The sequence below is a fragment of the Amycolatopsis sp. cg9 genome (assembly GCF_041346945.1).
Taxonomy (GTDB): Bacteria; Actinomycetota; Actinomycetes; order Mycobacteriales; family Pseudonocardiaceae; genus Amycolatopsis.
Map to the genome: position 1 here is coordinate 7935555 of NZ_CP166850.1, position 56328 is coordinate 7991882.

Sequence of the window (56328 nt, forward strand, 5' to 3'; positions counted from 1 at the left end):
CCTCGTTCTCGCCCCGCGCCGCGGCCACCTTCTTGGCCAGCGAGTTCGCCACCGCCTTCGCGATGAGCGTCTTGCCGCAGCCCGGCGGGCCGTAGAGCAGGACACCCTTCGGGGGCCGCAGCTGGTACTCCTGGTAGAGGTCCGCGTGCAGGAACGGCAGTTCCACCGCGTCCCGGATCTGCTCGATCTGCCGGGTGAGGCCGCCGATGTCCTCGTAGCGGACGTCCGGCACCTCCTCCAGCACCAGGTCCTCGACCTCCGCCTTCGGCACGCGCTCGTACGCGTAGCCGGCCTTGGAGTCGACCAGGAGCGAGTCGCCCGGCTTGAGCGGCTGCTCCGCCAGCAGATCGGAGAGCAGGACCACCCGCTCCTCGTCCGCGTGCCCGACCACCAGCGCGCGAAGGCTGCCGCCCTCGACGTCCGGCGCGAGCACCTCACGCAACGCGCACACCTCACCGGTGCGCTCGAACCCGCCGCCTTCGACCACGGTGAGCGCCTCGTTGAGGCGCAGCGCCTGGCCCCGCCGCAGCGACGAGATCTCGACCGCGGGCGAAACGGACACCCGCATCTTCCGGCCCGCGGTGAAGACGTCCACCGTGTTGTCCTCGTACGCCTCGACGAAGACGCCGTACCCGGACGGTGGCTGGGCCAGCCGGTCGACCTCTTCGCGGAGAGCGAGGAGCTGTCCTCGCGCTTCGCGCAGCGTCTCGACCAGTTTGGTGTTGCGCTCGGTGAGCTGGCTCACCCTTTCCGAGGCCTCGGCGAGTCGTTGTTCGAGAACTCGGTTCTGCCGTGGCGAGTCCGTCAGTTTGCGGCGCAGCAGCGCCACTTCTTCCTCGAGAAAACGGATCTGCCGAGCCTGCTCGTCCGCCGTCGTCCCAGCTCCGGATGTTGCTGAAGGGTCGGCCTCCTCGCGCCGACCTCCGGGAAGGTCATGATGCATCGGGCACCTCCTCGGAGTGCTTTTCATTCCACGGTACCGGCGATCACCGACAAGAAAAGGCCTTTCCGGATCACAAGATCGGCGCGTCGCGGTTCGCCGGCCTTCCCCAGCACGGACATTCCCGCAGCGCAAGCGGCCATTTCGGTGCCGTGGCACGGGTGTGTCGCGGGTCCGTCCGGGCCAGGGTGAAGCAAGCACGACGGGAGTACCCCGTCCCCGCGGTGCCCAACCGGCGGGACAACGGGCAATTCCGGCCAGTTCCGCCCTAACCGCGCGGCGGACGGGCCCGGTGGCTAGCATCGGGCCGACATCGGCACCGTCTGCCGGGTCTCTTCGAAGGACGCTAGGGGGCACCACTCATGACCTACCCGCCGCAGCAGCCGGGCGGCTACGGCCAGCAGCCCGGGGGCTACGGGCAGCAGCCCGGGCCCTACGGCCAGCCCCAGCAGGGCGGCTACCCCCAGAGCGGACCGCAGCAGCAGCCGGGCTACGGCGGCACCCAGCAGTTCGGTCAGCCGGACCCGTACGGCCAGCAGCAGTACGGCCAGTCCGATCCCTACGGCCAGCCCCAGCAGGGCGGTTACCCGCCGCAGCCGGGCGCTCAGCCCCAGTACGGGCAGCAGGACCAGTGGGGCCAGCCCCAGCAGCAGGGCTTCGGCGGCTACGACCAGTACGGGAGCGGCGGCTTCGGCGACGCGCCCCCGCCCAAGAAGAAGAAAACCGGCCTCATCGTCGGCATCGCGATCGGCGCGGTGGTCCTCGTCGGCGGCGGCGTGACCGCGATCGTCCTGGCCACCAAGGGTGACGACAGCACCACCGCCGCGCCGCCGGCCAGCAGCAGCTCGGCCGCGCCGACGTCGGCGCCCAAGACGTCCGCTTCGAAGCCCAAGACCTCCTCGCCGACCAGCCCGTCGACGAAGAGCTCGAAGCCCGCGGGCGGCCCCGCCCCGGCCGGCCAGGCCAGCTCGAAAGAGCTGTTCGACACCACGATCGAGGCCTACAACGCCAGCGACGAGAAGGCACTCGGCGACGTCATCTGCCGCAGCGTCTACGAGGGCACCACGGGCGACATCCCGAAGGTCACGGTCAAGCTGACCGGCGAGCCGACCGAGACCGGCGACAAGGCCACCGTGCGCTACTCCGCGACGGACGGGAGCAAGACCAAGGTCGGCACCATGTCCGCGCAGAAGGAATCCGGCCTGTGGTGCCTGTCCAACGTGAAGGCGGACGGCTCGTGAGCCGCCGCCGGCGGTGAAGCGCGCGCTCGTGGCCGGGCTGGTCCTGCTCGGCGTGGCCGGCGTGGGCGTGGTGCTGGGACTGCTGCTCGTCGCGCCGTCCGGTGCCCCGCCCGCCCCGCCGAGCACGCCCCGGCCGTCCCGGCCGTCGCCGTCCCCCTCGCCCAGCGCGTCGGACACGGCGGCGGTGGGCGTGCTGGCCAAGGCGATCGTCGACGCGATCGCCCGCCACGACTCGGCGGCGTTCGGCAGGCTGACGTGCCGCCCGCAAACCGCGGAAGCGCTGGCCGGGCTGCAGCGGACGTGGGACGCGGCCGGCCCGGTCACCGCGACGCTCGCCGAACCGCCCGAGGTGCGCGGCGAGTCCGCGACCGCGAAGGTGCACGTCGAAGCGGCGGGCGGCACCAAGGACACGCCGTTCCCCCTGCACAAGGAGAGCGGCCGGTGGTGCGTGCCGGGTTAGCCCGGAGCGCTCAGCCCTTGCCCTTGGCCGGCCGGCGCGACACGCGCGGGGACACGGTGCCGTCCGCCAGCCGCCGCGCGGTGAGCAGGAACGCCGTGTGCGCGACCATCCGGTGGTCCGGGCGGACCGCCAGGCCGACGACGTGCCACGGGCGCATCAGCGTCTCCCACGACTCGGGCTCGGTCCAGCACTGCTGCTCGCGCAGCGACTCGGTGACCCGCGACAGCTGCGTCACGGTCGCGACGTAGACGGTCAGCACGCCGCCCGGCACGAGGTGCGCGGCCACGTTCGGCAGCTGCTCCCACGGGGCCAGCATGTCCAGCACGACCCGGTCGACCTCGCCCTCGTGCGAGGCCAGGTCGGCGACGGTGAGCGTCCAGTTGGCCGGCTTTTCGCCGAAGAACTTCACGACGTTGTGCTCGGCGTGCACCGCGTGGTCGTCGCGGATCTCGTAGGACTGCACGCTCCCGGCCGGGCCGACCGCGCGCAGCAGCGAGCACGTCAGCGCGCCGGAACCGGCTCCGGCCTCGAGGACGCGCGCGCCCGGGAAGATGTCGCCCCACATCACGATCTGCGCGGCGTCCTTCGGGTAGATCACCTGGGCGCCGCGCGGCATCGACAGCACGTAGTCCGGCAGGAGGGGGCGCAGCGCGAGGTAGGTGGAGCCACCCGCGGACGTCACCACCGAGCCTTCGGGACGGCCGATCAGGTCGTCGTGGGCGAGGCCGCCGCGGTGCGTGTGGTACTCACCGCCGTCGGCCAGCGTCAGGGTGTAGTGGCGCCCCTTCGAGTCGGTCAACTGCACCCGATCACCCGCGCGAAACGGTCCGCTGACCGACAACACTTCCTCCTGTACCCCGAATGGCCGACGACAGATCTTCGCAGGCCGCCCGGGGCGAGGCCTCAGCGGGTACGGCGGTTCAGCGCGGCCCGCAGGTCGTCCCGGCGCAGCACGCCCGCCGGGCGCCCTTCGTCGTCGACGACGAGGAACTGCCACGCGGCCGTCTCGCGGACCCGCTCGACGACGTCCTCCCCCGGCTCCGACGCCAGGAGCACGGTCTCGGCCCGGATCGGCTCGGCTGCCAGCTCGGCCGGCGCGTGCGGTGAGGTGCCCGCGAGCCGTTCCGCCGCACCGGTGTCCAGCAGCCCGGCGGCGACCCCGTCGGCACGGACCAGCACCACGCCCCGGCCCGCCGACGCGGCCAGCGCGTCCGAAACCGGGCTTTCGGCGGGCAGCTGCAGCACCGGCCGGACGAGTTCGCCGAGTACCAGCCCCTCCGGCCAGGTGCGGCGCGCCTCCGCGGCCAGCTCCGAACGCGCGCCGAGGATCACGAACCACGCCGTGACGACGCAGACGCCCAGCCGCAGCCAGCGGTCCGGGCTCGCGGTGGCCAGGCCCCACAGCGCCCAGACGAGCAGCCCGGCGGCCACGACCGCTCCGCCGGCCACCGCGGCGCGCGTGCCCTTCGCCCGGATGCCGGTGGCCGCCCACACCCCGGCGCGGACCAGCCTGCCGCCGTCGAGGGGCAGCCCGGGCAGCAGGTTGAACACGCCGACGGCGAGGTTCGCCACCGCGCATTCGGCGACCAGGAGCCAGACGGCGCCGTCCGGCGGCACGGCGAACATCAGCAGGCCGCAGAACCCGCCGAGCAGCAGCGACACCACCGGCCCGGCCGCCGCGACCAGCCCTTCCTGGCCGGGGCGCTTCGGCGTGCGGGCCACTTCGGACAGGCCGCCGAGGAGGAACAGGCGCAGCCGCCGCACGGGGATCCCCAGCCGCAGCGCGACGAGGCAGTGCCCGAGCTCGTGCGCCAGTACGGAGAGGCCCAGCAGCAGCGCGAACGCGCCGGCCAGCAGCCACGACGTCACCGTCGAGGCGTCCGGGAGCAGCCGCCCGACGAGCGGCGCGTAGAGCACCACGACGATCAGCGAGCCGATCCACCAGGACGGCGCCAGCAGCACGGGGACGCCGGCGACCCGGAACAGCACGAGACCGCCGTCCGAGCGGACGGCCTGCCGGGTGCCCCCGGTGCCCTGCTCACTGGTCGCGGCCATGCCCGAGAGCCTAGAGCCCCGGGTGTGGGGAGCGGGTGATCCGGCCCGGGTGGTGTCGCACCCGCGTGTCCTGAATGACTCATTCAGGTCTTCGGCGGTCTTGAATGAGTCGTTCAAGACGCTCGCCGGCGGGAGTGCTTCCGGGGTCTGGGGGTCGCGAATGACTCATTCGCGGCTTCGGAGGTCCCGAATGAGTCATTCGCGACCTCGCCGCGGTGGGGTGCCTCGGTCAGGCGCCTCGGCGGAGTGCGCGGCCGGGGCCGATCAACCCCGGCGCGGGCCGCGCGGCGCCGGACGGCACTCCCGCCCAGCCGCCACACCGCAACCCGCAGACCCGCGGAAAGCGCTCCCGCGCGGCCCGGATCGGCACCTCGGGGCCGGTGCGGGCGTTGCGGTCGCCGGAACTGTCGTACCCCGGCGTTACGCTCTGCCCATGCCCGACGCCGACACCGTCACCACGGAACCCCCAGCCGCCGCCGTCGCGACCGAGGTGCGGCGGCGGCCCGCGTTGTCGCCGTCACGGGCCAGTGACTTCAAGCAGTGCCCGCTGCTCTACCGGTTCCGCGCGGTCGACCGGCTGCCCGAGGTCCCCACGAAGGCGCAGCTGCGCGGCACGCTCGTCCACTCGGTGCTGGAGCGGCTGTTCGCGCTGCCCGCCGCCGAGCGCGTCCCGGCGCAGGCGCGGGAACTGCTCGGCCCGGCGTGGACCGAGCTGTCCGCGGACCGTCCGGAGTGGACCGAGCTGTTCGACGGCGGGAAGCCCGACGACCACGCGGACTGGCTGCGCTCGGCGGAAAAGCTGCTGGACGCCTACTTCGAGCTGGAGGACCCGCGGCGGCTGGAACCGGAGGCGTGCGAGCTGCACGTCGAGATCGAGCTCGGCTCCGGCGTCCTGCTGCGCGGCTACATCGACCGCCTCGACGTCGCGCCGACCGGCGAGATCCGCGTCGTCGACTACAAGACCGGTGCCGCGCCGCGGGAAATCGGCGAGGCCAAGGCGATGTTCCAGATGAAGTTCTACGCCGTGGTGCTGTGGCGGCTGCGCGGGATCGTGCCGCGCCAGCTGAAGCTCATGTACCTGACCGACGGCCAGTCCCTCGCCTACACCCCCGACGAAGCCGAGCTGCTCCGCTTCGAGCGCACCCTCGAAGCCATCTGGCAGGCCATCCTCAAGGCGGGCAAGACCGGCGACTTCCGCGCCAGCAAGAGCAAGCTGTGCAACTGGTGCGACCACCAGGCGCACTGCCCCGAGTACGGCGGCACGCCGCCCGAGTACCCCGGCTGGCCGGAGCCCGACGCGGGCGACGAGACGCCGCTGGACCGGGCCGACTGATGGCCGACGCGTTCTACGTCCCCCTCGGCGGAGGCCGGTTCTCCGCGACCGCGCACACCGCCGGCCCGTGGTCCTCGGAGTCGCAGCACTTCGGCCCGCCGTCGGCGTTGCTGGTGCGGGCCCTCGAATCCGTCGAACCCGCCCACCCGGCCGAACTGGCCAGGGTCACCGTGGAAATCCTCGGGCCGGCCCCGGTCGCCGAGCTGACCCTGCGGGCCCGGGTGGAGCGCCCCGGCCGGTCCGTCGAGCTGCTGCAGGCCGAGCTGGCGAGCGCGGAGCGGGTGGTGGCCCGTGCGTCGGCGTGGCGCGTCGCGACTTCCGACACCGCCGGAATCGCCACCGACGGCGGGCCGATGCTGCCGGAGCCGGACAGCGTCACGGAGTCGCCGTGGCCGGAGGGCTGGCAGAGCGGCTACCTCGACGCGGTGGAGTGGCGGGCGGTCCGCGGCGGCATGGACGTGCCCGGCCCGGCGGCGGTCTGGGCCCGGCAGCGCGTCCCGCTGGTCGACGGCGAGGAGCCGAGCGGGCTGCAGCGGCTGTTCACCGTCGCCGACTCCGGCAACGGCGTGTCCAACTTCCTCGACCCGCGGCAGTGGTGGTTCATCAACTCCGAGCTGACCGTGCACCTGCGGCGGGTGCCGTCGGGCGAGTGGATCGGCCTGGACGCGGTCACGCTGGTCGGGCGGCACGGCATCGGCACGGCGACCAGCATCCTGCACGACACCGGCGGCCCGCTGGCCACCGGTGCGCAGGCGCTGATGGTCCGGCCGCGACAGGCCGGGGGCGGATAGCCACCCACAATCGGCCCGGATCCAATAACCTTCGCGGAACGACCGACTTGAGGAGCGCTCCGGCATGCAGATCACCTCGGTGGTCAACCAGAAAGGCGGGGTCGGCAAGACCTCTCTGAGCGTCGGCACCGCGGCCGCGCTGGCCGAGCGGGGCCGGCGGGTGCTGTTGGTCGACCTCGACCCGCAGGGCCACGCGACGACCGAGATGCTCGGGCTGGCCGAGGTGCCACCGGACCAGCCGAGCCTGGCGAAAGCGCTGGCCAAGACGTGGAAGGGCTCGATCGACGAGATCGTCGTCCCGCACCCGCGCAGCAACCTCGGCAAGGGCGGCGCGCTCGACGTCGTGCCGACGTCACCGGGGATGTTCGACCTGATCCGGCGGCTCGACTCGTTCCGCGTACCCGGCTGGCAGCTGGCTCGGGTCATCCAGTTCGCCAACTACGACCACTGCGTCATCGACTGCCCGCCGGCCCTCGACGTGCTGACGAACAACGCGCTGGCGGCTTCGCACGGGATCCTCGTGCCGGTGCAGCCGGACAAGACGAGCATCCGCGCGCTGCGGCTGCTGGCCGACCAGGTCCGGTACGTCGAGCAGACCGTCGGGCGGCAGCCGCTGTCGTGGTTCGGCCTGGTGCCGAGCCTGTACCGGCGGCCGATCTCGCACTACGCGGCCGCGGCGCTGCAGGAGATGTACGAGTTCGGCATCCCGATGCTGTCGCACCTGCCGCTCGGCGTGGTCATGAACGAAGCGGCCGCGCACGGCGTCCCGGTGACGACCTACGCCCCGGAGACGTTGCAGGCGCTGTCGTTCCGCGAGATCGCGGCCACCCTCGACGGCTACCTGGAGCAGAACCAGGCCCCGGCCGTCGTGCCCGCCGACGAGGAGTTCGTCTTCGAGGACTTCATCTCCGAGGTCGCGGTGGCGCGCAACGTCAACGACAACGGGGTCCGCAAGGGCCTCTACGACCTGCTGCCGAAGAAGCCCAACCGGCCGCGCTGAGGTTCGGCGCGGCCGATCGGGCTTCGGGGGTCAGAGGCGGCAGGAGCGGATGTCGGACGCCAGGATGGCCTTGGCGCCCACCTCGGCCAGCTCGTCCATGACCCGGTTGACGTCCTTGCGCGACACCATCGCGCGCACGGCGACCCAGTCTTCGTCGGCCAGCGGGGCCACCGTCGGCGACTCGAGACCCGGCGTGATGGCGATCGCCCGCTCGACGAGCGTGCGCGGGCAGTCGTAGTCCAGCATCAGGTACTGCTGCGCGAACACGACCCCGCGCAGCCGCGCCGCGAGCTGCGACTTGGCCTTGCTCTCCCCGGTCCCCGCGCGCTGCAGCAAGACCGCTTCCGAGACGCAGATCGGGTCGCCGAAGGCCACCAGGTTGTTCTGCCGGAGCGACCGCCCGGACTCGACCACGTCCGCGATCGCGTCGGCGACACCGAGCTGGATCGAGATCTCGACGGCGCCGTCGAGGCGGATCACCTCGGCCTCGACGCCGTGGCGGGCGAGGTCGTCGCGGACCAGCCGCGGGTACGACGTCGCGAGCCGCTTGCCGTGCAGGTCCGCCGGCTTCCACTCCTTGCCGGCCGGGGCGGCGTAGCGGAACGTCGACCCGCCGAAGCCGAGCGCCTGGACCTCCTCGACCGGCGCGCCGGAGTCGAGCGCGAGGTCCCGGCCGGTGATGCCGAGGTCGAGCTCGCCGGAGCCGACGTAGATCGCGATGTCCTTGGGCCGCAGGAAGAAGAACTCGACCTCGTTCACCGGGTCGAGCACGGTCAGGTCGCGCTGCTCATGCCGCTTGCGGTAGCCCGCCTCGCCGAGCATCTCCGTCGCCGCGGCGGCGAGGGCTCCCTTGTTCGGCACGGCAACACGCAGCATTTCGCTTTTCTCCTCGTCCATCGGGTTCTTCGGGGGACCCGTCACAGGTAGCGGTAGACGTCCTCGGTCGACAGACCGCGGCCGAGCATCAGCACCTGCACCCGGTACAGCAGCTGGGAGATCTCCTCGGCGAGGCGGTCGTCGGACTCGTGCTCGGCCGCGATCCACACCTCGCCGGCTTCCTCGAGCACTTTCTTGCCCTGGGCGTGCACCCCGGCGTCGAGGGCGACGACGGTGCCGGACCCGTCGGGACGGGTACGCGCGCGCTCGGCAAGCTCCGCGAACAGCTCATCGAAGGTCTTCACGATCTGCAGATCCTTCCACCCCGGCCCCGCGGGTGCCGCCCCGGCCCGCCGCGGATGCCGCCCATCTCACACCACCGTGGAACGCGGTTCCCGGATGGTGGGAGTCAGAAGAGCGCGCCCCGCTCGAAGTCGAGCAGGTACCGCTTGCGCTCCAGGCCGCCGCCGTAGCCGGTGAGCGAGCCGGTCGAGCCGACCACCCGGTGGCACGGGACGATGATGCCGATCGGGTTCCTGCCGTTCGCCAGCCCGACCGCGCGGGACGCTCCCGGGCTGCCGAGCCGGGCGGCCAGCTCGCCGTACGAGGTGGTGGTGCCGTACGGGATCTCGCGCAGCTGGGCCCAGACCGACCGCTGGAACGGCGTGCCCACGAAGGTCAGCGGCAGCTCGAACCGCTCGCGCCGGCCGGCGAAGTACTCCTTCAGCTCGGTTTCGGCGCGGGCGAAGATGTCCGCGCCGGGGTCGGGCGAGCCGAACGTCAGCTCGTCCGGGCGGTGGCGCTGCTCGGCCATGTACAGGCCGCACAGCGCGTCGCCCTCGGCGACCAGCGTCAGCGGGCCGCAGGGGCTGTCCACGACAGCGTGGGTGCGCATCGGTTCTCCTGAACTCAAGCCGCGGGCATCCGGTTGATCGCGTGATCACCGGTGGCCCACAGGTGCTGGGTGGCGTAGGCCCGCCACGGGCGCCAGGCGGCGGACCGGGCGACGACGGCGGCCTGGCCGCCGAGGCCGAGGGTTTCCGCCGCGTACTTGATGCCGAGGTCGGTGGGGAGGAAGGCGTCCGGGTCGCCCAGCGCCCGCATCGCGATGCTCTCGACCGTCCACGGCCCGAAGCCGGGCAACGCGCTCAGCGCGGCCCGGGTCGTCTCCCAGTCGCTGCCGGCGCCGAGGTCGAGGCCGCCGGTCAGCGCCTCGACCAGGGCGAGCAGCGTGCGACGGCGGCTGCGGGGCATGGCCAGCGTCTCCGGGTCCAGCGAAGCCAGGGCTTCCGGCGACGGGAACAGGTGGGTCAGGCCCCCTTCGGGGTCCTCGACCGGTTCGCCGTGCGCGACGACGAGCCGGGCCGCGTGGGTGCGGGCCGCCGCCGTCGAGACCTGCTGGCCCAGCACGGCCCGGACGGCGAACTCGGCGCCGTCGACCGTGCGCGGGACCCGGCGGCCCGGCGCGGCCGCGACCAGGGGCGCGAGCAGCGGGTCGGTGGCCAGCTGCTCGTCGACGGCGAGCGGGTCGGCGTCCAGGTCGAGCAGGCGGCGGCACCGGCTGGTCGCGGCGGGCAGGTCCCGGAGGTCGGCCAGGGTGAGGCGGCAGGCGATGTGGCCGTCCTCGGGGCGCAGCGCCACGATGCCGGCGCCGTGCGGCAGCCGCAGCGTCCGGCGGTAGGCGCCGTCCCGCCACTCCTCCACGCCCGGCACGCCGGTCGCCACCAGGTGCCCGAAGAGGTTGTCGGGGCACAGCGGCTTCCGGTAGGGCAGCCGCAGCACGAGCGCCCCGGCCGCCGCGGGCTTGCCCTTCGCGCGCTGCCGCAGTTCGGTCGGCGAGAGGGCGAACACCTCCCGCACGGTGTCGTTGAACGCCCGGATGCTGCCGAAGCCGGCGGCCAGTGCCAGTTCGGTCATCGGCAGCGCGGTCGTTTCGATGAGGATCCGCGCGGTCTGCGCGCGCTGGGCCCGCGCCAGCGCCAGCGGGCCGGCGCCGAGCTCGGCGAACACCTGGCGCTCGACCTGCCGGACGCTGTAGCCGAGCCGGGCGGCCAGCCCGCGGACGCCTTCGGTGTCCACGACGCCGTCGGCGATCAGCCGCATCGCCCGCGCCACCAGGTCGGCGCGCTCGTTCCACAGCGGGGAGCCGGGGCTGGCGTCGGGGCGGCAGCGCTTGCAGGCGCGGAACCCGGCCTGCTGCGCGGCCGCCGCGCTCGGGTAGAAGCTCATGTTCCGCGGTTTGGGCGGCACCACGGGACAGCTGGGCCGGCAGTAGATCTTCGTCGTCAGGACCGCCGTGTAGAACCACCCGTCGAACCGGGCGTCCTTCCCCTGCACGGCCCGCACGCACCGTTCGAAGTCTTCATGCACGCGACCCAGCATCGCCGAGCGCGGCGAGCGGGGCTAGCGGAAATGCGACATGGGCGTCAGCCCAGCAAAGCCGCCAGCGCGGGCACGTCGATGCCCACGAGCGAGTCGCGGAACACGCGCCGCTCCCCCGGCTCGACCGCGACGTCGTTGGGGATGACCAGCACCGTGCAGCCCGCCGCGACCGCCGACGCCGTGCCCGGCGGGGAGTCCTCGACCGCGACGCACCGCGCCGCGTCGACCCCGAGGAGCTCGGCCGCCTTGAGGTACGGGCGCGGGTGCGGCTTGTTGAAGCCCTCCACCTCGTCGCCGCAGACCGTGACGTCGAAGAAGTCGCGGCCGATCGTGTTCAGCGCCAGCTCGGTGAGGTCGCGCTCGGTGGAGGTGACCAGCGCCGACCGCAAGCCCGCTTCGCGCACCGCCGCCAGTGCTTCGCGGGCACCCGGGCGCCACGGCAGCGCGTCGTCGAACAGCCCGGCCGTCCGGCGGCGGATCTGGTCGCCGGTGGCGGCGATCGCCTCCGGCGTGACTTCGCGGCCGACGACCTCGAGCAGGTACTCCGCCGTGTCGTCCATGTTGGACCCGACGAGCGTCATCCGCTGTTCTTCGGAAAGCTTGCCGCCCAGTGCTTCCGCCGTCTCGTAGAGCGCGACGTCCCACAGCTTCTCGGAGTCGACCAGAGTGCCGTCCATGTCCCACAACACGGCGCCGAGTCCGTCCACAGTGGAGTCCCTCCCAGGGTCAGGTGTTGAAGTACTTCGCTTCCGGGTGGTGGCAGACGATCGCGTCGGTCGACTGCTCGGGGTGCAGCTGGTACTCCTCGGACAGCTTGACGCCGATGCGGCCCGGCTCGAGGAGCGCGACGATCTTCGCCCGGTCCTCGAGATCGGGACAGGCGCCGTAGCCCAGGGAGAACCGTGCTCCACGGTAGCCGAGCTTGAAGAAGTCCTCGACGTCGTCGGGGTCCGCTGAGGCGACCGCCACACCGCCGGGGAGGATCAGCTCGCCCCGGATGCGGCAGTGCCAGTACTCGGCCAGCGCCTCGGTGAGCTGGACGCCGAGGCCGTGCACCTCGAGGTAGTCGCGGTAGGCGTCCGCGGCGAACAGCTCGTTCGCGTAGTCGGCGATCGGCTGGCCCATGGTCACGACGGTGAACGGCACGACGTCGACTTCGGCCGCCTCCCGCGGCCGGTAGAAGTCGGCCAGGCAGAGGCGCCGGTCGCGGCGCTGGCGCGGGAACGTGAACCGCAGCCGCTCGGGTGCGTCCGGCTCGGGCTCGGTGAGCACGACCAGGTCGTCGCCGTCGGCGACGCACGGGAAGTAGCCGTAGACGACCGCCGCGTGGGCCAGGACGCCGTCGGCGGTCAGCCGGTCGAGCCAGTACCGCAGCCGCGGCCGGCCCTCGGACTCGACGAGCTCGTCGTACGTCGGGCCGGTGCCGCCGCGGGCGCCCTTGAGGCCCCACTGCCCCATGAAGGTCGCGCGCTCGTCGAGCATCGCGGCGTAGTCGGCGAGCGCGACGCCCTTGACCACGCGCGAACCCCAGAAGGGCGCGGTCGGCAGCGGCACGTCGGTGGCCACGTCCGAGCGGGCCGGCGGCGGGCCTTCGAGGGCTTCCTCCTCGGCCTTGCGGGCCTTGCGCGCCTCGGCGATCCGCAGCGAACGCGCCCGGCGTTCCTTGCGCTCCCGCCGCTTCTGCTCCGCGTCGGCGTCCACCAGCGGCGATTCCCCGCGCTTGGCGGCCATGATCGCGTCCATCAGCCGCAGGCCTTCGAACGCGTCCCGCGCGTAGCGGACGTCGCCGAGGTAGAGCTCGCTCAGGTCGTTCTCGACGTAGGACCGGGTGAGCGCGGCGCCGCCGAGCAGCACCGGCCAGCGCACGGAGACGCCCCGGGAGTTCATCTCCTGGAGGTTCTCCTTCATGATCACGGTCGACTTCACCAGCAGCCCGGACATCCCGATCGCGTCGGCGCCCTGCTCCTCGGCGGCGTCCAGGATGGTGGTGATCGGCTGCTTGATGCCGAGGTTGACGACCTCGTAGCCGTTGTTGGACAGGATGATGTCGACGAGGTTCTTGCCGATGTCGTGCACGTCGCCGCGGACGGTGGCGAGCACGATCCGGCCCTTGCCGGCGTCGTCCTCCTTCTCCATGTGCGGCTCGAGGTGCGCGACGGCGGCCTTCATCACCTCGGCGGACTGCAGCACGAACGGCAGCTGCATCTGCCCGGACCCGAACAGCTCGCCGACGGTCTTCATGCCCGACAGCAGCGTGTCGTTGATGATCTCCAGGGCGGGACGCTGGTCCAGTGCCGCGTCGAGGTCGTCGGCCAGGCCGTTGCGCTCGCCGTCGACGATCCGGCGTTCGAGCCGCTCGAACAGCGGCAACGCGGCCAGCTCCTCGGCCCGCGACGCCTTGGACGACGCCGCGCTGACGCCCTCGAACAGCGCCATCAGCTCCTGGAGCGGGTCGTAGCCCTCGCGGCGGCGGTCGTACACGAGGTCGAGGGCCACCGCGCGCTGCTCGTCCGGGATTCGGGCCATCGGCAGGATCTTCGACGCGTGCACGATCGCGGTGTCCAGGCCGGCTTGCACGCATTCGTGCAGGAACACCGAGTTCAGCACCTGCCGCGCGGCCGGGTTGAGCCCGAAGGAGATGTTGGACAGCCCCAGCGTGGTCTGGACCTCGGGGTGGCGCCGCTTGATCTCGCGGATCGCCTCGATCGTCTCGGCCCCGTCGCGGCGCGACTCCTCCTGGCCGGTGGCGATGGTGAAGGTGAGCGCGTCGACGATGACGTCGCAGGTGCGCAGGCCCCAGGTACCGGTGATGTCCTCGATCAGCCGGGTGGCGATGTCGGCCTTCGTCCGCGCGGTCCGCGCCTGGCCTTCCTCGTCGATGGTCAGGGCCACGACGGCGGCGCCGTACTCGCTCACCAGTTCCATGACCTGGGTGAACCGGGACTCCGGCCCGTCGCCGTCCTCGTAGTTGACGGAGTTGACCGCGCACCGGCCGCCGAGCCGCTCCAGTCCCGCGCGGAGCACCGGGACCTCGGTCGAGTCGAGCATGATCGGCAGCGTCGACGCGGTGGCGAGCCGTCCGGCGAGCTCCGCCATGTCCGCGGTGCCGTCGCGCCCGACGTAGTCGACGCAGAGGTCGAGCAGGTGGGCGCCGTCGCGGGTCTGCTCGCGGGCGATCTCGACGCAGTCGTCCCAGCGGCCCTCGAGCATCGCCGTGCGGAACGCCTTCGAGCCGTTGGCGTTGGTCCGCTCGCCGATCATCAGCACGCTGGCGTCCTGCTTGAACGGCACCGCCTGGTAGAGCGACGACACGCCGGGCTCGGGCCGCGGCCGCCGGGCCACGGGCGCGGTGTCCGCCACGGCGGCGGCGAGCTGCCGGATGTGCTCGTCGGTGGTGCCGCAGCAGCCGCCGACCAGGCCGACGCCGAACTCGCGCACGAACCCGGTCAGTGCCTCGACCAGCGCTTCCGGGCCGAGCGGGTAGACGGCGCCGGCCGGGCCGAGCTCCGGCAGGCCGGCGTTCGGCATCACCGACAGCGGCACCCGGGCGTGCTTGGCCAGCTGCCGCAGGTGCTCGCTCATCTCGGCCGGCCCGGTCGCGCAGTTGAGCCCGATGACGTCGATGCCGAGCGGTTCCAGCGCGGCCAGCGCCGCGCCGACCTCGGTGCCGAGCAGCATCGTGCCGGTCGTTTCGACGGTGATCGAAGCGAGGACCGGCACGCGGCGTCCCTCGGCCGCCATCGCCCGCTTCGCCCCGATGATCGACGCCTTCGTCTGGAGGATGTCCTGGGTGGTCTCGACGATCACCGCGTCCACGCCGCCGGCCAGCAGGCCGCGGACCTGCTCCTGGTAGGCGTCGCGCAGAGTGGCGAACGGCGCGTGACCGAGCGTCGGGAGCTTCGTGCCGGGGCCGACCGAGCCGAGCACGAACCGCGGGCGGTCCGCCGTCGCGTACTCGTCCGCGGCCTCCCGGGCCAGCCGCGCGCCGGCTTCGGCCAGCTCGAAGATCCGTCCGGTGATGTCGTATTCGGCGAAGTTGGCGAAATTGGCCCCGAAAGTGTTGGTCTCGACCGCGTCCGCCCCCGCTTCGAGGTAGCCGCGGTGCACGGACCGGACGACGTCCGGCCGGGTGACGTTCAGGATCTCGTTGCACCCTTCCAGCCCGCCGAAGTCGTCCAGGCTCAGGTCGTGGGCCTGCAGGGCGGTGCCCATCGCCCCGTCGGCCACCAGGACGCGCGAGCCCAGGACTTCGAGAAACGGTGACGACAGGCGGTCGGACATGCTGAACAGGGTAAGGCCGGTAGCCGTAGGCTGGTCCGGTGAGTGAGCCCGTCGACGAGACCCCGCGGCCGCCCGGCGACCGCACCGAACCCACCCGGCCCTTGATGGTCGTCGCCTTCGAAGGCTGGAACGACGCAGGTGACGCGGCCAGCCGGGCGGTCGAGCACCTGCAGCTGAACTGGGACGCCACGCCCCTGGCCGAACTGGAGCCCGACGACTACTACGACTTCCAGGTCAGCCGCCCGACCGTCCGGATGGTGGACGGCGTCACTCGACGGGTGGACTGGCCGACCACGACGCTCTCGGTGTGCCGTCCCGACGGGTTCGACCGCGACGTGGTCCTCGTCCAGGGACCCGAGCCCAACATGCGCTGGCGCGCCTTCTGCGCGGAACTGCTGGAGCACATCAAGCAGCTGGACGTCGCGACCGTCGTGACGCTCGGCGCGCTGCTCGCGGACACCGCGCACACCCGGCCGGTCCCGGTCACCGGAACGGCCTACGACAAGGACACCGCGTCGCTCTACGGCCTGGACCTGAACAACTACCAGGGACCGACCGGCATCGTCGGGATCCTGCAGGACTACTGCGTGCAGGCGGGCATCCCGGCCGTGTCGATCTGGGCGGCCGTGCCGCACTACGTGTCGCACCCGCCGTCCCCGAAGGCGACGCTGGCGCTGCTGCACAAGCTGGAGGACATCCTCGACGTCGAGATCCCGCTCGGCGCGCTGCCGGAGCAGGCCGAGGAGTGGCAGCGCACGGTCAGCGAGATGGCCGACGAGGACGAAGAGATCAGCGAGTACGTCCGGGGCCTCGAGGAGCGCGGGGACGCGCAGAGCGAGGTCGCCGAGCAGGACGTCAGCGGCGACAAGATCGCCGCGGAGTTCGAGCGCTACCTGCGCCGCCGCGGCCGAGGCGGCGGACAGGAAGGCTTCGGCCTGCGCTGAGTCACCCGCGCCAGCTGGTGGCGAACGCCCGGGCGGGGTTCGCCACCAGCATGGCCGTGACGACGTCGCCGCCGAGCAGCTTCGTCAGCCGCGGCGCCAGCGTCGTGAGCAGGTACGGGAGGCCGCCCGGTTCGCGCCGGGCGGCGGCGGTCGTCGTGTCGCCGCCGAGCAGCAGCTGACCGCCGTGCCCGGCGCCGACGAGGGCCTCGAGGCAGTCCGCGAGCCGCCAGTCGGTGGCGCGGTTGGCCAGGGACGGCCCGTCGAACGCCAGGAAGACGCCGGTTCCGGCGATTTCGCGCTGGATCCTCGGGTCCGGGTGGCGGTTGAGGTGCCCGAGGATCACCCGATCGGCGGGCACGCCGAGGGTGCCGCACAGCAGCTCGGCGATCTCCGGGCCGGCGGTGCCGTGTTCGAGGTGGACCGCGATCGGCGCCCCGGTCTCTTCGTGCGCCACCGCGGCCGCGGTGAGCGTCGTCCGGGCGTGCGCGTCGATCGCGTGGAACGCGCCGGCGACCTTGATCAGCCCCGCCCGGTGCTGCCGCATCCGCAGGTCCTCCGGCAGGTCGGCGGGCCCGGTGCCCTCGACGAGGTCGGCGACGAAGAGCCGGACCAGGTCGTCGGCCACCTGGTGGAGGAACGCCGGCGCGTAGTGCGCGGCCCGGTGCAGGCCGGTCGCCGCGACGACGTGCACCCCGGCTTCCCGCGAGAGCTGGGCGAGTTCCCGGGTCCGGCGACCGAGGCCGAACGGCGTCCACTGCACCACGGCGGAGCCGCCGGCGCCCCGGAACGTCAGCAGCTGCTCCATCGCCGCTTCCGTGCTGTCCAGCTCCTCGCCCGGGAGCAGCTTCGAGGCGAAGAAGAGGTGGTCGTGCGAGTCGGTCACGCCGAGCGCGGCCGGCTCGATGTCGCCGAGCAGCGTGCGCACCTTGGGGTCCCCGGTCACCCGACCGAGTGTAACGGCTGACCCGTTACGATGGCGAGGTGCCGGAAGACTTCCGCCTCGACATGGGCGCGCCGTGGCTGAACCTGCTCGCCACCCGCGGCCGCCACTTCGGGCCGCGGCCGGTCGAGCGCCTCCCGAACGTGGACCGGCTGCGCGCCTGGCTGGCCTTGGCGGAGCTGACCCCGCTGTCCCCGGTCACGGATTTCGACGTGCCGGCCGCGCAGGACCTGCGCGAGGCGCTGCGGCCGCTCGCACTGGGCGTGGTGGACGGCGTCGCGCCGAACGCCGGGCAGGTCCGGGCGCTGACGCGGTTCCTGGCCGTGGAGCCGGTGCACCTGGCCGCGCTCGACCGCGTGCACCGGAGCGCCCCGCCGACCGCGGCCGCCGCCTTCGCCCGGCTGGCCCACCAGGCGGCGGACTGGCTCACCGGACCGCTGCGGCACGACCTGCGGGCCTGCCCGGAGCAGGACTGCCGAGGCGTCTTCGCCGACCCGGGCGGCCGGCGCCGCTGGTGCCCGGCCCCGGCCTGCGCCAGCCGCGGCCGGGTCCGCGCGCTCAGGGAACGGCGCCGCACGGAATCATGACGGCCAGAGGATGCGGCGCATCGGGACCGCGCCCCGGGCCCGCTTGCGCCACTCGCGCGGGTAACCGAGCGACACCTCTTCGAAGCGGACGCCGTCGGCTTCCGTGGTCCGCGGGATGTGCAGGTGGCCGTAGACGGCGATCTCCGCGCGGTAGCGGACGTGCCAGTCCTCGGTCTTCGTGGAACCGCACCACAGCGCGAACTCGGGCCAGTACAGCGGCGCCGTCGGGTGGCGGTGCAGCGGCCAGTGCGACATCAGGATCGTGCCGTGGTCCTCGGGGATCGCATCGAGGCGCTCGGTGCTGATCTTCAGCCGGTCCGCGCACCACGCCTGCCGGCTCGGGTACGGGTCGGGGTGCAGGAAGTACTCGTCGGTGCAGACGACGCCGGCCTCGCGCGCCTGCCGCAGGGCCTCCTCCAGCGGCTTGCCCTCCGCCTCGGGGGTCCGCCAGCTGTAGTCGTAGAGCAGGAACAGCGGCGCGATGGTCAGCGGCCGCGAACCGTGCTCCCAGACGGGGTACTCGTCCTCCGGCGTAAGCACGCCGATCTCGCGGCACTGCTCGACCAGGTACTCGTAGCGGGCCTGGCCGCGCAGCTGGCACGGGTCGTTGTTCGTCGTCCACAGCTCGTGGTTGCCCGGCACCCAGACGACCTTCGCGAACCGCTCGCGCAGCGTCTTCAGCGTCCCGATGGTGGCTTCCGCGCGCTCGGCCACGTCGCCGGCCACGAGGAGCCAGTCGTCCGCCGTCTCGGGGACGACGGAGTCGAGGATCGGGCCGTTGCCCTCGTGGGTCACGTGGAGGTCGCTGGTGGCGAAGAGGTGTGGCACCCCTCCACCGTAGCCACCGCGCTCGCGGGGACTTCGCGAAACCTGCGAATCCGGGACAGCATGAGCACGCCCGCGAGCACGTAGACCCCGGCCTGGACGTTCAGCAGCACGGCGGGCCCGGTCACCGCGACCAGGGTGCCCGCCAGCAGCGCGCCGGCGGTGGTGAAGGCGGCGATGGCGGCGAACGTCGTGCTCAGCACCCGGCCGGCCCGTTCGGGGGCCACCGCGCTCTGGATCTCCGACAGCACCCCGGCGCCGACGGCGACGCCCGGCGCACCCACGAGGACGAACAACGCGAGGTAGCCGCCCAGCGCCGTCGTCACCAGCGAAAGGTTCCAGATCACCGCGGAGAGCACGCCCAGCAGCACCGAGCCCCACCCGATCAGCGCCGTGGGCGCCACCCGCCGCGCCACGGTGGCCAAGGCGAACCCGGCGGCCAGCCCGCCGATCGCCTGGACGCCACGCAGCAGGCCCGCGTCGGCTTCGCTGCCGCCGAGCACGTCCAGGACGTACACCACGAACAGCACCAGGAACATGCCCTGCGCCAGCGACGTGAACACCAGGGCCAGCCCGGTGCGCCACAGGCGCCGGTTGCGCGTCAGCTCCCGCAGGCCGTCGATCCAGGCCCGCACGACGGGTTCGCGGGCGGCGGCGGGCGCGGGCGCCGCCACCCGGCGGAACGGCTTGGCCAGCAGCGCCGCGGCCACCGCGAGGACGGCCAGGTAGCCGGTGATGACGTCGGCGAGCCCGCCGAAGCCCAGCAGCGCGCCGCCCGCCCAGCCGCCGGCGAGCCGGGCGACGCTGCCGTTGACGCTCATCAGCCCGTTGGCCCCGGTCACGTCGGCGACCCCGACCAGCTCGGGGACGAGTGCGTTGCGCGCCGGCTCGAACACCGACGCCAGCGCCGCCTGGGCGGCCATCACCGCGTACACCACGGGGACACCGGGCTCGGCCAGCAGCGGGAGCGCCACGACGGCGAGCCCGCAGCAGACGCCGGACAGCACCGCGCGGCGGTTCCACCGGTCGGCGACGACACCGGCGACCGGGCTCAGCAGCACCGCGGGCAGCAGGCCGAGCACGATGCTCAGCGCCGTCGTCGCGGCCGAGCCGGTGCGCTGGAAGACGTAGACCGGCAACGCCACCTGCAGCATCCACTCGGCCGTCTCGCCGAAGAAGGCGGCCGCCCACAGCCGCGCGAACGCAGGCACGCCCAGGAGCTGTTTCACGCCTCCGCCTTCCCCGAGTGCTCGATGCGCGGGAACGCCCGCACGCCGAGGTGCACCGACCCCGCGTCCGCCGGCGCGTCGGTCCTGATCGCGCCGACGTAGGGCCGGACCAGCGCGTCGATCGCGTCGGTCAGCCGGGTCAGCTCGGCGGGTGTGACGCGCAGCGCGTAGGCCGACATCCCGGTCGCGGCGCGCCAGGCCGGGTCGAGGCCGTCGAGGGAGTCCAGGTACCGCTGGGTCAGCTCCTGCTCGTGGCTCAGCGTCGCGCCGACCACGCCGAGCTGCGCCGCCCGGTGCGCCGGGTCGTCGGCCAGCTCCCCCATCTCCAGCCCGACCTGGCGGGCGCGCCACGGGCGTTCCCGGCCGTCTTCGGCGTCGGCCCGCTCGACGAGCCCGTACTGCGCCAGCTGCCGCAGGTGCCAGCTGCAGTTGGACGCCGTCGAGCCGACCGCTTCCGCGCACTCGCTCGCGGTGCGCGGGCCGACGGCGGTCAGGTGGTTGAGCAGCGCCGACCGCAGCGGGTGGGCCAGCGCGCGCAGCAGCTCGACGTCCTCGATCCGCTTGCGCGGCGGCAGCTCGGCCATCGGTCACCCAATTCTGAAAGACTCATTTCGAAAGCTTCCTTTCATACTTGGTCCCGCCTGCGGGTTTGTCAACGGGCTGCGCTATCGTTCGCTACGCAGCAGCTGCCCAGGGCAGTGACTGCGCCGTGACCCGACCTTGGATGGACGTTGCCCGACCAGCGCGAACTCGCCACCGCCGCCGCCCTCGCCCTCCCCCGGTTCGTGGGCTCGACCGCGCTCTTCCACGCCGCGGTCGCCGAGCGGATGGGCGTCACCCCGACCGAGCTGCACTGCGTGCACCTGCTCCACGGCGGCGTCAGCGACTCCCCGACCGAACTCGCGAGACTGCTCGGCATGTCCACGGGGGCGTTCACCCGGCTGCTCGACCGGATGGCACTGCACCGGCTGGCCGAGCGCGCCCCGGACCCCGCCGACCGGCGCCGGCTCGTCGTCCGGCCGCTGCCCGACCGGATGGCCGAGCTCGCCGAGCTCTACGCGCCGATGGCCCGGTTCGTCGGCGAACGGCTCGCGCGCTTCGACCGCCGCCAGCTGACCGCCCTGCTCGAGTTCCTCACCGACGGCACCGCCGCCGCCGAGCGGTCGACCGTCGACCTACCGGATGTGACGCAGGCCATAACCCGTTGACTAACTCTACGGTTGTTGCGTTAACTTGTTCTCACTATGAAGAACTGAACCGCGCCCATCCCGCTTCCGAGGCGGCACCCGGTCGAGCCTGACGCTCCCGCGTGCCACGACGCCCGGCGGGATTTCCGCTTCTTCTCCTCCGGGCCCGGTGATGCGCAATGTCAACCCTTTTCCCCTTGCAGGCCAAGGACGTCGTCTTCGGCTACGGCACCCGCGTGGTGCTCGACGGCGTCTCGCTGACCGCGTCGGCCGGGCAACGGCTCGGCCTGGTCGGTGAGAACGGCACCGGCAAGTCCACCCTGCTGCGCCTGCTCGCCGGGCTCGAAGAACCGCGCTCCGGCGAGGTGCTCCGCGGCCCCGACGTCGGGTTCCTGCTGCAGGAGCTGCCGTTCGGCGAGGACGCGACCTTCGCCGACGTCCTCGACGACGCCCTCGCCGAGATCCGGGCCGCCGCGGCCCGCCTCGACGAGCTGACCGCCGCGATGACCGAGAAGCCCGACGACGAGGCCGTGCTCGAGGAGTACGGCCGGGTCCTGGAGTGGGCCCAGGCCCACGACCTCTGGGACGCCGACCGCCGCGCGAAGCTCGTCTGCGACGGGCTCGGCCTCGGCGGCGTCGAACCGGACCGGCGGCTGGGCACGCTGTCGGGCGGCCAGCGGTCCCGGCTCGGCCTGGCCGCGCTGCTCGTCCGGCAGCCGGCGACGCTGCTGCTCGACGAGCCGACCAACCACCTCGACGACGCCGCGATGGCGTTCCTCGAGCACCACCTCGCCGAGCTGACCGGGATCGTCGTGCTGTCGTCGCACGACCGGGTGTTCCTCGACGCCGTCTGCACCGACATCGTCGACCTCGACCCGGCCGCCGCGGACCGGCAGGCCGGCGGCGCGGTCCGCTACGGCGGCAGCTACTCCGACTACCTCGGCCACAAGAAGGCGGAGCGGGCGCGGTGGGAGCAGCGCTATGCCGAAGAACAGGAGGAGCTGAAGGAGCTGCGGGAGACCGTCGCGGTCACCGCGCGGAACGTCGCCTACGGCCGCGGTCCAAGGGACAACGACAAGTTCATCCACGCCTTCAAGGGCGCCCGCGTCCAGAAGACGATCTCGCGGCGGGTGCGCGACGCCGAGCAGCGGCTGGAGAACCTCGAACGCGACCAGGTCCGCAAACCCCCGGCGCCGTTGCGGTTCCGGGCGGAGCTCACCGGCCGGGCGGCCGGCGAAGGACCGGCGATTTCAGTGCGCGGACTGGAAGTTCCGGGCCGGCTGCGGCTGCCGCGGCTGGACGTCGAGGGTTCGGCACGGCTGCTCGTCACCGGCGGGAACGGCGCCGGGAAGTCGACCCTGCTCTCGGTGCTGGCCGGCCGGCTGGCGCCCGCCGCCGGGACGGTCCACTTCGGACACGGCGTGCGGGTCGGGATGCTGGAGCAGGACGTCGCCTTCGCCGAACCGGAACGGACGGCGGCCCGGGTGTACCGCGACACCCTCGGTGAGGACGCTCCCCCGCTGAGCCGGCTCGGCCTGCTGGCGTCCCGGGACCTCCGGCAGCCCGTCGGCGCGCTCTCGGTCGGCCAGCGGCGGCGGCTGGCGCTGGCGATCCTGCTCGCCGAACCGCCGGACGTGCTCCTGCTCGACGAGCCGACGAACCACATTTCGCTGACCCTGGCGGAAGAACTGTTCGCGGCACTGGAGACGGCGCCGGGCGCGGTCGTCGTCGCCTCCCACGACCGCTGGCTGCGCCGCGACTGGTCCGGCGACCACCTCCACCTGGCCGACGGCCACCCCGCCGCCATATAAGCCGTTATACGCCTAGGGCGGAACTTTCATGACGAAAGTTCCGCCCTGGGCCGGTTTCAGAGCTCGATGCCGAGGAGGGCGTCGACCGCGGTGCGGATCAGGCCCGGGGCCGTCGGGTCGGTGCCGTCGCGGCGGAGCGCCTCGTTCGCCCACGCGTCGATCGCCGCCAGTGCCTTCGGCGTGTCGAGGTCGTCGGAGAGGTGGTCGCGCAGCCGGACGATCGTGTCCTCGGCGGACGGCCCGGTGGCCAGCGAGACGGCTTCGCGCCAGCGCGCCAGCCGCGTCTCGGCCTCGGCGAGCAGCGAGTCCGTCCAGGGGCGGTCGGCGCGGTAGTGGCCGGCGAACAGGGCCAGCCGGATCGCGCCCGGGTCGACCTGGTCGGCCCGCAGCCGCGAGACGAACACCAGGTTGCCGCGGGACTTGGACATCTTCTCGCCGTCGAGGCCGATCATGCCGGCGTGGACGTAGTGGCGGGCGAACTGGCCGTCCTTGGCGACGGCTTCGGCGTGCGCCGCGCTGTACTCGTGGTGCGGGAAGATCAGGTCGGAGCCGCCGCCCTGCAGGTCGAACCCGAGGCCCAGCCGGTTGACCGCGATCGCGCTGCACTCGATGTGCCAGCCGGGGCGGCCCGGGCCCAGCTCGGACTCCCACGACGGCTCACCCTCGCGGGCGACGCGCCACAGCAGCGCGTCGAGCGGGTGGCGCTTGCCGGGGCGGTCGGGGTCGCCGCCGCGCTCGGCGAAGAACTTCGCCATCGTGGGCTCGTCGTAGTTCGACTCGTAGCCGAACTTGCCGGTCGCCGCGTGGTCGAAGTAGATGTCCGGGAACTCCGGGTCGTCCGCCCGGTAGGCGGCGCCGTTGGCCAGCAGCTTGGCGATGACCTCGACGATCTCCGGGATGCTCTCCACCGCGCCGACGAACTGCCGCGGCGGGACCACCCGCAGCGCGGTCATGTCCTCGCGGAACAGCGCCGTCTCGCGCATGCCCAGCACGACCCAGTCGTCCTTGTCGCGCTCGGCCCGCTCCAGCAGCGGCTCGTCGATGTCCGTCACGTTCTGCACGTAGTGGACGTCGTGGCCGTTGTCCCGCCAGATCCGGTTCACCAGGTCGAAGGCGAGGTACGTCGCGGCGTGCCCCAGATGCGTCGCGTCGTAGGGCGTGATGCCGCAGACGTACATCCGGGCGGTGGCGCCGGGCGCGGTCGGGCGGATCTGCCCGGTGGCCGTGTCGTGGAGCCGCAGCGGGCGGGGGGTGCCGGGGATGCGGGGCACGTCGACCGATGACCAAGTCTGCATACCCCGACTGTAAGCGCTGCCCCGCACACCCTCCCGCCCGGTGGGACTCCTCCCCCACGTGGCGGAGTCATTCCTCCCGGTGGGCCGCGTTCGCTTCGATGGCGTCGCGGACGAACGCGCCTACGCCGGGACGCTGCTCGTCGGCCCTGATCAGGAACTCCAGCTGCGCCGGCTCGGTGACGTACAACGCCCCGATCCGCCGCTGCGTCTCGTAGGAGCACTCGCCCATCACGCGGGACAGCATCTCCCGGTGCGCCTCGGCCAGCTCCCCGGCCTCGGGGCTGTCCGGTGCGCGGCCGGCGTCCAGGACGGCGCCGAGCCGCGCCACCCAGTCCTTCCGGGCGGCCTCACCGGCCGCCAGGTCCTCCTTGGACGGCGTGGCCGCGCCCCGCCACTCGGGGGTGTGCGCCCAGCGGCGAGCGGCTTCTTCCGCGTAGCCGTCCGGTTCGCGGAACCCGCCGAACACTTCGAACTTCTCCTCGGGCGTCAACGCGCTGCCCATGGCTCTCGCCTCCATCACGCGGTCGACGGCCGCGACCATCCGCCCGAGCTCGCCGATCCGCGCCACCAGCAGCTCCCGCTGCCGTTCCAGGTGCGCGTCGGCGTCGATGCCCGGGTCGTCGACGAGGGTCGCGATCGTCTCGAGGGGAAAGCCGAGCTCCCGGTAGAACAGGATCCGCTGCAGCCGGTCGAGGTCCTCGCCGGAGTAGCTGCGGTACCCGGACGCGGTCCGCCCGCTCGGGCTGAGCAGGCCGATCTCGTCGTAGTGGTGCAGCGTCCGGACGGTGATCCCGGCCAGTGCGGCGACCTTGCCCACCGGATGCCCCATCGGTCCCCTCCTCTTCGGTGGCCGTTCGGCCCTTGCGACGACCACGGTGCTGCCTGACGCCACGTGAGGGTCAAGCATCACCCTTCCGCAACCGCCGTCCCGCGGCGCGCGCGGTTAGCCTGGCCGGATGATCACCGGGATCGTCGTGGGCGGCGCGATCGCCGTGCTCGCGCTGGTCACGGCGGTCGTGCTGGTGCGGCGCCGGCCTCGAGCCCGGTTCGTCGCCGGTGCCGTGCCCGGCGAGCCGATCGCCGCTGTGCGGCGCGGCACACTGCTGGCGAAGATCGACGAGACGTACCGGGACGGCCGGTTCTGCGTCCTGCTCGGCCGCGGCGGTGCGGGCAAGACGCACCTCGCCGCCGCCTACGTCCGGGCCGGCCGCTCCCCCGTGGTCTGGGTGGCCGCCGAAGACCCGGCGGCTCCCGCGCGCGCCTTCGCCGCACTGGCCCGGGGTTCCGACACCGAAGCGGCCGCCCGCGAGGGCCTGGCGTGGCTCGACGGCCTGGACGACGCCCTCGTCGTCTTCGACGGCGCGACCGACCCGGACGCGCTCAACCGCTGGCTGCCGGCGCGTGCCCGCGTGCTCGTGACGACGACGGTGCCGGACTTCGAGGTCCTCGGCCCCACGCTCCCGGTGCCGGCGTTCACCGAGTCCGAGGCCGTCCACTTCCTGCGTGCCCGCTCGGGCCGGGACGTCCCCCTGGCCGGCGTAGCGCGGGACCTCGGCGGCCTGCCGCTGGCGCTCGCCCAGGCGGGCGGGGTGCTCCGGAGCGGGGGCACCCTCGACCGGCTTCCGCGCACCCCGCCGCTGGAACGGGACCCGGGCGAAGACCACTCGCCCTGCGTCGAGGACACGACGATCGCGGCGTTGCGAGCGGTGACGGCCCGGGACGGCCGAGCTTCGGCGGTCGCCGAACTCCTCGCCGTGCTGGGCCCGCCGGGTGTCCGGCTCGCGCTGGTCCACCGGGTGGGCCCGGACCCGGTGGCGGTGGACGCGGCGCTGGCCGGTCTCGCCGCGGCGTCCCTCACGGAGCTCGATCTGGCCGGCGAGGTGGTGACGATGCACCGCTTGACCCGGCGCGCGGTCCTCGGCCTGCTGCACACCGAGGACCGGCTGGCCGCCGCCCTGGACCGGGCGTTCGCCGTGGTGGACGGGGAGGACACCGGGGACCTCGCCGGCCACGCCGCCGCGTTGTGGCGGCACTTCCGGGCCCTGCCGTCGGCGGAGGCGAGCCCGCGGCTCGGGCCGGTCCTGCGGCTGCGGCGCCGTTCGGTGGACCTGCTCGTGGCCGAGGGCGCGCGCGGCCAAGCCCGTGCGCTCGGCGTGGAGGTGCTGGCCGACCACGAGGCTTACCTGCCCACCGGTCACGCCGACACGGCGCTGGCCGCACAGTCGCTACGCCGGGCGGAGGACGGTTCCACGGACCGAGCGGGTCAGGGGCGCCACCGGCGCGGGTAGCCGAAAGCGCCCCAATGTGGTGTTCGGTGCGTCAGACGCACCCAACGCCACATTGGGGCGCTGGGGCCGTGGCGCTCAGCGGCGGCGGGTGCGCAGGTAGTCCCCCACCACCGCCGCGCCGAGGCCGTCCAGGTCCGGGGCCACCACGCGGCCGCCCGAGCGGCGGGCGATCAGGTCCACGAACGCCGTCAACCTCGGGTCGTCACCGAGCCGGAACACCGAAATCGACGCGCCGAGCTTCGCCAGCCGGTCCACTTCGGACAGTGTCTTGTGGAGGGTCCGGTCCTGGGGCGGGTAGTCGAAGACCGCCTCGCCGTCCGGTTCCAGGTGCGCGGTCGGCTCGCCGTCGGTGACCATCAGGACCACCGGTTGCGCGTCCGGGTGGCGCCGGAGGTGCCGGCCGGCCAGCAGCAGCCCGTGGTGGGCGTTCGTGCCCTGCTCCCACGCGCTCTCCAGCCCGATCAGCTCCGGCAGCTCCACCGGCATCGCGTAGCGGCCGAACGTGATCAGCTGCAGCGCGTCGTTGCGGAAGCGCGTGCTGATCAGCTGGTGCAGGGCCAGCGCGGTGCGCTTCATGGGCAGCCAGCGGCCTTCCTGCACCATCGACCACGACGTGTCGACCAGCAGCGCGACCGCCGCCCGGGAGCGGTGTTCGGTCTCGACCACCTCGACGTCCTCGACGTCCAGCCGGACCTGCCGCTCGCCCACCGACACCGAGCGCAGCACGGCGTTGCGGATCGTGCGGGGCACGTCCCAGGGCTGCATGTCCCCGAACCGCCACGGCCTCGACGCGCCGGTCGGTTCGCCGGCCGCGCCCGCCGATTCGGTCTCGCGGTCGCCGGTCTTGCCGCGCAACGCGTTCACGACGTCGGACAGCGCCGTCTCGCCGAGGCGCCGCAACGCCTTGGGCGACAACCGGAGCGTGCCGTCGGCGGCCCGTTCGAACAGGCCCTGGCGGCGCAGCTCGCGCTCCAGTTCGGACAGCCGCCGGGCGTCGACCCCGGCGTCCTTGCCGAGCTGGCGTTCGAGCGCCTCCAGGTCGATGTCGTCCAGGCTCGCGCCCGGGTAGGACTGGCCCAGCTGCTCGGCCAGCGCGTCCAGCTCCGCCAGGTCGGCCATCGCCTGCGCGCCTTCGCCCATGCCGAGCGGGTTCTTGCCGCGGAAGCGTTCCGAGCCCGTCCAGTCCTCGCCCGGCCGCGCCGCCCGCAGCTGAGCGTCCAATTGGGACAGCTGCTGCGCGAGCCGCGGGTCGCCGAACGCCTGCTGGGTCAGCTCGGCGAGTTCGGCGCGCTGCTCGGCCGACATCGAGTTCAGCATCCGCTGCGCGGCCGCCGACCGCTCCGCGAGCGCGTCGATCAGCTCTTCGACGGTCCGCGGGTTCTCCGGGAAGAACTCGCCGTGCTTCGCCATGAAGTCTTCGAAGCGCTGCTGGACGTCGTCCGCGCCCTGGGCGTGCGCGGCGAGCAGGTCGTTGAGGTCGGCGAGCATCTCGTTGATCCGCTCGACGTCCTCGGGCCCGGCGTTCTGCAAGGCCTGCTTCATGCCCTGGAACCGCGACTCCATCAGCTCCTGGCCGAGCAGGTCGCGGATCTTCCGGTAGTTGTCCCGGCCCGTTTCGGAGCGCCAGTCGTAGTTCGCCAGCTCGTTGACCGCCGCCGCGGTGCCCGGCGGGAGCGCGTCCAGCTGGGCCTCGCGGAAGCGGGCGTCGTCGTCCGGGTCCGGGAACAGGTCCCGCCGTTCGGCGTCGAGGGCCTCCTGCAGCAGGCGCTGGACCTCCTGCAGGGTGCCGTTCAGGTTGTTGCGGCGCTGGATCTGCGACCGGCGCTGCCACAGCCGCCGGGTCAGCTCGTCCAGGCCCGACGTGCGCTCGGTGCCCCGGCGCAGCAGCTCCTCCAGCGCGCCGCGCGGCGACGCCCCGGCCATCACGTCCCGGCCGATTTCGTCGAGCGCGTCGCGCAGGTCGGCCGGCGGCGCGAGGGGGTCCGGCCCGTCGTGCCACGGGCCGTAGGAGTAGCCGTCGGGAAGCGGGACCGCGGTCATCGGCCGTAGACGGTCGTCGCGTCGTCGGAGTCCTTGGCCAGCCGCCGAGCCAGGAACAGCGATTCGAGGGCCAGTTCGACCGCCGCCGCGATCCGCCCGGCCGGCTCGTCCGCGGCCACCCCGGCCCGCTGCGCGACCTCGTGCAGCACCGGCAGTTCCGGCAGCGCCGCGAGGACGTCCGCCGCCGGGACGCGCTCGCCGGTGGCGACCAGGTGGCCCGCTTCGACGGCGTCGGCCAGCGGGCGCAGGTCGAGACCGGCGAACCGGCCGCGTGCGGTCTCCGCGACCGCCCGGCGCATCAGGTGCACGAGGTGCTCGATCTCGCGCCCCTCTTCGCCGGGTTCGAACTCGATCTTGCCCCGCAGCACGGACGGGACGGCGTCGAGGTCGACCGGCCGCGCCACGGCGAGCTCTTCGCCGGTCAGCGCCGCGCGCCGCAGGGCCGCGGCCGCCACGGTCTCCGCCGCGGCGACGGCGAACCGGGCCGAAACCCCGGAGCGCTGGTCGATGACCGTGGATTCCCGGAGGTTCCGGACGAACCGGGCCAGCACCTCCAGGAGCGGCTCGCCGACCTCGGCGACGAGGTCGGCCTCCTGCCGGACGACCGCCACCTCCGACTCGACGTCGAGGGGGTAGTGCGTGCGGATCTCGGCCCCGAAGCGGTCCTTGAGCGGGGTGATGATCCGGCCGCGGTTGGTGTAGTCCTCGGGGTTCGCGGTGGCGACGAGCAGGACGTCCAGCGGCAGCCGCAGCGTGTAGCCGCGGACCTGGATGTCGCGCTCCTCCATCACGTTGAGCAGCGCGACCTGGATGCGCTCGGCGAGGTCGGGCAGCTCGTTGATGGCGACGATGCCGCGGTGCGCGCGCGGGACCAGGCCGAAGTGGATGGTCTCGGGGTCGCCGAGGCTGCGGCCTTCGGCGACCTTCACCGGGTCGACGTCGCCGATCAGGTCGCCGACCGAGGTGTCCGGCGTGGCGAGCTTCTCGGTGTAGCGCTCCGAGCGGTGGCGCCAGGCCACCGGCAGCTCGTCACCGAGCTCGGCGGCGCGGCGGATCGACGCGGGCGTGATCGGCTGGAGCGGGTGTTCGCCCAGCTCCGAGCCCTCGATGACGGGGGTCCACTCGTCGAGCAGGCCGGCGAGGGTGCGCAGCAGGCGGGTCTTGCCCTGGCCGCGTTCGCCGAGCAGGACGACGTCGTGGCCGGCCAGCAGCGCGCGTTCGAGCTGCGGCAGCACGGTGCGCGAGAACCCGACGATGCCGGGCCACGCGTCTTCGCCGTTCTTGAGGGCGGTCAGCAGGTTGTCGTGGATCTCTCGCGCGATGGGCCGCGGCTCGTACCCGGCCGCGCGCAGGGCCCCGGCGGTGCGGGGAAGAGCGTCTGGAACAGCGTTCACCCGCTCGACGCTACTGCCGGATCGGCGGGGCGTCGATGTGGAGCGACTCCAGCGTGGGCGCGCTCCCGACGCGCGGGACGGCCCGGTAAAATAGGGCGTCGTGTGCCGTCCCAGTGCGACTTTCGCGGTGTGGTCCAGCGCGTGGCTGAACGGAGCCGCCGCTTCCGACGATGTGCTCGACGCCCTGCTCGCGTGGGGTGAAGCCCACGACGTCGTGGCCGCCGACGCGGCCGCCGCGGAGGCGTTCGCGCTGCCGCTGGCCTTCAACCGGGCGGCCACCCCCGTCCAGCTGCTGATGGCGCTGCGTTCGCAGGGAGCGAAATCCCTCCAGCTGGTCCTGCCGGTCCCGGGCGACGTCCGCGGCCTCGGCGGTGGCGGCCCGTTCACCGAGGCGGCCTTGCGCGCCGGCGACGCGGTGGTGCTCGCGGACCCCGGCTTCGGCCTGGTGCCGGAGCCGATCGCCGAAGGCCTGGTCCGGTGGACCGTCTACTCGCTGTCGTCGCCCGCCCGGCCGGAGTACGTCGGCCTGGCCGAGGCCGAGCACGGGCTCACCGACGCGATCCGCGCGAGCGCGGGTGCCCTCCAGGCGGCGGACGTCGCCTCGGACCGGCCGGGCGTGCGCGCGGAGCTTTCCGCGCACCTGCGCTCCCGCCCGGACGTCGACTGGCCGGCCGGGACGCCCGGGCGCGCCCTGCGGGTGCTGCAGCGAGCCGAAGAGATCGCGGCGATCCTGGTGGTCGCGTCGTCGGACGACCCGGGCGGCGCGCTGTCGGCCTCGGCGACGACGTTGCGGGCACAGGCGTTGCGGCCGTTGTCGGACGCGGTGAGGACGGCTCGCTGTGCCGCGGTCAACGAAGCGGTGCGGGTCTTCGCGGAACAGACGGCGCGCGAAGGCTGACGGTCATCGAAATCCGCCCCGCCCGGCCCGCCGAGCTCGCCGCCGTCGCCCGGCTGCGGTGGCGCTGGGTGGCCGAACAGGACGGCCTGCCCGCCGGCGGCCGGGACGCGTTCGTGCGCGATTTCGCCGCCTGGGCGCGGGAGCACGCGGAGACCCACCGGTGCCTGATCGCGGTGCGGGACGGCGAAGTGATCGGGATGGCGTTCCTCGCGGTCACCGCGCGCGTGCCGACGCCGACGGCCGTTTCCCGCGCCGCCGGCGACGTCCAGTCCGTTTACGTGGTGCCGGAGGCGCGCGACAGCGGGGTCGGCGGCCGGCTGATCGACGCGACGCTCGCCCTGGCCGCGGAACTCGGCCTGGAGCGGGTCACCGTGCATTCGTCGACGCGCGCGATCCCGGCCTACGAACGGCACGGGTTCGCGCGCTCACCCCACCTGCTGCAGGCCCGCCTCAGCGAGCCGGGCGCTTCGCCGGTTCGCAACAACCGATCGCGCACGGCGCCCCGTTGACCGTGCACCCCGCCGACGGAAACGACGACAACTTGCGCGGCTCCGCCCCGTGCGTGTGCTCACGGACCAGCTCCACCACCAGCTCCGCGAACCGCGGATCGCTGCCCGCCGTCGCCGCCCGAGCGAACGCCATACCATGCTCCGCCGCACGCTCCGCCGCTTCGTTGTCCAGGTCCCAGATCACCTCGAGGTGATCCGAGACAAACCCGATCGGCGAAACCACCACCCCGCTCACCCCCCGGGCGTGCAACGCGTCGATGTGATCGACGATGTCCGGCTCCAGCCACGGCACCTGCGGCGGCCCCGACCGCGACTGCCACACCACGTCGTACTCGACGACCCCCGCCTCCGCCGCCACCAACCGCGCCGCCTCCGCGACCTGACGGGAGTACCGGTGACCACCTTCCCCAGGCGGCCCGGACGCCTTGTCCGCACTGTCAGGCACCGAGTGCGCGGTGAACACCGTGCGGACACCCCGAACGTCACCCAGTGACGCGTGCGCCGCGCGCACCCCGTCCGCGACCGCCGACACGAACAGCGGATGATCGAAGAACTGCCGCAGCTTCACCAGCTCAGGCGCCCCCGCACCGACCGCCGCACGGGCACGCTCGATGTCCTCGTCGTACTGCCGGCACGCCGAATACCCGCCGTACGCGCTCGTCGGGAACACCAGGACCCGCTTCGCACCCGCCGCCGTCAGCTCGGCGAGGGTGTCCTCGACCATCGGGTGCCAATTGCGGTTGCCGAAGTGCACCGGAAGGTCGATTCCCTCAGCCGACAGCCGCTTTTCGACCGCGGCCATCGCATCGCGGTTCAGCTCGTTGATCGGCGAGACACCACCGAAGTGCTGGTAGTGCTCGGCCACCTCGAGCAGCCGCTCCCGCGGCACACCCCGGCCCCTGGTCACGTTCTCGAGGAACGGCATGACCTCCTCGGGCCCCTCCGGACCACCGAACGAAAGCCACAGCAACGCGTCGTATCCCACCCCGTCATCTTGCCGATGTGGCGGCCCGCACGCTGACCCGGCCCGGTTGTGAATCGTTCAGTCCAAAACTCTGGTACAGTACGCCCATGGCCAGGCCACGGGAGTTCGACGAAACCGCCGCCGTCGAGAAGGCGATGCACGCCTTCTGGGAACACGGCTACGAGGCGACGTCGACGCAGGACCTCTGCGCGGCCACCGGGCTCGGGCGCAGCAGCGTCTACAACACCTTCACCAGCAAGCGAGCCCTGTTCCAGCGTTCGCTCACGCACTACACCAGCACCCAGCTCGGCAAGCGCCAAGCCATCCTCGACGGCCCGGGCACCGCGGCCGAGCGGCTCGCCGCGGTCCTCGACCAGGCCATCGAGGACGACCTCGAACCACGCCGCCGCGGCTGCTTCGTCGTCAACACGCTGGCGGAACTCGGCGTCCCGGACGACGAAGTGGGCGCCGCGCTGCGGAACGACACCGACCGGAACCTGGCCATGTTCGCCGAGTGCGTCCGGGAAGGCGTGCTCGACGGCAGCCTCCGGGACGGCCTCGATCCCGCCGCGGTGGCGGAGTTCCTGCTCGGCACCACCTCGGGCCTGCGCGTGATGGCCCGCCGGGGCACGAGCCGTGACAGCATGCACGCCGTCGCCGACATCGCGCTTTCGGCGATCGTCGCCGGCTGACGACCCACGCCGGGGCAGCCGCCTGCGCTGTCCCGGTTTTGAACTGACCGATACACAACCAAGGAGGATCCCGTGCCCCTGGCCGTCTTCGTCCTCGGGCTCAGCGTGTTCGCGCTGGGCACGTCCGAGTTCATGATCACCGGCCTGCTCCCCGGGATGGCCGCCGACCTGCACGTGAGCATTCCCGACGCCGGGCTGCTGATCTCGGCGTTCGCCGTCGGCATGGTCGTCGGCGCGCCGCTGCTGGCGATCGGCACCCTCCGGCTCCCCCGCCGCCGGACGCTGCTGGCGCTGCTCGGGGTCTTCACCGCGGCGCACGTCGTCGGCGCCCTGGCGGACGGGTACGCCGTCCTCTTCGCGACGCGGGTGATCGCCGCCTTCGCCTGCGCCGGGTTCTGGGCCGTCGCGCTGGCGACGACGATCGCGCTCGTGCCGGTCGAGCGGCGCGGGCGCGCGATGGCGGTGCTGGTCGGCGGGCTGACCGTCGCCAACATCGCCGGGGTGCCCGCCGGTACGTTCCTCGGCCAGCACGCGGGCTGGCGGACGGCGTTCTGGGCGGTGGCGGCGGTGACCCTGCTCGCGGTGGCCGGGGTGGCGCTGCTGGTGCCGGAGACGACCGGCGGCGCGGTGGGCGTCCGCCGTGAGCTGCGGCTGTACCGCCGGGGCCGGGTCTGGCTCGCGCTCGGCGTGATCGCCCTGTGCCAGGCCATGATCTTCGCGGCGTTCAGCTACCTGGCGCCGTTGCTGACCGAGACCGACGGCCTGCCCGGCGAGTGGGTGCCCGGTGTCCTGGCGCTGTTCGGCGTCGGCGCGCTGATCGGGATCAGCGCGGGCGGACGGCTGGCCGACCGGCGGCCGTTCGCCACGCTCTACGGCTGCCTCGCCCTCGCGCTGGCCGCGTTGCTCGTGCTCGCCCTCACCACCGACGCGCTGGTCGCCGTCGTGGCCGTGCTCGCCTTCGGCGTGGCCGGGTTCGGCGCCAACCCGGCACTGAACCTGCGCGCCTACCAGGCCGCCGGGGACGCGCCGACGCTCGTCGGCGCCAGCACGACGGCGGCGTTCAACGTGGGCAACACCGTCGGCCCGTGGCTGGGCGGCGTCGCGATCGACGCCGGGCTCGGCTTCCCGAGCGTCGCCTGGACCGGCCTGCTGCTCGGCGCGGGAACCCTGGTCGCGCTCACGGCCGCGGCCGTCGTCCAGCGGAACGACGACCGCGAGCCGGTCGCGGTGTGAGGCTCAGACGCCGAGGAAGTGCACCCCGCCGTCGACCATGATCATCGAACCGGTCGTGGCGGGCAGCCAGTCCGACAGCACCGCGCAGACGCTCTTCGCGACCGGGTCCGGGTCCGTGCTGTCCCAGCCGAGCGGCGCGCGCTCGCCCCAGCCGTCCTCCAGGTCCACGAAGCCCGGGATGGACTTGGCCGCCATCGTCTTCATCGGCCCCGCGCTGACCAGGTTGACGCGGATGCCCTGCGGCCCCAGTTCCTTGGCCAGGTACCGGTTGACCGACTCGAGCCCGGCCTTCGCGACGCCCATCCAGTTGTAGACCGGCCACGCGACGCGCGCGTCGAAGTCCATGCCGACGTACGACGCGCCGCGCCCCATCAGCGGCAGGCACGCCTTCGCCAGCGACATGTACGAGTACGTCGAGATCTCGATCGCGGTCTTGACGTCCTCGGCCGGCGCGTCCAGGAACGGCGCGCCGAGGCAGGTCTGCGGGGCGAAGCCGATCGAGTGCAGCACGCCGTCGAGGCCGTCGACGTGCTCGCGGACCTTGTCGGCGAGCCCGTCGAGGTGCTCCTGGTTGGTGACGTCCAGCTCGATCACGGGCGCCTCTTCCGGCAGCCGCTTCGCGATGCGCTCGACGAGCGACATGCGGCCGAAACCGGTCAGCACCACCTTCGCGCCCTCCTGCTGCGCGATCTTGGCCGCGTGGAAGGCGAGCGAGGCGTCGGTGATGATGCCGGTGATCAGCAGGCGCTTGCCTTCGAGCAGTCCGGGCACGGGTCCTCCAAGTCTGGTACGGGGTAAGGGTTTCAGTGGCCGAGGCCGAGGCCGCCGTCGACGGGCAGCACGGCCCCGTTGACGTAGCCGGCCTCTTCGGAAGCCAGGTACCGCACGGCGGCGGCGATCTCCGACGGCTCGGCGTACCGGCCGGACGGCACCTGCGCGAGGATCTCCTTCTTGCGGTCTTCGGGCAGCTCGTCGGTCATGTCGGTGTGCACGAAGCCGGGCGCGATGACGTTCGAGGTGATGTTGCGCGAGCCGAGCTCCCGGGCCAGCGACCGAGCGAACCCGACCAGGCCGGCCTTGCTCGCCGCGTAGTTCGCCTGCCCCGCCGAGCCGGAGAGGCCGACCACCGAGGAGATGAAGACGAACCGGCCCCACTTGCCGCGCAGCATCCCGCGCGAGGCCCGTTTCGCGACCCGGTAGGCGCCGGTCAGGTTGGCGTTGATGACGCGCTCGAACTGCTCGTCGCTCATCCGCATCAGCAGCGTGTCGTCGGTCAGCCCGGCGTTGGACACCAGCACCTCGACCGGCCCCTGGTGCTCCTCGACGAGCTTGAACGCGGCGTCGACCTGCTCGGTGTCGGTGACGTCCGCCTGCACCCCGAACAGCCCTTCGGGCGCCCCCGAACCACGGTGCGTGACGGCGACCTGGTGCCCCTGCTCCGCGAGGTCCCGGGCGATCGCCAACCCGATGCCCCGGTTGCCCCCGGTGACCAAGACCGACCGTCCCACAGTGTTCTCCCTCTTCGTCGACCGTGCGCTGATGTCGGGCACGAGGCTATCGGCAGCGCCCGCGGGTCGCGCAGGGTGTCCGCAGCTCACCGGGGGTCGGACCGGGCGCGGGTGCACGTTGCCCGGCGGGAGCGTAAGAGGACGGTGAAAGTACCCGCCGGTAGATGAACGGAGCGTGACAGGGAGGGCCATTCGGCGGGTGGCAGGACCGGGGATGCGTTCTTGCTCTCACTTTGGCCGGGGTGCGACGCAGGCCACAGAGCGTCACCGGGATGGCTCATCTTCACGGCCTTGTCCACCTGGCTGGTCAAGCAGGACGATCGATCGATGGCCGAGCGCACGAGCGGGAACCACGGACACGACGCGGTCGACGACCGGATCCGGCGCAACGCCCGGTCCCGGCTCACCCGCGAGGCGCGGGAAGGCAACCGCGGGGCGTTCCTCGCCGACGCGGCGGCCGGCGGCTTCCGGCCATCGGCCGCCGTCGAGGTCCGCTTCGAGCCGGCCGACGCGCGGCCGGCCGGCCGGCTCGCCATCGCGGAAGGGGCCGAAGTCACCGTCCGGGACCGCGTGCTGCGAGCCGATGGCCGGGTGGTCCAGCTCTCGGTGTCGCGCCTCCCCGCGAGCTGACCCGGCACACCGCGATCGAGGACGCCGACGCCGGGCCCGGCGGCAGGTACGCGCGCCTGGAAGAAGCCGGCCGCACGATCGGCTCGTTCGCCGAGAGCGTCGGCGCGCGGCTGCCGACGCCTGCCGAGGCGGAGCGGCTCGGCCTGGACCTCGGCGCACCGGTCATCACGGTCACTCGCGTCGCGTACGCCGACGACGGCTCGGCGCTCGAAATGAACGACCTGGTGCTCGCCGCCGACCACTACGAACTGCGGTACGAGTGGCCCGCCGGCTGATTCCGCGACCGTCCTAAGCGCACGTTAGGAACTGCCCGCCGACCTTGCTGCTCACCCACCCCTTCGTCACCGTGAGTCGCAACACAGGAGGTCGACGATGACAACCCGGATCAGCCCCACCGCCGGCGGGGCCGTGAGCGAGAAGCGCGTGATCGGCAACGTGCTGCGCGGCTCCATCGGCAATCTGGTCGAGTGGTACGACTGGTACGCCTACGCCGCGTTCACCACGTACTTCGCCAAATCCTTCTTCCCCACGACCGACACCACGGCCGCGTTCCTCGGGACCGCCGCCGTGTTCGCCGTCGGGTTCCTCATGCGGCCGCTCGGGGGGTGGATGCTCGGGCGGTTCGCGGACAAGTTCGGGCGGCGCAGTGCGCTCGTGCTCTCGGTGACCCTCATGGCCGGTGGCTCGCTGCTCATCGCCGTCACGCCGAGCTATCACACGATCGGGATCGCCGCGCCGATCCTGCTGCTCGTCGCGCGGCTGATCCAGGGCCTGTCGGTCGGGGGCGAGTACTCCACCTCCGCGACCTACCTGTCCGAAGTGGCCACTCCCGGCAAGCGCGGCTTCTACTCGAGCTTCCAGTACGTGACGCTCTACGGCGGCCAGCTGCTCGCCCTCGGCCTCCAGCTGATCCTGCAGGCGATCCTCACCGAGCAGCAGCTGACGTCGTGGGGCTGGCGGATCGCGTTCGGCGTCGGCACGGTCGCCGCGCTCAGCGTGATGTGGCTGCGCCGCGGCATGGACGAATCCGAGAGCTACACGCGCGAAGCCGGCGAAGGCAAGGGCAGCGAGCGCGGGACCCTGCGCACCCTCGCCAAGTACCCCAAGGAGATCGCGCTCGTCGTCGGCCTGACCCTAGGCGGCACCGTCGGCTTCTACACCTTCGCCACCTACAGCCAGAAGTTCCTCGAGAACACCGCGCACATCCCGCGGCGGCAGGTCACCATCGTGCTGTTCTGCGCGATCCTCGTCGCCGCGATCCTGCAGCCGCTGGCCGGCAGGCTGTCCGACCGGATCGGGCGCCGCCCGCTGCTGCTGTTCTTCGGCATCGGTGGCACGTTGCTCACCGTCCCGATCATGACCGTGATGGGGTCGACCCGGAACCCCGTCGGCGCGTTCTTCCTCGTGCTGGCCGGGCTGGTGATCGTCGCCGGGTACACCTCGATCAACGCGATCGTGAAGGCCGAGCTGTTCCCGACGAAGATCCGCGCGCTCGGCGTCGGCCTGCCCTACGCGCTGACCGTCGCGATCTTCGGCGGCACCGCCGAGCTCATCGCGCAGGCGCTGAAGAGCGCGGGCCACGAGACGGTGTTCTTCTGGTACGTCGCGGGCTGCGTCCTGGTCTCCCTGATCGTCTACGGCACAATGCGGGAAACCTCGAAGACCTCCGAGCTCGAAGAGCGCTGACAAGGGGATGACCGTGCGCGTGCTCCTCGTCGAAGACGACGCGGGTGTCGCCGGCGCGCTCGCCGAGTCGCTGCACGCGCGCGGTCATCCCGTCACCAGCGTCGGCCGGGGCGCCGACGCCCTGCACCGCCACCGCGACGCCGATCTCGTGCTCCTCGATCTCGGGCTGCCCGACCTCGACGGGCTCGACGTCCTCCGCAAGATCCGCGCGGTGTCGCCGGTTCCGGTCATCGTCCTGACGGCCCGCGGCGACGAGCGGTCGGTCGTGCGCGGCCTGCGCCTGGGCGCCGACGACTACCTCACCAAGCCCGTCCGGCTCGCCGAGCTGCTGGCCCGGATGGACGCCGTCGTGCGGCGCGCGGTCGCCCGGGACACCCCGGCCGGGGAGGTCGTGCGCGTCGAGGACGTCGAGATCGACCTCGGTGCCCGCCGGGTGCTCGTCGGCGGGCACGACATCGGGCTCACCACCAAGGAGTTCGAGATCCTGGCCGTGCTCGCCGCCCGCCCGGGCACCGCGGTCAGCCGCCAGCAGCTCATGGACGAGGTCTGGGGCGACGCCTACCTCGCGGTTTCGCGCTCGCTCGACGTCCACCTGACCGGGCTGCGCGCGAAGCTGGACCGGCCGGGCCTGCTCACCACCATCCGCGGCTTCGGCTACCGGCTCGGCCGGGACTGACGCCGTGCGCGCCCGGCTGCTGGTGGTCCTGGTGGCCCTCGCGCTCGCGGTGGTCGCCGCGTTCGCCGTGCCGCTGCTGACCGCCACCGCCGACCAGCGCACCCAGCAGCTGGTCATCTCCCGCACCGCCGACGTCGACCGGTTCGTCGTGCTGGCCCAGCAGGCCGTCGACACCCGCGACCCGGCAGCCCTCGCGGCGGACGCCGCCCGTTACGCCGACCTCTACGGCGAAGGCGTGGTGATCGTCGACGCCCGGCGCGTCCCGCTGGTGCAGGCGGGCGGGCTGACCGCGGCCGACCCGGCGGTGCACGCGCTGGTGGAGGCGACCATGCGCAACGAACCGGCGCCGCGCGTCGACGGCCTTTCCCCGTGGTCGGCCGAACCGGCCTACTTCGCCCGCCCGGTCGGCACCGGTACCCGGGTCTCCGGCGTGGTCGTGCTGCGCGCGTCGGTGACGGCGGCGGCCGCGGACGTCGCCACCCGCTGGGGCACCATCGGCGCCGGGGCGCTGCTGGTCGCGGTGGTGTTCGTGCTGCTGGCGGTGGTGCTCGCCCGGTGGATGGTGCGGCCGCTGCACGAGCTGGAGACCGGCGTGCTCGCCGTCGCCGCCGGGCACCGCGCGCACGTACCGGAGAAGGCCGGCCCACGTGAGCTGCGGTCGCTCGCCGCCGAGGTCAACCGGATGTCCGAAGCGGTCCTCGAAGCCGCCGACCAGCAGCACCGGCTGGTCGCCGACGCCTCGCACCAGCTGCGGAACCCGATGGCCGCGCTGCGGCTGCGCGTCGACTCGCTGGCCCACCAGGTCGACGGCGACGGCGCCACCTACCGGGCCACCGTCGCCGAAGTCGAACGCCTCGAGAAGCTCCTCGACGGGCTGCTGGCCCTCGCGCTCGCCGAGAGCACCGCGACCCGGGTCGCGGCCGGGGGCGCGGACGAGGCGTGCGACCTCGCGTCCGTGCTCGCCGAGCGCGTCGACGCCTGGCGCCCGGCCGCCGAGGACGCCGGTTCGGCCCTCGTGCCCCCGCCGGGCCACGACGAGCCGGTCACCGTCCGCTGCCCGGAAGGCGAGCTCGCGCAGATCCTCGACGTGCTGCTCGACAACGCCGTCCACTACGCCGGCCGCGGCGCGAAGATCACGACGGACTGGGAAGCCGGTGCGGAGACCGCGACCCTCGTCGTCCGCGACGACGGCCCCGGACTGTCCACTGAGGACCGCGCACGGGCCACCGAACGGTTCTGGCGCGCCGGCGGCGAAGGCGCCCCGCGCGGCACCGGCCTCGGGCTGGCCATCGCGCACCAGCAGGTGCGCACCCGCGGCGGGGTACTGGAACTGCGCCAGGCGCTCCCCCACGGCCTGGAAGCCCGCGTCACGCTGCCGCTGCAGGAGGGGCCATGACCACCACGCGGCGCACCGCCCTGCTCGGCGGCCTCGGGCTCGCACTGGCCGGGTGTTCGACGGCCGGGTACCGCGGCGCGGAGCGGACGGTCACCATCGCGGCCGGCGAGCGCGGCGGGTTCTACCTCGCCTTCGCCGAACTCCTCGCGGCCGAGCTCAGCCGCGCGGAACCGCTGCTGCACGCCACCGCGGTGCCGACCGAAGCGAGCGTCGCCAACGTCGACCTCGTCCGCCGCGGGCAAGCCGACCTCGGCCTGGCGCTCACCGACGTCGCCCAGACGGCGATGAACGGCGGCCCGCCGTTCGACGCGAAGGTGCCGCTGCTCGCGCTCGGCCGGGTCTACGAGAACTACCTGCAGCTCGTCGTGCGCGCCGACGGGCCGGTCCGCCGCCTGGCCGACCTCGCCGGCCGTCCGGTGTCGCTGGGCGCGGGCGGCTCCGGCGCGGCCCAGCTCGGCGAGCGCCTGTTCGCCAAGGCCGGGGTCGCGGTCGACGCCCGGCACCTGCTGTTCGACGACGCCGTCCGCGCGCTGGCCGGCCGCCGGATCGACGCCATGCTGTGGTCCGGTGGCGTGCCGACACCCAAGCTCGCCGAGCTCACCCGCACCACCCCGATCGCGCTGCTGCCCCTGGATTCGGTGGTGCCCGCGCTGCGCGCCGCGTACGGCCCGGTGTACGACCAGGTCCAGGTGCCCGACGGCGCGTACCGCGGCGTCGGCGCGCTGGGCACGATCGGCGTCGCGAACCTGCTGGTCTGCTCCCCCGCCCTGCCCGGCGACGTCGCCGCGGCGGTGGTCCGGCTGCTCGTCGAACGGGCCACCGCGCTGGTGCCCGCCGAGGCCGTCGGGACGCAGTTCCTCGACGTGCGGACGCTGATCGGCACGCAGCCGGTCCCCCTGCAGCCGGGTGCGGCGGCCGCGTACCGGGCGCTGCACGGCTGACCGCTAGATTGGGCTCGTGACCGAACCCCGCCGACCGATCGTCGAGATGCCGCTGCGCGTGCGCTACCACGAGTGCGACGGCCAGGGCATCGTCTTCAACGCCCACTACCTGGCCTATGTGGACATGTGCGCGTTCGAGGCGGAGAAGGCGCTGTTCGGTTCGCACGAAGAGTTCCTCGCGCACCGCATCGACGTCGTGGTCGCCGAAGCGAACCTGAAGTTCCGCGCACCCGCGCGCTACGACGAGGAACTCGTCGTTTCGCAGTACCTGAACCACCTCGGCACGACGTCGCTGATCTTCGACTTCGAGATCCACCGCGGCGACACGCTCGTGCAGGCGGCGACCCTCCGGTACGTGTTCATCGATCCCGCGACGCTGCGGCCGACCCCGCCACCGGACGCGGTCCGCAAGGTCTACGCGGCCCTGCTCGAGGGCTGAGCCGTGTTCCGCGTTCTCTTCTACCACCCCGAAATCCCGCCGAACACGGGCAACGCGATCCGCTTGGCCGCCAACACCGGCTGCGAGCTGCACCTGGTCGAGCCGCTCGGGTTCACGTTGGCGGACAAGCAGTTGCGCCGGGCGGGGCTCGACTACCACGACCTGGCCCGGGTGCACGTCCACGCTTCGCTCGCCGCCGCTTGGGAAGTGCTGCTGCCGGCGAAGGTGTACGCGTTCAGCGCGTCGGCCACGCGGCTCTACACGGACGTGGCGTACGGGCCGGGCGACGTGCTGATGTTCGGCCCGGAATCGGTGGGACTGCCCGCGGACGTCCAGGAAGCCCCCGAGGTGACCGACCGCGTGCGGCTGCCGATGCTGCCGACCAGCCGGTCGCTGAACCTGGCCAACACCGCGGCGATCACGGTCTACGAAGCCTGGCGGCAGAACGGCTTCGCGGGTACTTGATCGCCGTCCGGTAGGTTCGCCGGATGCGACAGCAGTTCCTGGGGGCGCTCATCGGCGCCGCGTTCGGCACCGTGTTCGTCCTGGTCAACTCCGGTGCCCCGCTTCCCGCGGCGATCGGCTGGGTGCTGCGCGCCCTCGCCGTCCTCGCGCTCGCGGCCGTGGTGATCCTCGGCCTGCGCGCGGGCGGGCGGCCGACGCTCGACGACCGGCCGGTGTTCGGGCCGAGCTACCGGGTCGTCGTCATCGGCGAGGTCGTGCTGCTGGTCGCCGGGTTCTTCGTGCTGACCCTGCTGGAAGCGCCGGTGGAGGCGAACGTCGCCTGGATCGCCACGATCGTCGGCCTCCACTTCGCCGCGCTCGCCTGGGCGTGGAAGACCCGCTCGATCCTGGTGGTCGGCGCGGTCCTGACCGTGTTCGGCGTCGTCGGTCTCGCGCTGCTGGGAAGCGCTGCGGAGTGGGTTCCGTTCGTCAGCGGCGTCCTCTCCGGGGTGACCCTGCTCGGCGGAAGCCTCTACGGCGTCCGCCGAGCCTGAGTCACGGGAGTCTCTGCCCGAAGAACAGGCTGGCCGCCGCGCCGATCATCAGGATCAGCGTGCCCACGACCACCCACGGCTTGCTCGCGTCGGCGTCCTTGATCTCGTAGCCGATCTGCTCGCCGAGGTCCGCGTAGACCTTCTTCAGCTCCTCGGCGCTGGCCGCCTTGTAGAAGTCGCCACCCGACAGCCGCGCGATCTCGCGCAGCGACTCGTCGTCGACGCTCACCGGCTGGGCCTTGCCGTCGATGTCGACCGAGCCGTGCGTGGTGCCGAACGAGATCGACGAGATCGGGACGCCGGCCTGCTTCGCCGCCTGCGCCGCCGTGTAGCCGCCGCGCGCCGCGTACAGGTCCTCCGGCACCGTCTGCTTGCCGTCCGACATCAGCACTATCCGGGCGGGCGGCGGTCCGTCGGCCCCGCCGACGACGCTGGAGAAGCTCTCCACCGACTGCAGGGCCGCGAAGATGCCCTCGCCGGTGGCCGTGGACTGCGCCAGTTTCAGGTTCTCGATCGCCTTGATCACGCCGTTGCGGTCGGTGGTCGGGTTGACCAGCACCGTCGCCGTGCCCGCGAACGAGATCAGGCCCAGGTTGATCCCCGGGGTCATGTTCTGCGCGAACTGGGTCGCCGCGTCCTGAGCCGCCTTCAGCCGTGTCGGGGCGACGTCGGTGGCCTCCATCGACAGCGACACGTCGATCACCAGCATCACGGTGGCCCGGTTGCGCGGCACCTTCTGCTCGGCGGTCGGCCCGGCCAGCGCGACGGTGAGCAGCAGCAGCGACAGCACGATCAGCACCGCCGGCACGTGCCGGACCCAGCCCTGGCTCTTCGGCGCGACCTTCTCGAGGAGGTCCAGGTTGGCGAACCGCATGGTCCGCTTCCGGCGCGCCCGCTGGGCGAGCACGTACCCGACGGCGACCGCGGCGACGGCGATCAGCAGCAGGAACCACCAGGGCGCGGTGAAGCCCGTCAAACTCATGCGCGCACCTCGCCGGCGCTCAGTGCCGTCCGAGCCGGAAACGCGGTGTCGAACGGTCCGGTCGCAAGCTCCCTCACGCCACACCCCCGGACCAGCGGCGCTTGCGGGCGACGACGAACCGCACCATGTCGGCGATCCAGTCGGCGTCCGTGCGCAGCGTCAGGTGCGCCGCACCCGCGCGCCGCAGGCCGGCCGCCACGCGCTGGCGGTGGGCGTGGGCCGCGGCCCCGAACTCCTTGCGCAGCAAGGCCGAAGCGTGCACTTCGCGCTGTTTCCCTGTCTCCGGGTCGGCCAGCACGACGGTGCCCACCTCGGGCAGGTCGACGTCGCGCGGGTCGAGGACTTCGATCGCGATCAGTTCGTGGCGCCCGCCCAGCGCCCGCAGCGGCCGCTCCCACGAGCTGTCGCCCAGGAAGTCGGAGATCACCACGGCCAGGCCACGGCGGCGCGGCGGCCGGCGCAGCGCCTCCAGCGCCTGGGCGAAGTCGCCGCGCGTGCCCTCGGCCGCGCGTGGCGTTTCGGCCAGCTTCCGCACCAGCCCGCGCGCGTGCGCCAGCCCGCCGCGGGCCGGGATGCGGGTGGTGTCGGCGCCGGTGGAGATCAGCGCGCCGATCCGGTTGCCGCCGCCCCCGGTGAGGTGCGCGACCGCCGCGACGGCGCAGACCACCAGGTCGCGCTTCTCGCACAGCGCCGTGCCGAAGTCGAGGCTCGCCGACAGGTCGGCGACGACCCACGTCTCCAGCTCGCGGTCGGCCACGGTCTCGCGGATGTGCGGGGTCGTGGTGCGCGCGGTGACCGCCCAGTCCATCCGGCGCACGTCGTCGCCGGGCTGGTACGGGCGGGCCTCGCCGGGCTCCGAGCCCGGCCCCGGCACCAGGCCGAGGTGGTTGCCCTGCAGCAGCCCGTCGAGCCGGCGGCGGACGTCGAGCTCCAAGGTCCGGAGCCCGGCCTCCATCCGGTCGCCGCGCAGCACCGGCGGCGCCCACGAAGGACGGACGTCCTTCTCGTTCTTCGCCATCGCCGGGTTACCTGACCGGCGCGCCCGCCGGGACCGGGCCACCCTGGCCGGCCCCGCCCTGCGGCCGGGCCGAGACCTGCGGCAACGGCACGGTCTGCAGCACGCGCGTGATGATGTGGTCGATCGGCACGCCGTCGGCCAGCGCGTCGTAGGACAGCACGAGCCGGTGGCGCAGCACGTCCGGCACGACGTCGACGACGTCCTGCGGCAGTACGTAGTCGCGGCCGCGGACCAGGGCCAGCGCCCGGGCGGCGGCGATGATGCCGAGGCTCGCGCGCGGCGAAGCGCCGTAGGACACCCAGCCCGCGACGTCGGCGAGGCCGTGCTCGTTCGGCGTCCGGGTGGTCAGCACGAGCCGCACGACGTAGTCGACCAGCGCGTGGTGCACGAACACCTGCGACGCGACGCCCTGCAGCCGGACCAGCTCGCCGGGGCTGAGCACCTCGTGCGGGGTCGGCGGCGTGACGCCCATCCGGTAGATGATCTCGCGCTCCTCCTCGGCGGAGGGGTACTCGACCTGGATCTTGAACAGGAACCGGTCGCGCTGCGCCTCGGGCAGCGGGTACACGCCCTCGTTCTCGATCGGGTTCTGGGTGGCCAGCACGAGGAACGGGTCGGGCATCGGGAACGTCTGCCCGCCGATCGACACGTGCCGCTCGGCCATCACCTCGAGCATCGCGGACTGGACCTTGGCGGGCGCGCGGTTGATCTCGTCCGCGAGCACGAAGTTCGCCACGACCGGGCCGAGCTCGACGTCGAACCGCTCGGCGCCCTGGCGGTAGATCCGGGTGCCGAGGATGTCGGCGGGCACCAGGTCGGGCGTGAACTGGACGCGGGAGAACGACCCGCCGACGACCCGCGCGAACGTCTCGACGGCGAGGGTCTTCGCCACGCCGGGCACGCCTTCGAGCAGCAGGTGGCCCTTGGCCAGCAGGCCGACCAGCATCCGCTCGACCAGGCGGTCCTGGCCGACGATGATCCGCTTGACCTCGAACACGGTCCGCTCCAGCAACTGGGCGTCCCGGGCCGGCGTCGCGGGCTGCTGCCCGTTCCCGCCCTCGGCGTAGCCGGGCTCGGTCACTCTGCCTCCTCGAAAGTTCGTGCGCCGCCCCCGCGACGGTGATCACGCGGTGCGACCGTACTGCGTCCCCCGGTCGTTCGTCCGTCCGGCACGCGGACGCACGGGTTGCCCCATCAGTAGCCAACACCTTCCCCGGTGTGACATCTGTGAAGCTGGTCCGGTTCCCGGTTTCACCGGTGCCGTTCGAGATCCTCGGGGGTGTCGATGTCGTCCGCTTCGCCCCGTTCCGCCGGGACCTCCGCGACGGCCAGACCGCCCAGTACCCGGCGCAGCGCCGCGTTCTCGACCTCCTCGGGCAACGCCGCCCGCAGCGCCGCGACCCGCCACGCGCCCAGCAGCCACTGGCGGGCGCCGGCCGCGTCCACCAGGACCGCGCCTTCCCCGTCGCCGATCGCCGCCACCAGGCGGTCCACAGTGGACCGGCGGACGCCCGGGAGGTCGGCGGCCAGCACCGCGACCGCCTCGACGTCCTCGGGCACGAACGCGAGGCCCGCCGCCAGCGCCGCCACCGGGCCGGTGCCCGGGACCGGTTCACGGGTCCACACGACGTCGAACCCGGCGCGCCGCGGCCCGACCACGATGACGCGTTCGGCGGCGTCGAGGGCGTGGACCGCGCGGGCCAGCAGCGGCTTGCCGCCCACCGACAGGGCCGGCTTGTCCACACCGGACAGTCTGCGCGCCGAACCCCCGGCCACCACGATCCCCGCGTACCGCATCCGGGGAATCTAGCCCATACTGGGCGCGTGCCGTACACCGTCGAGCCGCGCGTGGACGCCTACATCGACGCCCTGCCGGACTGGCAGCAGGCGATCTGCCGGGAAGTCCGCGAACTGGTCCACGCGGCGGACCCCGAAGTCGTCGAGACGATCAAGCGCACGAGGCAGCCCTACTTCGTGCTCGAGGGCAACGTCTGCGCCCTGCTGGCGGCGAAAGACCACGTCAACGTCTTCGTCTACGACGGCGGCATCGTCCCCGACCCCGAAGGCATCATCACCGCCGGGCACGGCAACAAGACCGCGCGGACCGTCGCCTTCCGCGAGGGCGAACCGATCAACGCGCCCGCGCTCACCGCGATGTTCCGGCAGATCATCGCCAACAACCGGGCCGGGGGCTGGCGCAAGCTGAAGCGCGAGCAAGCCGGCCCTCAGCGGCCGAGCACCAGGTAGGCGAGGCCCAGCACGCCCCGGTAGTCGCGGACGTACTGCCGCTGCCGCTCGTCGAGCCAGTCCCGGACCCGCGCCGCCCGCGGGTCGGCCGGGTTCGCCAGCAGCCACTCCTGCCAGGCCAGCTTCGACGTCGATTCGAAGTCGTCCCACTCGAGCTGGTCGGCGGTGCTGACGTGCAGCACCCGCCAGCCGGCGGCGGCCGCGGCGTCGAGCAGCTCCGGCAGCGTCAGCGTGTCCGGCCCGAAGATCTCCAGCGCCGCCGGATTCGGCGGGGCGGCCCAGAACCCGTCGCCGTAGAGCACCCGGCCGGCCGGGACCACCCGGCCGAGCCCGGCCAGCGCGGCTTCGGTCGAGCCGAAGGCGTGCGCGGCGCCGATGCAGAACGCCCGCTCGGCGGGCCCGTCCCAGGTCGCGGCGTCCGACTCGGTGAATTCCACCGCCAGCCCGCGCTCGGCCGCCGCGGCGCGGCCGCGGTCCAGGCCGGTCACGTCGGTGTCGACCCCGGTCGCGCGCAGGCCCGGCGTCCGGGCGGCCGCCCGCAGCAGCAGCTCGCCCCAGCCGCAGCCGAGGTCGACGAGGTGTCCCGCGGCCAGGGCCATCCGGTCGAGCAGCAGCTCGGCGTGGGGCTCGGACAGGGGTGTGTTCCAGCGCATCCGCGAGCGCCGAAGCGCGTTCAGTTCGTCGTCCACCCGGCCGATCCTGGCGACCGCCGCGGACGGCGTCGAGCGAGTTTCAGCCGATCAAGCGAGTCGCGTACGGCATGATCCCGCCGTAGCGCACCGGCGCGATCCGGACGCGGAGCCCGGACTGCGGGGCCTCGACCATCTGACCGCCGCCGAGGTAGAGCGCGACGTGGTGGATGCCGCCCGCGCCGCCCCAGAACAGCATGTCGCCGCGGCGCATCTGCGACAGCGGGACCCGCCGCCCGGCCGTGTACTGGTAGCCGCTGTAGTGCGGCAGGCCCTTGACCCCGGCGAAGGCGTAGATCATCAGGCCGGAGCAGTCGAAGCCGATCTTGTTGTAGTCGCCGTAGCGGTCGGCGACGCCGCCGTCGCGGATGCCGCGCGTCGGGCCGCCGGCGTTGCCGCCGCCCCACGCGTAGGGCAGGCCGACCTTGGACAGCGCCCGGGCGATGACCGCCTCGATCGACGACCCGGCCGGACCCGCGGCCGGCTTGCTCGCCGGACGGCCACCGCCGCCGGACGAGCCGAGCGCGGCCTGGCGGGCGCGTTCCTCGTCCTCGCGCTGCTTCTCGGCGAGCCAGTCCTGGTAGCGCTGGCGCTGGCCCTGCAGGCCGTTGACCTTGGCCTGGGCGGCGTAGAGCTGCTGCTCGACGTCCGACTTGTTCTTCTCGAGCCGGGTGTTCTGCGTGGCCTGGCTGTCCTGCGCGCTGATCGCCCTGGCCTGCGCGGAGTCCGCGCTGGTCTTCGCCTGCCGGGCGGCATCCTGCTTCTGCTGCGCGATCTCCGCCGCCTTGCGGGCCGCGGAGTCCTTGTTCGACTTGGCCGTCTGCGCCTGCTGGAGCCGGTCGAGGGCGTTGAGCCGGTCGCCGCCGACGGCGTCGAGCAGCTGCGCGCGGGCCAGCATGTCCTTGGGACTGTCGGCGCTCAGGTACGCCGAGAGCGAGCCGACCGTGCTCCCCTGCTGGAAGCTCGCGGCGGCGAACGTCTTGAGGTCGGTGCGGGCCTTCTCGATCGCCGCGGCCGCCGCGTCCGCCTCGGTGCGGGCGGCTTTTGCGTCGTTCTCGGCCTGCGCCGCGGCGTCCTGCGCGGACTGCAGGTCGACCAGGGCCTTGTTGGCCTCTTCCTGCTTGAGCTCGACGTCGTCCTGCAGCTGCGACAGCTTCTGCTCGGCCTGGGCCAGCTCGTTGGTCAGCCGGCCGACCTCGCCGGCCTTCGCGTTGGCGTCGGCCTTGCTGTTGTTCAGCTCGGAGTCGCTCGGGTTCGGCGGCGGCGGGGGCGCCGCGAGGCCGGTGCCGCCCGCGCCGAACAAGATCACCAAGGTGAGCGCGCTCACGGTGAGTCCACGGCGGGCCCGCGGCACCCCCGGACCCCCACGCCGTCCCGCCACGACCGCCCACCTCCGCTCACCTGCGCACATCGCGCGCCACTGCAGTCACACCACTATCACAAGCATCACCGGAAACTTACACACCGTAGGCACCAATTCCCCTCATTGAGGGACCCGGACAACGGATGGCGCAGCACACACCGCGTGTCGTCTTGCCCGTTAAACAGGACGCGCGTACTGTTTGAGGGACCGCGAGGTGTGCCATCCCGAATCCGGTCCTACGGTGGGGGTGCGCAAGACTCGCCACCACCGAACCGACCGAACTGACCCGGGACTCGACCGCCGCACCGGCGCGGAAGTCCATGCCACTGGAGTTAGACGTGACCGCACCTGCCAGCAAGGACAGCTTCGGCGCCAAAGACACGCTGAAGGTCGGCGACGCCTCGTACGAGGTGTTCCGCCTGAACAAGGTCGAGGGCGCCGAGCGGCTGCCCTACAGCCTGAAGATCCTGCTCGAAAACCTGCTGCGCACCGAGGACGGCGCGAACATCACCGCCGACCACATCCGCGCGCTCGGCTCGTGGGACCCCAACGCCGACCCGTCGATCGAGATCCAGTTCACGCCCGCCCGCGTGATCATGCAGGACTTCACCGGCGTGCCGTGCGTCGTCGACCTCGCCACCATGCGCGAGGCGGTCACCGACCTCGGCGGCGACCCCGACAAGGTCAACCCGCTCGCCCCCGCCGAGCTTGTCATCGACCACTCGGTCATCATCGACGTCTTCGGCCGCGCCGACGCCTTCGAGCGCAACGTCGAGATCGAGTACGAGCGCAACCGCGAGCGCTACCAGTTCCTGCGCTGGGGCCAGGGCGCCTTCGACGAGTTCAAGGTCGTCCCGCCGGGCACCGGCATCGTGCACCAGGTCAACATCGAGCACCTCGCGCGCACGGTGATGAGCCGCAACGGCCAGGCCTACCCCGACTCCTGCGTCGGCACCGACTCGCACACCACCATGGTCAACGGCCTGGGCGTGCTGGGCTGGGGCGTCGGCGGCATCGAGGCCGAGGCCGCCATGCTGGGCCAGCCGGTCTCGATGCTCATCCCGCGCGTCGTCGGCTTCAAGCTGACCGGCGAGATCCCGGCCGGCGTCACCGCCACCGACGTCGTGCTCACCATCACCGAGATGCTGCGCCGCCACGGCGTGGTCGGCAAGTTCGTCGAGTTCTACGGCGAGAGCGTGGCCGCGGTGCCGTTGGCCAACCGCGCCACGATCGGCAACATGAGCCCGGAGTTCGGCTCCACCGCGGCGATCTTCCCGATCGACGAGGAGACCGTCCGCTACCTCAAGCTGACCGGCCGCTCGGCCGAGCAGGTCGCGCTGGTCGAGGCCTACGCGAAGGAGCAGGGACTCTGGCACGACTCCTCGCGCGAGGCGACCTACTCCGAGTACCTCGAGCTGGACCTTTCGACGGTCGTCCCGTCGATCGCCGGCCCGAAGCGCCCGCAGGACCGCATCGAGCTGTCGGACGCGAAGTCGTCGTTCCGCAAGTCGATCCACGACTACGTGGACGGCGAGGACCTCACGCCGCACACCAAGATGGACGAGGCTTCGGAGGAGTCCTTCCCGGCCAGCGACGCCCCGTCGCTGTCGTTCGCCGAGGACGACGCCGCGCCGGTCACCAGCTCCGCCGCGAACGGCGCGTCGGGCCGGCCGAGCAAGCCGGTCAAGGTCTCCACGTCGGACCGCGGCGAGTTCGTCCTCGACCACGGCGCCGTGGTGATCGCCTCGATCACCTCGTGCACCAACACCTCGAACCCGTCGGTCATGCTCGGCGCCGCGCTGCTCGCGCGCAACGCCGTGGACAAGGGCCTCGCGGTCAAGCCGTGGGTGAAGACGTCGATGGCGCCGGGCTCGCAGGTCGTCACCGACTACTACACCAAGGCCAACCTGTGGCCGTACCTGGAGAAGCTGGGCTACCACCTGGTCGGCTACGGCTGCACCACGTGCATCGGCAACTCCGGCCCGCTCTCGGACGAGATCTCCGCGGCGATCCAGGAGAACGACCTCACCGCGGTCTCGGTGCTCTCGGGCAACCGGAACTTCGAAGGCCGGATCAACCCCGACGTGAAGATGAACTACCTCGCGTCGCCGCCGCTGGTCATCGCCTACGCGCTGGCCGGGACGATGGACTTCGACTTCGCGAACCAGCCGCTGGGCCAGGACACCGACGGCAACGACGTCTTCCTGAAGGACATCTGGCCGACGGCGAAGGAAATCCAGGAGACCATCGACTACGCGATCACGCAGGAGATGTTCACCAAGGACTACGCCGACGTCTTCGACGGCGGCGAGCGCTGGAAGTCGCTGCCCACCCCGGAGGGCAAGACCTTCGAGTGGGACGCCGAGTCCACCTACGTCCGGAAGCCCCCGTACTTCGAGGGCATGACCCCGGAGCCGGCGGCGGTCACCGACATCACCGGCGCGCGCGTGCTGGCGAAGCTGGGCGACTCGGTCACCACCGACCACATCTCCCCCGCCGGCGCGATCAAGCCGGGCACCCCGGCCGCGCAGTACCTGACCGAGCACGGCGTGGAGAAGAAGGACTTCAACTCCTACGGCTCGCGGCGCGGCAACCACGAGGTGATGATCCGCGGCACCTTCGCGAACATCCGGCTGCGCAACCAGCTGCTGGACGACGTGCAGGGCGGCTACACCCGCGACTTCACCCAGGAGGACGCCCCGCAGGCGTTCATCTACGACGCGGCCCAGAACTACGCGGCGGCGGGCACCCCGCTGGTCGTGCTGGGCGGCAAGGAGTACGGCTCGGGCTCGTCGCGCGACTGGGCGGCCAAGGGCACCTCGCTGCTGGGCGTCCGCGCGGTGATCACCGAGTCGTTCGAGCGCATCCACCGCTCGAACCTGATCGGCATGGGCGTCATCCCGCTGCAGTTCCCGCAGGGCGAGTCGGCCTCGTCGCTCGGCCTCGACGGCACGGAGACGTTCGACATCGCGGGCATCACCAAGCTGAACGACGGCGAGACCCCGCGCACCGTGCACGTCACCGCCACCAAGGCCGACGGCACGAAGGTGGAGTTCGAAGCGGACGTCCGCATCGACACCCCGGGTGAGGCGGACTACTACCGCAACGGCGGCATCCTGCAGTACGTGCTGCGGAAGATGACGCAGGCGTAAGGGTTCTTCCCGGAAAAGGCCTCCCCGCTCGGTGAGCGGGGAGGCCTTTTCTCATGCGGGCACGGCTTCCCAGCGCACGCTGGACACCGACGGCTCCAGCGAAAGCCGCGACACCGCCGCCTCCATCTGGGCGTCGTCGCGCTGGTCGCCGACCAGCTCGGCGCGGACCTCGACCGTGCGGTCTTCGCGGTCCGTGCTCAGCACCGACAGCAGCCGGAAGTCCGTGCGGGTCAGCGACTGCACGAGCAGCGCCCGCACGTGCGCCTCGGTCGCGTCGCGCGTGACGGCCTGGAACGCGTACCTCGTCGGCGTCTCGTCGCCGGCGTCCGGGCGGCGGTCGACGGCGCGCCCGAGCGGCCGCAGCACCACGTTCACCCCGACCACGACGGCGGTCCCGGCCGCCGCGACCGCGTACAGCCCGGCGCCCGCGAGCGCGCCGACCGCGGCCGAGCACCACAGCGTCGCGGCCGTGTTGAGGCCGCGGACGTTGAGGCCGTCGCGCATGATGACCCCGGCGCCGAGGAACCCGATGCCCGACACGATCTGGGCGGCCACCCGCGTCGGGTCGGCGTCGCCGCTGGACGCCAGCCCGCCGAAGCCGTGCGCGGACAGCAGCACGAAGAGGGTCGCCCCGACGGCGACCAGCGCGTTGGTGCGCAGCCCGGCCAGCCGGGCCCGGAACTGGCGCTCGACCCCGATGACGGCACCCAGGCCGACCCCGGCGCCGACGCGCAGCAGCATTTCGAAAATGGTCATGATCCGGCTCTTTTCCGGCGTGCGCGCACTGCCGGACAGGGGCGGCCGGGTTCAGCCCAGCGGGAAACCCCCGGTGAGCGCGCGCCCGGCCGTCCGATGACTGTCCGCTGGCATGTGCCGCTCACCTCGCTTCCCTACTCGTGTCGATCAAGCTCCGCCACGATACCGGACGCGCTCACCTCGCTTCCCTACTCGTGTCGATCAAGCTCCGCCACGATACCGGACGCGAAAAGGCCGGGGCGACGTTCGCTGCGTCACCCCGGCCTTCCCGTGGCTCAGCCCTGTGCGGCCGGCGTCTCGAACGGCTGGACGTTCGGCTGGAACACCTGCCCGCTCGCCGGCACCTTGAGGTCGGTCAGGTAGTCGGCCACGGCCTTGTCGACGCCGAGGGCGTCCCCGAGGATGCAGTGGCCGAACGCGTCGACCGACAGCAGCCGGGCGTTGCCCAGCTCCTGCGCCATCCGCTGGGCGAACTTGTACTGCGTCGCCGGGTCGTAGTAGTTGCCGACCACGACGACCGGGACGTCGGTCTTGGCCCGCCACGGGCCGCGGTAGGCGTCCGGCTTCTTCGCCGGCCACACCGGGCAGCCCGCCGTGTCGGCGAACGCCTGGTAGCGGCCGAACGTCGGCGACTCACGCTCCCACTTGGCGGCGATGCCCGGCACCTCGTCCTGCTTGATCCGGAACGGCTTGTCCGAGCAGTTGACGGCGAAGTACGAGTCGTCGCTGGTGTAGGGGCTGTCCGGGTTCTGGTCGGCCAGGCCCTGCTTGCCCGGGGTGAGCGCCTTGAGCGGCTTGGCCTGCAGGGCCTGGGCCTGCGCACCCGCCGGGTGGATGGCGGTGTAGAGCGCCTGCAGGTCCTCGGCCAGGCCGGGGAACGCCGACGGCGAGTACAGGACGCTCGAAACGCCGCCGGTGAACTGGTTGATGTCGACCGTGCCGCCACCGGGGATGGTGATCGGCTGCTTGCGCAGGTACTCGCGGAGCTCGTCGAACTTCGCCCGCGGGTTGCCGTCGCTGAACGCGCACTTCGCGCCGACCTGGTCGCACCGCTTGAGGAAGCCGTCGAGGGAGATCTCGAAGCCCTGCGCGCGTTCGCGGTCGTACTGCACGCCGTCGCTGGTGCGCAGCGCCGGGTCGACGTTGCCGTCGATCACGATGGCCCGCGACTGCTTCGGGAACATCGAGGTGTAGGTCGAGCCGATCAGCGTCCCGTAGGAGAAGCCGACGAACGTCAGCTTCCGGTCGCCGACCGCCGCGCGCAGCGTGTCGAGGTCGCGCACGACGTCCTTGGTGGACATGTGGTTGAGCAGCGAACCCGCGTTGTTCTTGCAGAACTGCCCGTAGTCGCGGTAGCTGGCCAGCGTCCCGGAGATCTCGGCGCGCGACAGCGGCACCGGGATCTGCGCGGAAAAGACCTCGTCCGCGTCCTCCTGGGTGGTGAAGCAGCGCAGCGGGTTGCTCTGCCCGACCCCGCGCGGGTCGAACCCGACGAGGTCGAAGCGGTCGAGGACCTGCGGCTGGAAGTAGAACTGGCCGCCGATCGGCATCCGCAGGCCGGACCCGCCCGGGCCGCCGGGGTTGAGGAACAGCGAGCCGACGCGCTTGTCCGGCGTGCGGGCCGCGCGCTTGAGCAAGGCGATGTCGATGGTGCCGAGCGTGGCGTTGTCGTGGTCGATGGGCACCCGGTAGCGGGCGCAGCTGTAGTACTTCACCTGGTCCGCGGGCACCCCGGCGAGGGTGTCCGCCGGGCAGGTGCCCCAGTTCGGCGCGGCGGTCGCCCCGACGACCGCCGGCTTGACCGCGGCTTCGGTGGCAGCCGCGGCGGTACCCGCCGTCCCGGCGGTGGCGAGCCCGGCCACCAGCGCTCCGACCAGCGCGAACGAGCGTATCCGGCCCGTGGTGGATCTCCGCAAGACGTCTCCTCCCTAGGTCACGCAGCCCCGCGCGTCCAGGACGTCACGGCGCGTTACCCGGGTGAGACTGGCACAAACCGGTGAAACCCGTCACCGGCCAAAAGGATGGTGGGACGCTACCCGACGACCCCGGTGAGCAGGAAAACCGGCAACGGCCGGCCGGCTTCCCGCTGCTCCATCGCGTACCCCGGCCAGAACTCCAGCAGCTCCCGCCACATCGCGGCGTACTCCTCGCCGGTCAGCTCCCGCGCGACGACGTCGATCGGCCGTCCCGCGACCGCGACCGTCGCCTTCGGGTCCGCCCGCAGGTTCAGCGACCACGCCGGGTCGTGCGGGCGGCCCCAGTTGGACGCCGTCAGCACGAAGGCGTCGCCGTGCGGGTAGTAGAGCAGGTTGGTGCTGCGCGCCAGTCCGCTCTTGCGGCCCGTCGTCGTGAGGCGCAGCGACGGCAGCCCGGCGAGCGCCACGAGGCTCACCCGGCCGCCGAACGCCTTGTGCAGTTTCTTGTCCGCCCACACCACGAACCGCGCCGTGCGCATCAGCCACGGCTTCGTGCCGACGGCCCGGGCCAGCGCCCGGAGAGGATTAGCCACGCACAGATCTTGCCAGGCTCACCCCGAACCGCTGCTGGGAGTCGGTCCACCAGTGCGCCAGCTCGAACCCGGCCGCGGCCAGCTCCGCCTCGACACCGGACGGCCGGAACTTGGCGGAGATCTCCGTGCGGATGTGCTCGCCCTCGGCGAAGCCCACGGTGAGGTCCGCGCCGGGGATCTCGACCGTGAGCGCGCGCCGGGCCCGCAGCCGCATCTCGATCCATTCGTTTTCCGCGTCCCAGTGCGAGACGTGGTCGAACTCGTCGGTGTCGAAGTTCGCGCCGAGCCGGGCGTTGATCACCCGCAGCACGTTCTTGTCGAACTCCGCCGTCACGCCCGCGGCGTCGTCGTAGGCGCGTTCGAGGATGCCCGCGTCCTTGACCAGGTCGGTGCCCAGGAGCAGCCACTCCCCTTCGTCCAGGACGTCCCGGACCGACCGCAGGAACGCCGCGCGCTCGGCCGGCAGGAAGTTGCCGATGGTGCCGCCGAGGAACGCCACCACGCGGGGCTGGCCCCCGGGCAGCAGGGCCAGGTGCTGGGTGAAGTCGCCGACGACACCCCGGACGGTCAGGCCCGGGTAGTCCGCCGAGATCGCCTCGGCGGCGTCGGCGAGCGCCGACTCGGACACGTCGAGCGGGACGAACGCCTCCAGCGTGCCGTGCGCGGTGAGCGCGTCGAGCAGCAGCCGGGTCTTCTCGCTCGACCCCGAGCCCAGCTCGACGAGCGTGTGCGCGCCGGTCAGCTCCGCGACGTCGCCGGCGTGCGCGGCCAGCACCTCGCGCTCGCTGCGGGTCGGGTAGTACTCCGGCAGCTGGGTGATCTTCTCGAACAGCTCGCTGCCTTCGGCGTCGTAGAACCACTTCGGCGGCAGCCACTTCCGCTCGGCGGTGAGCCCGGCGACGACGTCCGCGCGCAGTTCCGCGGTGACGGCGTCGCCGGAGCGGTGGTGGTCGAGATCGACTTCGGTCATGGGTTCTCCTGGGTCAGGGGAAGCAGTTCGACGCCGGCCGCGGTGGCGCGCACGGCGTGGTGGTCGGGGACGGGCCGCCAGCGCGGGTCGCCGTCACCGGGTTCGGAGGCCAGCAGTACGCCGGCCGGTGTCTCGAGCACCGACAACGCGTGCGTCCAGGTCGTGCCGATCAA

The 56328-nt window shown here is 72.7% G+C and carries 54 protein-coding genes and 1 pseudogene (2 of these 55 running past the window's edge); 24 read left to right on the plus strand and 31 right to left on the minus strand.

Annotated elements, in window-relative coordinates; all coding sequences use genetic code 11:
- A protein-coding gene (gene arc / locus AB5J73_RS36835; protein ID WP_086856962.1) for a proteasome ATPase crosses the window boundary here: on the minus strand, positions 1-943 show its 5' portion. 860 nt of this gene lie to the left of the window's left edge; only the first 943 of its 1803 coding nucleotides appear in the window; its start codon is at positions 941-943; its stop codon lies beyond the left edge, outside the window.
- 359 nt (positions 944-1302) lie between these two features.
- On the opposite strand from arc, the gene AB5J73_RS36840 reads away from it, so the two are divergent.
- The gene (locus AB5J73_RS36840; RefSeq protein ID WP_370963430.1) at positions 1303-2181 is read left to right on the plus strand and encodes a hypothetical protein; all 879 of its coding nucleotides are present in this window, start codon (positions 1303-1305) and stop codon (positions 2179-2181) included.
- 13 nt (positions 2182-2194) lie between these two features.
- On the plus strand, positions 2195-2641 hold the full coding sequence (locus tag AB5J73_RS36845; RefSeq protein WP_370963431.1) for a hypothetical protein: 447 nt from the start codon (positions 2195-2197) through the stop codon (positions 2639-2641).
- A gap of 10 nt (positions 2642-2651) precedes the next feature.
- Here the strand turns inward: AB5J73_RS36845 and AB5J73_RS36850 are convergent, their stop codons facing one another.
- Positions 2652-3482: a tRNA (adenine-N1)-methyltransferase gene (locus AB5J73_RS36850; protein WP_370963432.1), complete on the minus strand. Its 831-nt coding sequence runs from the start codon at positions 3480-3482 to the stop codon at positions 2652-2654.
- A 62-nt stretch (positions 3483-3544) separates the two neighbouring features.
- A complete protein-coding gene (locus AB5J73_RS36855) occupies positions 3545-4696 on the minus strand; it encodes a M50 family metallopeptidase (RefSeq protein ID WP_370963433.1) in 1152 nt (383 codons plus the stop codon).
- A gap of 433 nt (positions 4697-5129) precedes the next feature.
- Between AB5J73_RS36855 and AB5J73_RS36860 the strand changes: the two genes are divergently transcribed.
- The 3 genes from AB5J73_RS36860 to AB5J73_RS36870 all read left to right on the plus strand — a co-directional run bounded on the left by AB5J73_RS36860 (position 5130) and on the right by AB5J73_RS36870 (position 7820).
- Positions 5130-6029, plus strand: coding sequence for a RecB family exonuclease (locus AB5J73_RS36860; protein ID WP_370963434.1), 900 nt, complete (start codon positions 5130-5132; stop codon positions 6027-6029).
- Positions 6029-6820: a thioesterase family protein gene (locus AB5J73_RS36865; RefSeq protein WP_370963435.1), complete on the plus strand. Its 792-nt coding sequence runs from the start codon at positions 6029-6031 to the stop codon at positions 6818-6820. The genes AB5J73_RS36860 and AB5J73_RS36865 overlap by 1 nt, the downstream gene beginning before the upstream one ends.
- Positions 6821-6884: 64 nt before the next feature.
- Entirely contained in the window at positions 6885-7820 is a 936-nt protein-coding gene (locus AB5J73_RS36870) for a ParA family protein (protein WP_370963436.1), read from the plus strand.
- Between the two features lie 30 nt (positions 7821-7850).
- On the opposite strand, the gene hisG is transcribed toward AB5J73_RS36870, so the two are convergent.
- The 6 genes from hisG to metH form a co-directional block, all read right to left on the minus strand.
- Entirely contained in the window at positions 7851-8696 is an 846-nt protein-coding gene (hisG, locus tag AB5J73_RS36875) for an ATP phosphoribosyltransferase (RefSeq protein WP_370963437.1), read from the minus strand.
- Positions 8697-8737: 41 nt separating this feature from the next.
- Complete coding sequence (locus tag AB5J73_RS36880; protein WP_086681128.1) at positions 8738-9001, minus strand: phosphoribosyl-ATP diphosphatase; 264 nt, start codon at positions 8999-9001, stop codon at positions 8738-8740.
- A 104-nt stretch (positions 9002-9105) separates the two neighbouring features.
- The gene (locus tag AB5J73_RS36885; RefSeq protein WP_370963438.1) at positions 9106-9591 is read right to left on the minus strand and encodes a methylated-DNA--[protein]-cysteine S-methyltransferase; all 486 of its coding nucleotides are present in this window, start codon (positions 9589-9591) and stop codon (positions 9106-9108) included.
- Positions 9592-9605: 14 nt separating this feature from the next.
- A complete protein-coding gene (locus AB5J73_RS36890) occupies positions 9606-11066 on the minus strand; it encodes an AlkA N-terminal domain-containing protein (protein ID WP_370963439.1) in 1461 nt (486 codons plus the stop codon).
- Positions 11067-11122: 56 nt separating this feature from the next.
- Positions 11123-11785: an HAD family hydrolase gene (locus AB5J73_RS36895; protein ID WP_370963440.1), complete on the minus strand. Its 663-nt coding sequence runs from the start codon at positions 11783-11785 to the stop codon at positions 11123-11125.
- Positions 11786-11804: 19 nt separating this feature from the next.
- Positions 11805-15359: a methionine synthase gene (metH, locus tag AB5J73_RS36900; RefSeq protein ID WP_370963441.1), complete on the minus strand. Its 3555-nt coding sequence runs from the start codon at positions 15357-15359 to the stop codon at positions 11805-11807.
- Between the two features lie 38 nt (positions 15360-15397).
- Between metH and AB5J73_RS36905 the strand changes: the two genes are divergently transcribed.
- Positions 15398-16303, plus strand: a complete 906-nt coding sequence (locus AB5J73_RS36905; protein ID WP_370963442.1) for a PAC2 family protein — start codon at positions 15398-15400, stop codon at positions 16301-16303.
- Position 16304: 1 nt separating this feature from the next.
- On the opposite strand, the gene AB5J73_RS36910 is transcribed toward AB5J73_RS36905, so the two are convergent.
- The gene (locus tag AB5J73_RS36910) at positions 16305-17246 is read right to left on the minus strand and encodes a phosphotriesterase (protein WP_370963443.1); all 942 of its coding nucleotides are present in this window, start codon (positions 17244-17246) and stop codon (positions 16305-16307) included.
- 38 nt (positions 17247-17284) lie between these two features.
- Between AB5J73_RS36910 and AB5J73_RS36915 the strand changes: the two genes are divergently transcribed.
- Complete coding sequence (locus AB5J73_RS36915; RefSeq protein WP_370963444.1) at positions 17285-17830, plus strand: ABATE domain-containing protein; 546 nt, start codon at positions 17285-17287, stop codon at positions 17828-17830.
- On the opposite strand, the gene AB5J73_RS36920 is transcribed toward AB5J73_RS36915, so the two are convergent.
- The 3 genes from AB5J73_RS36920 to AB5J73_RS36930 are packed head-to-tail and all read right to left on the minus strand — an operon-like array spanning position 17825 to position 20468.
- Positions 17825-18658: a metallophosphoesterase gene (locus AB5J73_RS36920; protein ID WP_370963445.1), complete on the minus strand. Its 834-nt coding sequence runs from the start codon at positions 18656-18658 to the stop codon at positions 17825-17827. The genes AB5J73_RS36915 and AB5J73_RS36920 overlap by 6 nt on opposite strands.
- Positions 18622-19884 (minus strand): MFS transporter, encoded by a 1263-nt coding sequence (locus tag AB5J73_RS36925; RefSeq protein WP_370963446.1) that lies wholly within the window; start codon positions 19882-19884, stop codon positions 18622-18624. Before AB5J73_RS36925 ends, AB5J73_RS36920 begins: the two co-directional genes overlap by 37 nt.
- Positions 19881-20468: an ArsR/SmtB family transcription factor gene (locus tag AB5J73_RS36930; protein WP_370963447.1), complete on the minus strand. Its 588-nt coding sequence runs from the start codon at positions 20466-20468 to the stop codon at positions 19881-19883. The genes AB5J73_RS36925 and AB5J73_RS36930 overlap by 4 nt, the downstream gene beginning before the upstream one ends.
- Before the next feature lie 147 nt (positions 20469-20615).
- On the opposite strand from AB5J73_RS36930, the gene AB5J73_RS36935 reads away from it, so the two are divergent.
- Positions 20616-21092: a MarR family winged helix-turn-helix transcriptional regulator gene (locus tag AB5J73_RS36935; RefSeq protein ID WP_370963448.1), complete on the plus strand. Its 477-nt coding sequence runs from the start codon at positions 20616-20618 to the stop codon at positions 21090-21092.
- A 158-nt stretch (positions 21093-21250) separates the two neighbouring features.
- The gene (locus tag AB5J73_RS36940; protein WP_370963449.1) at positions 21251-22882 is read left to right on the plus strand and encodes an ABC-F family ATP-binding cassette domain-containing protein; all 1632 of its coding nucleotides are present in this window, start codon (positions 21251-21253) and stop codon (positions 22880-22882) included.
- 56 nt (positions 22883-22938) lie between these two features.
- Here the strand turns inward: AB5J73_RS36940 and mshC are convergent, their stop codons facing one another.
- Positions 22939-24177 carry a cysteine--1-D-myo-inosityl 2-amino-2-deoxy-alpha-D-glucopyranoside ligase gene (gene mshC / locus AB5J73_RS36945; RefSeq protein ID WP_370963450.1) on the minus strand — a complete coding sequence of 413 codons (1239 nt, stop codon included), beginning with the start codon at positions 24175-24177 and terminating at the stop codon, positions 22939-22941.
- A 67-nt stretch (positions 24178-24244) separates the two neighbouring features.
- A complete protein-coding gene (locus AB5J73_RS36950) occupies positions 24245-25006 on the minus strand; it encodes a MerR family transcriptional regulator (protein ID WP_370963451.1) in 762 nt (253 codons plus the stop codon).
- A gap of 127 nt (positions 25007-25133) precedes the next feature.
- Between AB5J73_RS36950 and AB5J73_RS36955 the strand changes: the two genes are divergently transcribed.
- On the plus strand, positions 25134-26465 hold the full coding sequence (locus AB5J73_RS36955; RefSeq protein WP_370963452.1) for a hypothetical protein: 1332 nt from the start codon (positions 25134-25136) through the stop codon (positions 26463-26465).
- 75 nt (positions 26466-26540) lie between these two features.
- On the opposite strand, the gene AB5J73_RS36960 is transcribed toward AB5J73_RS36955, so the two are convergent.
- Both AB5J73_RS36960 and AB5J73_RS36965 read right to left on the minus strand, forming a co-directional pair.
- Complete coding sequence (locus AB5J73_RS36960; protein WP_370963453.1) at positions 26541-28505, minus strand: hypothetical protein; 1965 nt, start codon at positions 28503-28505, stop codon at positions 26541-26543.
- The gene (locus tag AB5J73_RS36965; protein ID WP_370963454.1) at positions 28502-29899 is read right to left on the minus strand and encodes an ATP-binding protein; all 1398 of its coding nucleotides are present in this window, start codon (positions 29897-29899) and stop codon (positions 28502-28504) included. The genes AB5J73_RS36960 and AB5J73_RS36965 overlap by 4 nt, the downstream gene beginning before the upstream one ends.
- Before the next feature lie 100 nt (positions 29900-29999).
- On the opposite strand from AB5J73_RS36965, the gene AB5J73_RS36970 reads away from it, so the two are divergent.
- Both AB5J73_RS36970 and AB5J73_RS36975 read left to right on the plus strand, forming a co-directional pair.
- Positions 30000-30797, plus strand: coding sequence for a hypothetical protein (locus tag AB5J73_RS36970; RefSeq protein WP_370963455.1), 798 nt, complete (start codon positions 30000-30002; stop codon positions 30795-30797).
- Entirely contained in the window at positions 30794-31306 is a 513-nt protein-coding gene (locus AB5J73_RS36975; RefSeq protein ID WP_370973443.1) for a GNAT family N-acetyltransferase, read from the plus strand. Before AB5J73_RS36970 ends, AB5J73_RS36975 begins: the two co-directional genes overlap by 4 nt.
- Here AB5J73_RS36975 and AB5J73_RS36980 read toward each other — a convergent pair.
- Entirely contained in the window at positions 31248-32291 is a 1044-nt protein-coding gene (locus tag AB5J73_RS36980; RefSeq protein ID WP_370963456.1) for a ferrochelatase, read from the minus strand. The genes AB5J73_RS36975 and AB5J73_RS36980 overlap by 59 nt on opposite strands.
- Before the next feature lie 86 nt (positions 32292-32377).
- On the opposite strand from AB5J73_RS36980, the gene AB5J73_RS36985 reads away from it, so the two are divergent.
- Entirely contained in the window at positions 32378-32962 is a 585-nt protein-coding gene (locus AB5J73_RS36985; RefSeq protein ID WP_370963457.1) for a TetR/AcrR family transcriptional regulator, read from the plus strand.
- 72 nt (positions 32963-33034) lie between these two features.
- A complete protein-coding gene (locus AB5J73_RS36990) occupies positions 33035-34195 on the plus strand; it encodes a Cmx/CmrA family chloramphenicol efflux MFS transporter (RefSeq protein WP_370963458.1) in 1161 nt (386 codons plus the stop codon).
- A 3-nt stretch (positions 34196-34198) separates the two neighbouring features.
- On the opposite strand, the gene fabI is transcribed toward AB5J73_RS36990, so the two are convergent.
- Entirely contained in the window at positions 34199-34966 is a 768-nt protein-coding gene (gene fabI, locus AB5J73_RS36995; RefSeq protein ID WP_086853898.1) for an enoyl-ACP reductase FabI, read from the minus strand.
- A gap of 32 nt (positions 34967-34998) precedes the next feature.
- Complete coding sequence (gene fabG, locus AB5J73_RS37000; protein ID WP_370963459.1) at positions 34999-35703, minus strand: 3-oxoacyl-ACP reductase FabG; 705 nt, start codon at positions 35701-35703, stop codon at positions 34999-35001.
- Between the two features lie 378 nt (positions 35704-36081).
- Between fabG and AB5J73_RS37005 the strand changes: the two are divergent.
- The 8 genes and pseudogenes from AB5J73_RS37005 to AB5J73_RS37040 form a co-directional block, all read left to right on the plus strand.
- A pseudogene (locus AB5J73_RS37005) lies at positions 36082-36608 on the plus strand (GntR family transcriptional regulator); the annotation flags it as partial.
- 97 nt (positions 36609-36705) lie between these two features.
- The gene (locus AB5J73_RS37010) at positions 36706-38019 is read left to right on the plus strand and encodes an MFS transporter (protein ID WP_370963460.1); all 1314 of its coding nucleotides are present in this window, start codon (positions 36706-36708) and stop codon (positions 38017-38019) included.
- A gap of 7 nt (positions 38020-38026) precedes the next feature.
- Entirely contained in the window at positions 38027-38695 is a 669-nt protein-coding gene (locus AB5J73_RS37015; protein ID WP_370963461.1) for a response regulator transcription factor, read from the plus strand.
- 4 nt (positions 38696-38699) lie between these two features.
- Complete coding sequence (locus AB5J73_RS37020; RefSeq protein WP_370963462.1) at positions 38700-40091, plus strand: sensor histidine kinase; 1392 nt, start codon at positions 38700-38702, stop codon at positions 40089-40091.
- The gene (locus AB5J73_RS37025) at positions 40088-41032 is read left to right on the plus strand and encodes a TAXI family TRAP transporter solute-binding subunit (protein WP_370963463.1); all 945 of its coding nucleotides are present in this window, start codon (positions 40088-40090) and stop codon (positions 41030-41032) included. Before AB5J73_RS37020 ends, AB5J73_RS37025 begins: the two co-directional genes overlap by 4 nt.
- Before the next feature lie 16 nt (positions 41033-41048).
- Positions 41049-41471 (plus strand): acyl-CoA thioesterase, encoded by a 423-nt coding sequence (locus AB5J73_RS37030; protein WP_370963464.1) that lies wholly within the window; start codon positions 41049-41051, stop codon positions 41469-41471.
- A 3-nt stretch (positions 41472-41474) separates the two neighbouring features.
- Positions 41475-41936, plus strand: a complete 462-nt coding sequence (locus AB5J73_RS37035; RefSeq protein ID WP_370963465.1) for a tRNA (cytidine(34)-2'-O)-methyltransferase — start codon at positions 41475-41477, stop codon at positions 41934-41936.
- A gap of 23 nt (positions 41937-41959) precedes the next feature.
- A complete protein-coding gene (locus tag AB5J73_RS37040; RefSeq protein ID WP_370963466.1) occupies positions 41960-42469 on the plus strand; it encodes a hypothetical protein in 510 nt (169 codons plus the stop codon).
- A 1-nt stretch (position 42470) separates the two neighbouring features.
- On the opposite strand, the gene AB5J73_RS37045 is transcribed toward AB5J73_RS37040, so the two are convergent.
- The 4 genes from AB5J73_RS37045 to AB5J73_RS37060 form a co-directional block, all read right to left on the minus strand.
- Positions 42471-43451, minus strand: a complete 981-nt coding sequence (locus AB5J73_RS37045; RefSeq protein ID WP_370963467.1) for a VWA domain-containing protein — start codon at positions 43449-43451, stop codon at positions 42471-42473.
- Between the two features lie 73 nt (positions 43452-43524).
- The gene (locus AB5J73_RS37050) at positions 43525-44469 is read right to left on the minus strand and encodes a DUF58 domain-containing protein (RefSeq protein WP_370963468.1); all 945 of its coding nucleotides are present in this window, start codon (positions 44467-44469) and stop codon (positions 43525-43527) included.
- 7 nt (positions 44470-44476) lie between these two features.
- Positions 44477-45550: an AAA family ATPase gene (locus AB5J73_RS37055; protein WP_370963469.1), complete on the minus strand. Its 1074-nt coding sequence runs from the start codon at positions 45548-45550 to the stop codon at positions 44477-44479.
- A gap of 170 nt (positions 45551-45720) precedes the next feature.
- The gene (locus tag AB5J73_RS37060; RefSeq protein WP_370963470.1) at positions 45721-46266 is read right to left on the minus strand and encodes a molybdenum cofactor guanylyltransferase; all 546 of its coding nucleotides are present in this window, start codon (positions 46264-46266) and stop codon (positions 45721-45723) included.
- Between the two features lie 27 nt (positions 46267-46293).
- Between AB5J73_RS37060 and AB5J73_RS37065 the strand changes: the two genes are divergently transcribed.
- Positions 46294-46716, plus strand: a complete 423-nt coding sequence (locus tag AB5J73_RS37065; RefSeq protein ID WP_370963471.1) for a DUF1801 domain-containing protein — start codon at positions 46294-46296, stop codon at positions 46714-46716.
- Here the strand turns inward: AB5J73_RS37065 and AB5J73_RS37070 are convergent.
- A complete protein-coding gene (locus AB5J73_RS37070; RefSeq protein ID WP_370963472.1) occupies positions 46695-47405 on the minus strand; it encodes a cyclopropane-fatty-acyl-phospholipid synthase family protein in 711 nt (236 codons plus the stop codon). The two genes, AB5J73_RS37065 and AB5J73_RS37070, sit on opposite strands and share 22 nt — an antisense overlap.
- 43 nt (positions 47406-47448) lie before the next feature.
- Positions 47449-48816, minus strand: a complete 1368-nt coding sequence (locus tag AB5J73_RS37075) for an NlpC/P60 family protein (RefSeq protein ID WP_370963473.1) — start codon at positions 48814-48816, stop codon at positions 47449-47451.
- A gap of 272 nt (positions 48817-49088) precedes the next feature.
- On the opposite strand from AB5J73_RS37075, the gene AB5J73_RS37080 reads away from it, so the two are divergent.
- Entirely contained in the window at positions 49089-51920 is a 2832-nt protein-coding gene (locus AB5J73_RS37080; protein ID WP_370963474.1) for an aconitate hydratase, read from the plus strand.
- Between the two features lie 51 nt (positions 51921-51971).
- Here the strand turns inward: AB5J73_RS37080 and AB5J73_RS37085 are convergent, their stop codons facing one another.
- The 5 genes from AB5J73_RS37085 to egtC form a co-directional block, all read right to left on the minus strand.
- The gene (locus AB5J73_RS37085) at positions 51972-52676 is read right to left on the minus strand and encodes an MgtC/SapB family protein (RefSeq protein WP_370963475.1); all 705 of its coding nucleotides are present in this window, start codon (positions 52674-52676) and stop codon (positions 51972-51974) included.
- A gap of 275 nt (positions 52677-52951) precedes the next feature.
- Positions 52952-54568 carry an alpha/beta hydrolase gene (locus tag AB5J73_RS37090; RefSeq protein ID WP_370973444.1) on the minus strand — a complete coding sequence of 539 codons (1617 nt, stop codon included), beginning with the start codon at positions 54566-54568 and terminating at the stop codon, positions 52952-52954.
- Positions 54569-54708: 140 nt separating this feature from the next.
- On the minus strand, positions 54709-55131 hold the full coding sequence (locus tag AB5J73_RS37095) for a nitroreductase family deazaflavin-dependent oxidoreductase (protein ID WP_370973446.1): 423 nt from the start codon (positions 55129-55131) through the stop codon (positions 54709-54711).
- A gap of 46 nt (positions 55132-55177) precedes the next feature.
- Positions 55178-56155 carry an L-histidine N(alpha)-methyltransferase gene (gene egtD, locus AB5J73_RS37100; RefSeq protein ID WP_370963476.1) on the minus strand — a complete coding sequence of 326 codons (978 nt, stop codon included), beginning with the start codon at positions 56153-56155 and terminating at the stop codon, positions 55178-55180.
- Positions 56152-56328, minus strand: partial view of an ergothioneine biosynthesis protein EgtC gene (gene egtC / locus AB5J73_RS37105; RefSeq protein ID WP_370963477.1) — the 3' portion only. The gene runs 579 nt beyond the window's last position; 177 of the gene's 756 nt are visible here — the last part of the coding sequence; the start codon falls outside the window, past its right edge — the gene reads right to left on this strand; the stop codon is at positions 56152-56154. The genes egtD and egtC overlap by 4 nt, the downstream gene beginning before the upstream one ends.

Coding starts and splice junctions, on each gene's coding strand:
- AB5J73_RS37060 (WP_370963470.1), bottom strand. CDS start 46,266: ATGCGGTACGCGGGGATCGTGGTGGCCGGGGGTTCGGCGCGCAGACTG.
- AB5J73_RS36860 (WP_370963434.1), top strand. CDS start 5,130: ATGCCCGACGCCGACACCGTCACCACGGAACCCCCAGCCGCCGCCGTC.
- AB5J73_RS36950 (WP_370963451.1), bottom strand. CDS start 25,006: ATGGGGCATCCGGTGGGCAAGGTCGCCGCACTGGCCGGGATCACCGTC.
- AB5J73_RS36955 (WP_370963452.1), top strand. CDS start 25,134: ATGATCACCGGGATCGTCGTGGGCGGCGCGATCGCCGTGCTCGCGCTG.
- AB5J73_RS37080 (WP_370963474.1), top strand. CDS start 49,089: ATGCCACTGGAGTTAGACGTGACCGCACCTGCCAGCAAGGACAGCTTC.
- AB5J73_RS36940 (WP_370963449.1), top strand. CDS start 21,251: ATGTCAACCCTTTTCCCCTTGCAGGCCAAGGACGTCGTCTTCGGCTAC.
- AB5J73_RS36870 (WP_370963436.1), top strand. CDS start 6,885: ATGCAGATCACCTCGGTGGTCAACCAGAAAGGCGGGGTCGGCAAGACC.
- AB5J73_RS37010 (WP_370963460.1), top strand. CDS start 36,706: ATGACAACCCGGATCAGCCCCACCGCCGGCGGGGCCGTGAGCGAGAAG.
- AB5J73_RS37095 (WP_370973446.1), bottom strand. CDS start 55,131: ATGCGCACGGCGCGGTTCGTGGTGTGGGCGGACAAGAAACTGCACAAG.
- AB5J73_RS36930 (WP_370963447.1), bottom strand. CDS start 20,468: ATGGCCGAGCTGCCGCCGCGCAAGCGGATCGAGGACGTCGAGCTGCTG.
- mshC (WP_370963450.1), bottom strand. CDS start 24,177: ATGCAGACTTGGTCATCGGTCGACGTGCCCCGCATCCCCGGCACCCCC.
- AB5J73_RS37050 (WP_370963468.1), bottom strand. CDS start 44,469: ATGGCGAAGAACGAGAAGGACGTCCGTCCTTCGTGGGCGCCGCCGGTG.
- hisG (WP_370963437.1), bottom strand. CDS start 8,696: ATGCTGCGTGTTGCCGTGCCGAACAAGGGAGCCCTCGCCGCCGCGGCG.
- egtD (WP_370963476.1), bottom strand. CDS start 56,155: ATGACCGAAGTCGATCTCGACCACCACCGCTCCGGCGACGCCGTCACC.
- AB5J73_RS36960 (WP_370963453.1), bottom strand. CDS start 28,505: ATGACCGCGGTCCCGCTTCCCGACGGCTACTCCTACGGCCCGTGGCAC.
- AB5J73_RS37075 (WP_370963473.1), bottom strand. CDS start 48,816: ATGTGCGCAGGTGAGCGGAGGTGGGCGGTCGTGGCGGGACGGCGTGGG.
- AB5J73_RS36985 (WP_370963457.1), top strand. CDS start 32,378: ATGGCCAGGCCACGGGAGTTCGACGAAACCGCCGCCGTCGAGAAGGCG.
- metH (WP_370963441.1), bottom strand. CDS start 15,359: ATGTCCGACCGCCTGTCGTCACCGTTTCTCGAAGTCCTGGGCTCGCGC.
- AB5J73_RS37040 (WP_370963466.1), top strand. CDS start 41,960: ATGCGACAGCAGTTCCTGGGGGCGCTCATCGGCGCCGCGTTCGGCACC.
- AB5J73_RS36885 (WP_370963438.1), bottom strand. CDS start 9,591: ATGCGCACCCACGCTGTCGTGGACAGCCCCTGCGGCCCGCTGACGCTG.
- AB5J73_RS36855 (WP_370963433.1), bottom strand. CDS start 4,696: ATGGCCGCGACCAGTGAGCAGGGCACCGGGGGCACCCGGCAGGCCGTC.
- AB5J73_RS37045 (WP_370963467.1), bottom strand. CDS start 43,451: ATGAGTTTGACGGGCTTCACCGCGCCCTGGTGGTTCCTGCTGCTGATC.
- AB5J73_RS37015 (WP_370963461.1), top strand. CDS start 38,027: ATGACCGTGCGCGTGCTCCTCGTCGAAGACGACGCGGGTGTCGCCGGC.
- AB5J73_RS37085 (WP_370963475.1), bottom strand. CDS start 52,676: ATGACCATTTTCGAAATGCTGCTGCGCGTCGGCGCCGGGGTCGGCCTG.
- AB5J73_RS37025 (WP_370963463.1), top strand. CDS start 40,088: ATGACCACCACGCGGCGCACCGCCCTGCTCGGCGGCCTCGGGCTCGCA.
- AB5J73_RS36840 (WP_370963430.1), top strand. CDS start 1,303: ATGACCTACCCGCCGCAGCAGCCGGGCGGCTACGGCCAGCAGCCCGGG.
- AB5J73_RS36865 (WP_370963435.1), top strand. CDS start 6,029: ATGGCCGACGCGTTCTACGTCCCCCTCGGCGGAGGCCGGTTCTCCGCG.